Raw genomic sequence first — 57172 nt, forward strand, 5'->3', positions numbered from 1 at the left:
GCCTGTGGTGGGTCCCCCCACACACCCCTCATTATTTGGTTGCCTCGCCCTCCGCCATGGGGGGTAGTGGTGGCCGCTACGCGGCCGGAGAGGGGGTTTTCGTCGAGTGCTCCCCCTCTCCGTCTCGGCTTCGCCGAGCCACCTCTCCCCACTTTCGTGGGGGCGAGGAACCCAAGCTGGAACGAAGCCGCGAAGCCTCGCCGTCCCGCTACGCCTTCAACCCACTCACCGCCTGCTGATAAACATCAGGCTTGAAGCCGACGAGAATCCTATCGCCAAGCTCCAGCACCGGCCGCTTTATCATCGTTGGTTTGGCCAGCATCAGCGCCTTGGCTTTCTTTTCATCCAGACCCAGCCTGTCCTCGTCCGACAATTCGCGGAATGTCGTGCTCGCCTTGTTGAGCAGGATTTCCCAGCCGATCTTGCTTGACCAGCCGTTCAGCCGATCCGCATCCAGCCCTTCGACCCTGTAGTCATGAAAGCGATAGGCAACATCATGGCTCGCCAGCCAGGAACGCGCCTTCTTGACCGTATCGCAATTGGTAATGCCGTACATGGTGATCGTCAAAACGGATCCTCGGATCGGTCGAATCTAGCGGCACCCTAAAACCGCGCCTCTCACTTTTCCAGCGGCCTCGCCGGGCATCCGTGATTTTCGCGCTTGCCAATAGTAAGGAATTTCCCTAAGTGATTCCCGAGTTAACTTTGGCCATGCGGAATGGCCGACGCAAGGAAATGACCATGACGAGCCTGCAGACCGAAAGCCCCCCGCCGATCGACGGCATTTTCCGGGCGCTCGCCGATCCGACCCGGCGGCGCGTAGTCGAGCGGCTGAACCGAAGCCCCGCCTCGGTCAGCGAGCTTGCCCAGCCGTTCGAAATGGCCCTGCCATCCTTTATCGAGCATCTCAGGGTTCTGGAAGGCTGCGGGCTGGTGCGTTCGGAGAAGGCCGGCCGCGTCAGGACCTACCGGCTCGCGCCAGAGCCGCTGAAGCTCGCGGAAAACTGGCTGGCGGAGCAGCGTGCGCTGTGGGAGCGCCGCCTAGATCAGTTCGACGACTACGTCCTGAAACTCAAGGAGAAAGACAAATGAATATGGTCCCGCTGTTCCAGCTAAATCCGAAGCTCGACCTCGTGCTCGAACGGACGATCGAGGCGCCGCCAGAACTGCTGTGGACGGCCCTGACGAAGCCCGAGCATGTCCGCCAATGGTTCACGCCGAAGCCGTGGATCATCACCGATTGCGAAATCGACCTGCGGCCCGGCGGTCTGTTCCGGACCCGCATGCAGTCGCCGGACGGCAAGGAGGTCAACGACCGCCGTTGCTGCTACCTCGAGATCGTCCCGAACGAGCGGCTGGTTTGGACCGACGCGCTGCTGCCCGGCTACCGGCCGTCAGGCGACCCCTTCATCACGGCGGTCATCTCGCTGCAATCGGAGGGCAAGGTGACGCGCTACACGGCGACCGCCATCCACCGCGACGAAGCCACGCGCAACAGCCACGAGGAGATGGGCTTCTACGACGGCTGGGGCACGGTGGCGGATCAGCTGGCGGGCTACGTCAAGACGATCTGAGGAGGTCCTGCTTCGCGCTCACATTGCGGCCACGGAATCGTCGTGGCCGTTCAGCTGCCAGCGTCCCAGCCGAACAGAAATGATGCGAGCGCTGGTGCTGGAGCACCAACGCTCGCAACCACATTTCGGTTGGTAGCTTGCCGGATATCGAAGGTTCAGGCGCCGTAGCCGATGATGCCCTTGATCTCGAGGAAATCGTGGATCGCCCAGTCGGCATATTCGCGGCCGTTGCCGGACTGCTTGTAGCCGCCGAAAGGCGCGAACGTGTCCCATTCGGGATAGTTGATCGACACCTGTCCGGCGCGCAGCCGGCCGGCAATCTTCCGGGCATGGTCGATATCCCGGGACTGCACGTAGGCTGCCAGCCCGTAGACGGTGTCGTTGGCGATCTTCACCGCATCATCATCGTCGTCATAGGAGATGACCGACAGCACCGGACCGAAGATCTCCTCCTTTTCGATCGTCATGCCGGGCGTCACGTGGCCGAAGACGGTCGGCCTGACATAGTAGCCACGATTGAGGTGCTCCGGCCTGCCCGGGCCGCCGGTGACCAGCGTAGCGCCCTCGGCGATGCCGGCCTCGATCAGCCGCTGGATCTTGTCGAACTGGATGTTGCTGACCACCGGCCCGAGCCTGGTCTCTTCCGAGCGCGGGTCGCCGACCTTGTGCGCTTCAGCGGCCTTTTTGGCAATGGTCAGCGCCTCGTCGTGACGGGCGGCCGGCACCAGCATGCGCGTCGGCGCGTCGCAGGACTGGCCGCTATTGCCGAAGCAGGCGTTGACGCCCTGGAGCACGGCCGCTTCGAAATCGGCGTCGGGGAGCAGGATGTTGGCTGACTTGCCGCCGAGCTCCTGCGCAACGCGCTTGACAGTCTCGGCCGCCGTCTTGGCGACGATGATGCCGGCCCGGGTCGAACCGGTGAACGAGACCATGTCGACATCGGGATGGCCGGCCATGACCTGGCCGACATCGGGACCGGTGCCGTTGACCATGTTGTAAACGCCCTTCGGCGTGCCGGCAGCCTCCATAACCTCTGAAAAGATGATGCCGCTGATAGGCGCGATCTCGGATGGCTTCAGCACGACGGTACAGCCGGCAGCGATCGCCGGCGCCACCTTGCAGACGATCTGGTTGAGCGGCCAGTTCCACGGTGTGATCAGCGCGCAAACGCCGACCGGTTCCTTGACCACCATGGTGCCGCGGCGCTTCTCACTGAATTCGTAATCCTCCAGCGCCTTGATGGTGGCTTCCATATGCGCCCTGCCCGCCCAGGCCTGCACCTCGCGCGCCCAGCTGATCGGCGCGCCCATTTCCTGGCTGACCGCCTGGGCGATATCCTCGTAGCGCTCATTATAGACTTCGAGGATGCGCTTCAGCAGCGTCAGGCGCTCGGCCTTGCTGGTCTGCGAGAACGCTGGGAATGCCGCCTTGGCCGCCGCCACGGCCTTGTCGACATCGGCTTTCGAACCGACCGAGATTTTCGTGTAGGCCTCTTCGGTGGACGGATCGACCACGTCCAGTGTTGCCGCCACCACGGGACCGACCCACTTGCCGTCGATGAAGAAGTTGAGATGATTGCTCACGGGCCGTGCTCCGGTTTTCTGGAAGTTTGAAAGTCAGACTAGCTGGGCAGCATAGGGCAGTTGGCGCCACGACGCAGGCTGATATGCGCCACGTCGCCGACGCTGAATTGAAAACCCTCCGCCCGGCGCGGCGCGTCGATCACCACCTGTGTCCCCTGCCCCAGCTCTGCATGCAGGCGCAAGGTGCGGCCGTGGAAGACGATGCTGCTCACCCGCACCGGTGCAGTGCCGGCCGCGGCCTCGGTCTCCGCCAAAAGATCCTCCGGACGCACGCCGATGGTGCGCACCGCGCCTTCGCCAGGCAACTCGCCTGTTTCCGAAAGGGCCTCCAGCGGCAGGGCGCCGGCGGTGAACCGCAAGCGCTCGCCATCACGGCCGACAAAGCGCGATTGCAGAAGGTTCATGGTACCGATGAAGCTGGCAACGAATTTGGTGGCGGGTCGATCGTAAAGAGTCGCCGGCGGCGCAATCTGCTCGATGCGGCCCTTGTTCATGACGACGATGCGGTCTGAGATCGACAGCGCTTCGGTCTGGTCGTGGGTGACCATGATAAAAGTGGTGCCGAGCTGCGACTGCAGCCGCTTCAATTCGACTTGCATCTGTTCGCGCAGATGCGCGTCGAGCGCCGACAGCGGCTCGTCGAGCAGCAGCACGCGCGGTTCGCAGACGATGGCGCGGGCAAGCGCGACGCGCTGGCGCTGGCCGCCCGACAATTCCGACACGCGGGCGCCGAGCTTGTCAGCAAGGCCGACCATGTCGAGCGCTTCGCCGACGCGCTTTGCCTGTTCTGCCCTGGAAAGCTTGCGCAGCGACAGGCCGAAGCCGACATTTTCGGCGACGTTCATGTGCGGGAACAGCGCGTAATCCTGGAATACGGTGTTGACGGGACGGTCGAAAGGCCTGAGTGCCGTGATATCGCCGCCTTCGAGCAGAACCCTGCCACTCGACGGGCTTTCGAAGCCGGCGATGACCCGCAGGCTGGTGGTCTTGCCGCAGCCGGACGGCCCGAGCAAGGTCAGGAACTCGCCGCGGGCAATGTCGAGATCGACAGACTCGAGCCCGACGATGCCGCCGAGGAATATCTTGGAGACCTTGTCCAGCCGGACGAGAGGATCAGGCGCCATCGCGAACCTCGGACGGCTTGGTCGTGTTGACCCACAGGATCTGGCAGCGCTCGCTGCCCGGATTGCGGAAGGCGTGCAGCAAGGTGCTCTTGAAGGCGAAGCTGTCGCCGGCCTTCAGCCCATAGGTGGTTGAATCGACCACGAGCTCGACCTCGCCCGACAGGACGAAACCGAATTCGTGGCCGGCATGAGCATAGGCTTCGGCGGTGCCGCCACCGGCTTCCACCGTCACCAACATGCCGGTGAGCGTGGCGGCCGGCGGCGACAGCAGTGCCTTGGCAATGCCTTCCGACTTGACCGGGATCTGCCGCCGGCTGTTGGCGCGCACGCAATAGAGATCGTTGCCGGCATCGTTACCGTCGGCAATCAGCGCCGACGGCTCGATGTCGAGCGCGGCGGCGAGCGGCCAGATCACTCGTACCCGCAATGACGACATGCCGCGCTCGATCTGGCTCAGCGCACCGATCGAGACGCCGGCTTTGGCGGCAAGTTCGGCCAGCGAGAGATTGCGCTCCAGCCTGAGCGCCCGCACCCGCCGGCCGACCCTGACGTCGGCGTCGTCCTTCGGCTTCTCAGCCGCTTCGTCCAGCATGTCCATCCGTTCGACCTCGTTACAGTATTTTTGGCCGGCGCCGCGCGGTCTTCCCTTCTCCCCTTGTGGGAGAAGGTGGCCGAGCGAAGCTCGGTCGGATGAGGGGTGTTCCAGAAAACAACAACGCCTCATTCCTTCCAACACCCCTCAACCGTCTTGGCGCTGCGCGCCAATCCACCTTCTCCCACAAGGGGAGAAGGGAAGACCAGGTTCAGCCGCCCGCCTTGACCTTCTCGAACATCTTGGCGAGTTCGTCATTCTGTTTCATCGGCCCGGTGAAGACGGTGGTCTTCAGCATCACTTCCGGGTCGGACGGCAGCTGCAGTTTCTCCAGCTCCTCCTTCGGCACGGCGGCGAAAGCCGAGCTGGTCGAGCTGCCATAGCCGTAGGCCTGGATCAGGTATTTGCCCGAGTCCGTTTCCAGCCGGCTGTTGATGAAATCATAGGCAAGATCGACGTTCTTGGCGTCCTTGAGCATGACGAAGCCGCAAGCCCAGGTCAGCATGCCTTCCTTGGGCTTCATGAACTCGACAGGCACGCCCTGCTTCTTCAGCGAGGTGGCCGAGGCGTTCCAGGTCATGGCGGCGACCAACTGCCCACTCGCCAGCGCCTGTTCGACCGAGGTCATGTCGGTGGTGTAGTTCGAGAGCAGCGGGCGCTGCTCGCGCAGTTTTTCCGCAACCTTGTCCATCTGCTCCGCCGTCATGTCGAACGGATTGACGCCGGCAAGAAGGGCCGCCACCACCGGTGTATCGTGCACGGCATCGATGGTCGCCATGCGGCCGGCATATTGCTTGTCCCAAAGCAGGTTCCAGCTGGCTTCCGGATTTTTCACCAGATCGGCGCGATAGAGGATCGAGGTGTTGCCCCAGTCCCACGGCACCATCCAGACCTTGCCGTCGCCAGCCTGCAGGTCGGGCAGGTTCTTGAAGACGGGGAAGATCGAATCCCAGTTCTTGATGCGCTTGGTGTCGATCGGCTGCAGCAGGCCTTCCTTGTTCCAGCGCGCCACCTTGTCGTAGCAGGGATGCGCGACATCGGGGCGGAAGCCAGCCTTGACCTTGGTGAAGGCATCATCGTCGTCGCCGAACATCGAGGCTTCCACACCATCAGGGTGCGCGGCGAGGAAGCTCTTGTTGAAGTCGGGCAGTTCGTAGCCCGACCAGGTGAAATATTGCAGCTTGTCGCCGGCAAATGCGGCGGTCGACGCAAGCGCCAGCGCGAAGGCGGCCAGTCCGGTTTGCGCTGTCTTTGCAGTCATCGATTTCAGGTCGAATGCCATTGCAGTTCTCCTCTTTCGGTTTCTTCTGGTTTTGACAGGTTAGCAGGGGCTGGCCGCTGAGCGGCAGCAAGCCCGCGATGGCGCAGGATTTCGGCAAGTGCGGCGATGACGAAGGACACGGCCAGGATTGCCGTGCCCAGCGCCATGACGGTCGGCAGCGATTTCGGGAAGCGCAGCTGGCTCCAGATATAGAGCGGCAGCGTCGGCTCGCTCCCGGCGAGGAAGAAGGCGACGATGAACTCGTCGAACGAGGTCAGGAAGGCCAGCATGAATGCTGAAACGATGGCGGGCAGGCTGAGCGGCAGCATCACCCGCCTGAATGTCGTCCAGTCGGAGGCGCCGAGGTCGAGTGCTGCCTCGCGGATGGTCTTCGGGATGGCGGCGAAGCGGCTGCGCATGATCACCACCGTCGTCGGCAGCGCGACCAATATGTGACCAAGCACGATGGCAATGCGTGACGGCCCGAAGCCAATGAGGTTGACCAGGATCAGCAGCGAGATGCCGACGATAACACCGGGGATCAGGATCGGCAGCCGGGCAATGGCACTGATCGTGGCGGCCAGCGGCGAGCGGCCATAGAGATCCATGTAGGACACGGTGATGCCGCACAGCGTTGCGCCGGTGGCGGCAACTGCGCCAATGACGAGGCTGGTGGCAAGCGCGCCGGACAGCGCCGAATTGCCGTAAAGCGTGCCGTACCATTCAAGCGTGAAGCCTTGCAGCGGAAATGCCGCCTGGATCGAATTGTTGAAAGAAAACAGCGGGATCAGCAATATCGGCAGATACAGGAACACCAGATAGGCAAGGACATAGGCGCCGAGCCAGCCGCCGCCCTGCTTTGCATCGATACGCGCCGTGTTCATGTGCGGCTGCCGTATCTGCGGTCGGCGAAGCGCACGACCAGCACCAAGGCGAGGATGACCAGCATGACGGCGACGGCGAGTGCCGCGCCGAACGGCCAGTCATTGGCTTTGCCGAACTCGGCCTGGATCAGCGTACCGATCATCGTGCTTGCCGGGCCGCCGACCAGCGCCGGCGTCACGTAGTCGCCGACCGTCGGCACGAAGACGACGAGGGCAGCCGCCAGCACGCCCGGCATCGAGTTAGGCAGCACGACGCGGCGGAAGCTGGTGAACGGCCTGGCGCCGAGATCGGAAGCGGCTTCGAGCAGCGATTTCGGGATCGTCTCCAGTGCCACGTAGATAGGCAGGATGGCGAACGGCGCATAGGCGTGGGCAAGCGTGACGACGACCGCTGCCGGCGTGTTGAGGAAGGCCAATGTCGGCTCCGACCAGATGCCGCTTTCGATCAGCGCCGAGTTCAGTACGCCATTATAAGCCAGCACGATCTTCCAAGCGAAGACACGCAGGAGATAGCTGGTCCAGAACGGCAGGGTCAGCAGAAACAACAGCAGCCCGCGCCGCCGCCCGGCATGGAAGGCAAGGTAGTAGGCGACGGGATAGGCTGTGACGACCGTTGCCAGCGTCACCAGGCCGGCAATGCACAGCGAGCGCAGCGTCACCGTCCAGTACAGCGGATCGGTGGCCACAGTGACGAAATTCGCAAGGGTGAAACCAGCGCCGAGCAGCGAGCCGTCATTGCCGCGAAAGGCGAGGAAGAACACCAGGCCAAGGGCGAAAAGGATCAGCAGAAAGGTGACCAGCCCGCCGGGCAGCAGCATGGCGAAACGGAACCCCGGCGAAGATCGGGTTTCCGGCAGAGGCTGCGTTACGGCGATGGTCGACATCGACTGCCCACGGAATTTGAAATCGACTAAGCCTTTTTCATATCCGTGAAACTGTCAAGCTGTTTCACGTTCGGGTATGAAATCAGCGTTCGAACGCGTCGAGCATTTGGTACCAGGCGATGGTCGCGGCAACGCCGACCTGTCGAAAGGCGTGAAACGGGATCGGCCGGATCGGCGAGACCGGGAACGGCAATTGCCTGATGTCGCCGCTCGACAGATAGGAGGCGATGCGCTCACCAAGCGCGGTCATCAGGCCGATGCCGCGGCCTTGGCAGCCGACCACCGCCAGCAGGCCCTTCTCGGGCTCGTGGATGTGAGGGAGATGGTCGGGTGTCATTGCCACCCGGCCAAACCAGCGCTTTTCGATAGCAACATCGGACAGCGCCGGATAAAGCCGCAGCAGTGCGCGTTCGAGATGCGCCCAGTCGGCCGGGCCGTTCGGCAGCGCCATGCGGCCGCGCCCGCCGAGCACCAGCCGGCCGTCGGCACTCTTGCGGTAATAGACGAGGATGCGGCGCGAATCCGACACCGCCTGCCCCTCCGGCAGGATCGCCGCCGCGAGATTGGACGACAGCGGCGCCGTCGCGATCTGGAAGGAATGCAACGGGACGATGGTCTCAGCGAGGCCGGGGAGCAGGCCGCCGGTATAGGCGTTGGTCGCCAGGACGACCGCCTTGGCCTTGAGTTCGGCGCCGCTTTTCGTCGAAACGTGCCAAATGCCGGCATCTTTGCTGATCTGCATCACGTTCTGGCGCTCGGCGATCTTCACACCCGCCGCTGCAGCGATGCGCGCCAGCTCCGACGTATAGGCGAGCGGGTCGATGACACCGGCGCGACGGTCGAGCCAGCCGCCGAGATAGCCTTGCGCGCCGGTCATCGTCGCAATCTCGGTCGCGCTCAGCAACCGGACATCGGCGCCCCGCGCCCGCCACTGCCGGTCCCGGTTCGCCGCCGCTTTCAACGCGGTCTCGGTATGCGCGGCCTGAATCCAGCCGTTGCGGACGAACGGCACCGCCAGTTTTTCATCGCGGATCAATTCGAAGACGGCATTCGCGGTCGAGGCGGCAAAGTTGACGAGCGCCTCGCCGCGTTCGAGACCAAAATGCTCCAGCAGCCAGTCCGGATCGTATTTCAGGCCGGGAATGACCTGGCCGCCGTTCAGGCCGGATGCGCCATTGCCAATTTCGCCGGCGTCCAGCACCTGGACGGCAAGGCCGAGCCGGGCGGCGTGCACGGCTGTCGACAGCCCCATGATGCCGCCGCCGACGATAACGACATCGGCGCGTCGGCCGGCTGGAAAAAGCGACTGGAACGCGGTGGCTGTCCGCGACTTCTGCCAGATTGGATCGGAAAACCGTAAGGGCAAGCGTCACCTAGGGATCTTAGTCGGTGAAAACCCTAGCGACGGTTTCATTATTTTGAAAGAGCGTTTTCCGTCGCCATTGGCGCACGTCAGGCTCGATCAAGGTCCAGCGATGCAAAGACCGCTTGAAAGAATTGACAAAGCTCGCCCTGGAAGCGGGATAGACCTTTGGCGGGAATTTGGTGAAAGTGCCGCCGTCGAACGACAAGCCTATTTTGCGGCCGTTCATCGGCCGCAACGACCGCGACACCCGGACCGAGACAACAGGAACCGTAAGCCATGACGAACGCCACACACTTGCCATCCGAAGGCCTCTTCCTTGGCCGTGCCATGACGAGCGATGCTCCCCACCCGCTGGTGGTCACGGTGCGTGACGGCACTGTCTTCGACATTACGTCACCTGTGGCACCGACTATACGCGACGTTTGCGAATTGCCGGATCCGGCAGGGCATGTCCGCTCGGCCAAGGGGCGGCCGATCGGCCCGCTCGATGCCATTGCCGTCAACAGTTTCGAGACCGCGCGCGATCCACAAAAACCATACCTGCTTTCCCCGGTCGACCTGCAGGCGATCAAGGCGTCTGGCGTCACCTTCGTCGTCAGCCTGCTCGAGCGCGTCATCGAGGAGCAGGCGCGCGGCTCGGCGGAAAAGGCCGACGCCATTCGCGCCGACATTGCCGGGCTGATCGGCCACGATCTGTCGAAGCTCAAGCCCGGCTCGCCAGAAGCGATGGAGATCAAGGCCAAGCTGATCGCTCGCGGTGCCTGGTCGCAATATCTGGAAGTCGGCATCGGCCCCGATGCCGAGATCTTCACCAAATGCCAGCCGATGGCCTCGGTCGGCTTCGGCGCCGATGTCGGCCTGCATCCGGTTTCGACATGGAACAACCCGGAGCCGGAGATTGCCGTAATTGCCGCCAGCAGCGGCAGGATTGTCGGCGCTACGCTCGGCAACGACGTCAATCTGCGCGACGTCGAGGGGCGCTCGGCGCTCCTGCTCGGAAAAGCCAAGGACAACAACGCTTCGGCAGCACTTGGCCCCTTCGTCCGGCTGTTTGACGAGACTTTTTCCATCGGCGACGTGAAGCAGGCGATCGTGCGCCTGAAGGTCGAGGGCGAGGACGGATTTTCGCTGGAGGGCGCCAGTTCGATGGCCGAGATCAGCCGCTCGCCGGAAGAGTTGGTCGCCGCCGCAATGGGGCCGCACCATCAATATCCCGACGGGCTGGCGCTCTATCTCGGCACCATGTTCGTGCCGTCGAAAGATCGCGGGGAAAAAGGCAAGGGCTTTACCCACAAGGTCGGCGACATCGTCACCATCTCGTCGGAGAAGTTCGGCGCCCTGGTCAACCGCGTGCGGCTGTCGCCCGACTGCCCGCACTGGACCTATGGCGCAAGCCATCTGATGCGGGCCCTCGCCAGAGCCGACCTGATCTAAGCTCCCGCTGTCCGGCAGGCGCCTGCCTGGAAAATATCACGCGAACTGATGCAATCTGATGGAAGAGCTGATGGCGCCTTGGTTTGCGCCAACTACCACTTGCAGATGAGGCTTGCCATCAATCGAAAAAGGGGATGCTCTGATGCACCCAGGTCGACGCTGGCAAAATGCGATCACGGTTTTTGGCCGTGATCGTCGTCGGAGGAGGAGTTCGGTTCAAATGGGAGGAAATCAAATGCTGACGAGGCTAAGACTGCTTGTACTTGGCTTGATCGTGGCGCTGGCCATTCCGGCCGCGGCACAGGCCAAGACGTTTTACTGGATTTCGCATGGCGGCCCGGCCGATCCGGTCTGGACCTACTTCCTTGCCGGCGCCAAGCAATGGGCGACGGACACCGGCAATACCGTCAACACCTCGTTCCACAATGGCGACGTGGCGTCTCAACAGGAGGCTGTTCGCGCCGCAATCGCCGCCAAGGCCGACGGCATCACCACGACCAGCCCCGATCCGGGCAGCCTTGTCGAGATCGTCAAGGAAGCGCGGGCGGCGAACATCCCGATCATCAACTTCAACACGCCCGACCCGAAGGCGGACTTCAACGCCTATGTCGGCGGCGACAACGTCACCTTCGGCAAGCATTGGGCGCAGTACCTGGTCGACAAGGGCCTGGTGAAGAAGGGCGACTTCGTCTGGATGCCGGTTGAAATTCCCGGCGCCACCTATGGCGTCCAGGAAGAGGAAGGCATCAAGAGTGTGTTCGAGCCGCTCGGCATCACCTATGAAATCACCGAAGCGACGCTCGATCAGGCCGAAGTGATCAACCGTATGGTCGATTACCTCACCGCCAACAGGGCCAAGGTCAAGGCAGTCATCGGTCTTGGCGACCTTGTCACCGGTTCGATCAAGCGGGTGTTCGACCAGGTCGGCGTCAAGCCGGGCGAAATCCCGGTTGTCGGCTGGGGCAACTCGCTCGACACCACCCAGGAAGTGCTGAACGGCTACGTCAATGCCGGGCAGTGGCAGGATCCTCAGGCGACCAGCTATGTCGCGCTCTCGCTCGCCAACATGGCGGCGAGCGGTATTCCGCCCGGCTTCGACGTGATCACCGGCGCGCTTTACGAGAAGGACACCGCGGCAGTCTACGACAAGATCCTGTCCGGCAAATAAATCCGCGATCGAGTTGGTCACGGCCGCTCCGGCGGCCGTGACTGCCTCATTATTCCGCCGAATCCGGCTGCGGTCTCGGCCAGTTCCAATCCTATCGCGGGTCCAAGGTGGAAAATCATTCCCTTATCCAACGCTCGATCGCGCGGCCCGAGTTCGGGCCGTTCGTGCTGCTTGTCGTCGAGATCGCCGTGTTCTGGGGCATCAATCACGACTTCCTGTCGCCGCAGAACATCTCAAACACGCTGGCCTTCACGGTCGAGCTCGGGCTGATCGCGCTGGCGATGACACTGCTGATGACGTCTGGCGAATTCGACCTCTCGGTCGGCTCGGTGTTCGGCTTCTCGCCGGTCCTGATGTGGACGTTGTTCAACAGCGGCGTCACCTCGCTTGAAGCAGGCTTCGTCGTTGCGCTGGTGGTCGCCGCCTTCATCGGCCTGGTCAATGGCTGGTTCGTGACGCAGCTCAAGATCCCGTCCTTCCTGGTGACGCTTGGCATGCTGCTGGTGGTGCGCGGCACCGCTTTGTTCGTCACCAACGGGTTTCCGCAGCGGACCTGGAGCGCCGAGGGCAGCTGGCTTGCGGAAGCGCTGGTCGGCGATTTCTTCATCGGGCCGTTCCGTATCTATATGTCGCTGTTCTGGTTTATCGCGGCGGCAATCGCGCTCGGCTACGTGCTGACGCAGAGCCGGACCGGCAACTGGATCCAGGCGGCCGGCGGCAACCCAAGTGCTGCAAGGGCCCGCGGCGTCAATGTCAGCGGCGTCAAGATCGGCTTGTTCATCCTGTCGTCGATCCTGGCCTCGCTTGCCGGCGTCATCAGCTCGCTGCGTACCTCGGCGGCCAACCCCAACAGCGGCACCGGCTACGAGCTCGAAGTCATCGCCATGGTGGTGATCGGCGGTACGGCGCTGACCGGCGGGCGCGGCACCATCATCGGCACGGTGCTCGGCATCCTGATCCTGCGCGTCATGCGCAACGGCATCGTGCTGATCGGCGTGCCGGGCCTTGCCTACAACATCTTCATCGGCGCCATCATCCTCGGCATGATGGCGCTCCACTCATGGCTGGAACGCCGGCATCAGGCAGGGACTTGAGACGATGGTCGAGCCACTGATCCGCATGACAAACATCCGCAAGTCCTATGGCCGCGTGCAGGCGCTGGTGGATGCCAATTTCCATGTCAACGAAAGGGAGATCGTCGGCCTGCTCGGTGACAACGGCGCCGGCAAATCGACGCTGATCAAGGTGTTGTCGGGTGCGGTTCCGCTGACCAGCGGCGACATCTTCATCCGCGGCAAGAAGGTGAATCTGCGCAGCACCAGCGACGCCATCGCCCATGGCATCGAGACGATCTACCAGGACTCGGCGCTGGTGACGCAGCTGTCGATCGCCCGCAACCTGTTTCTCGGACGCGAGCCGATCAGACCGCCGCGTTTCCTCAACCGCATGGACCAGGAGGCGATGAACGTGGTTGCCCGCGACCTGCTCAAGCAGGTCGGCATCTCGAAGAACATACCGCCGACGACGCCGATTGGCTCGCTCTCCGGCGGCGAGCGGCAGGCGGTGGCGATTGCACGGGCCATGCATTTCGACAGCGATCTCATCATCCTCGACGAGCCGACCAACAATCTCGGCGTTGCCGAAACGCAAGGCGTGCTGAGCTTCGTGCGCAGTGCCCGCGATTCCGGCCATTCCTGCATCTTCATCGCCCACAACATCCATCATGTCTTTCAGGTGGTCGACCGCATCGTGGTTATGCGCCGCGGCAAGGTGGTCGCCGACGACATCGACCCGAAGAAGACCAGCGTCGCCGAAGTCGAACGCGTCATCACCGGCATGTCGGACAAGGAGATCCATGACGCGCTGGTCGAGGGCACACAACGGCCCGGCTGAGCAGCCGGGGCCGGCTGACCGTCGAGGCACTGGATCGCATCGCCATATGGTTGCGACATGAAAGCCACCGTTTCGGATATTGCCAGGAGCTGCGGCCTGTCGACCGCGACGGTCGACCGCGTGCTCAACAACCGGCCGGGGGCGAGTGCCGCCAACCGGCAGCGCGTGATGGAGGCGGCCAAGCAACTCGGTTATCTACCGGTCGTCGACCAGGTCGCGTTGCCCTCGCGGCCGGCGCATCTCGAATTCTTCCTGCCGATCGGCAGCAACGCCTTCATGGCCGATCTGGCCAGGCACATCGAGGATTATGCGGCGCGCCTGCCGCTGGTCGCCTCCTGCCGCATCCACAAGCTCACCGGCATCTCGCCGAGCGCCTTGCAGGCGGCTGTCGAAAACCTCTCGCTCAAGGCGAACGGTGTCGGCGTCATCGCCATCGATCATCCGAGAACGCGCAACATCTTGCGCGAGATCGTCGAGGCCGGCATCCGCCTGGTCACGCTGGTGTCCGACGTTCCGGGCGCGCCCCGCTCGGCCTATGTCGGCATCGACAACCGGGTGGCCGGCCGCACCGCGGCGCTGCTGATGGGACGGTTCCTTGGCGGTCGCCAGGGCCATCTGGCAATGGTGGTCGGCTCACGTTCCTATCGCGGCCATGAGGAACGCGAGATGGGCTTTCGCTCCGTGCTTGGCGAAGAGTTCCCCAATCTGACCGTCACCAGCGCCGTCGAGATCAATGATGAGCCGGAAGTCAGTTATACCGCGACCATGAAGGCGCTGCACAACGAGCCGGAGCTGCTCGGCATCTATTGTATCGGCGCCGGGCGCTCGGGCGTGGCGAAAGCGTTGCTCGAAGCCAAGCCGCAGAAGAAGCCGGTGTTCATCTGCCATGATCTGACGCGCGAAACGCGCGGCTATCTCGTCGACGATCTGCTCGACGTCGTCATCGACCAGAATGCGCGGCTGATCGCCGAACAGTCGGTCATTCGCCTGCTCGGCTCGATCGCCTCGTCGGCGCCCTATCTGACGCGGAAATTCATCGAGCCGCGCCTGATCTTCAAGGAAAATGTCCCGGTGCAGTGATGCCGCGCGAGGGCTATGTTCGCTCGGCCTCGATCGTTAAAATTCGGTTGATACCGCAAATCTGCACATCAGCTATGCAACTTTTGTGGTTGCCGAATCATTGGGCAGCCAGTACCTTCATAAGCGTCGGCCATCTACTCCTCCCAGATGCGATGCCGACGTTGAATTCGGTGCACCTCCTCCCGCACCGCATTCGAAAATCAAGCCCGCTGCCACCTCCTCCCGGCAGCGGGCTTTTTCGTTCCGGCTCCTGGTATTGGGCAAAGGCTGGGGTCATGACTAATCACCGAACACGATTGTCAATCCGCGTCCGATGACTATCGGCGATCGCCACCGGCCTGTGTCCGGGCATGCTGCAGCCGCGATCAGCGAATCCGTCGGAATCCTGTCACACTTGTCACCCTCAGCAATTCGCTATCGGCCCTATCCTGCCTGACAACCAACAAGCAACACGTCGCGCAGGGAATGGTGCGGCGACAGACCGGCAACGGAGGAGCGTGATGACGGCACACCCGAACGGAACAAAAGAGCACGCGGCGGCGCGGCGTGCAACGAACGAGCCATCGATCGTTTCGCCGCTTGCGAGTCTATCTGGCCCTGAAGGACGTGATCAGGCCTTCCGCCATGCGCACGAACTGCGCGCTCGGGCCCTCGGAGCCGACACTTTGCAGGCTGACGCGGGCGCCCTCGAGCAGAAGCGACAGCGTATCGGCGAGAAGTTCGGCTTGGCCGATGCCGGCATCGCGACACAAGAAGACCAGACGCTCGCGCTGCGCCTCCTTGAGTTCCTTGATCACTTGCCTTGCCGGATGATCGGTCTCGCTCAACTCGATGGCGGCGTTGGCCATGTCGCAACCGCGACGATCTGACATCAGGCAATCGGCTGCCATCCGGACCCAGGCATGCAGTTGCGCCAGTTTGTCACCCGGATGCTCGGCCTCGAACTTTTCCCACATCGCATTAGCGCTGCAGGCCGTCGCCCGCAGACATTCGATGATCAGGTCGTCCTTGGACTCGAAATGCCGGTAGAGCGTCATCTTGTTGGTGCCGGCGGCCTCGGTGATGGCGTCGATGCCGACGCCGCGAATGCCATGCTTGTGAAACATGTCCCGTGCCGTCTCCAGGATCCTGTCTCGGGGGCGAACACGCTCCACAATACCGTCTGTCATCAAAACCTCCGTGCTTGCGTTTCCCGAAATTCCCTCGGTACACCTCTTGACTAGGGTGTTACCGGTCTGTAACGTTAGAGATGTTACTTACCTGTAACACCCGCATTGCATCATGTCAAACTCGCAAGTGCCGGCCATCAGCCCCGCCCCAATCGGCAAGGGGACGAACCGCACCTTACGGCCTCGCCGGCGAGCAAGAGAACACCCGATCCGCGGCGTGCCGCGGATCGCCAAAACCAGGAGCCGCTTCGATGTCGCAGCGCAATGATCTGACGATCGATGAAGTCGTGAAGGATCCGATGATCCGCATGCTGATGAAGGCCGACCGCGTCGACCCGCGGTCTTTCGAGGCGATGCTGCGTGCACTGGCGGACGAGCAGGCCGAGCGCCGCAATGCGCCGCAACGCCTTCTGGAAGATTTCGGCTTTCTCGAAGATTCCGGCTCAACGCGCAGCCGGCGGCTGTCCAGGGTAGCCAGGGCCTTTGGCCGGGCCAGAGCATCGGGCGAGGCGTGCATCTCATGGTAAACTTCTTCATCCATCGTCCGATCTTTGCGTCGGCGATCGCCATCATCATGGTGCTCGCCGGTGGGATCTGTTATTTCCTGCTGCCCGTCTCGCAGTTTCCCGACATCACCCCGCCCCAGGTCGTGGTCAGCGCCCATTACCCGGGCGCCAGCGCACAGGTTGTCGCCGACACGGTGACGACGCCGCTCGAACAGCAGATCAACGGCGTTCAGGGCATGACCTACATGTCGTCGTCGAGCTCCAATGACGGCTCCTCGACGATCACCATCACTTTCGAGGTCGGTTATTCCCTGAGCACCGCCGCCGTCGACGTCCAGAACCGCGTTTCGCAGGCGGCTTCCTCGTTGCCGGCCATCGTCAACCAGGGCGGCGTAACGATCAAGAAACAGAACCCGAACTTCGTCCTGATCGTCGACCTCACCTCGCCGGACGGTTCCGTCAACCCGGTCGCGCTGAGCAACCTCGCCTATCTGCAGGTGGTCGATCCGCTGAAGCGCCTGCCTGGCGTCGGCGACGTGCAGATATTCGGCGAGCGGCGCTATTCGATGCGCATTTGGCTCGATCCCGACAAGCTCGCCAATCTCGGCATCACCGCCGTCGACGTGCAAAACGCCGTCGCCGAGCAGAACGTCCAGGTGGCGGCCGGCAAGATCGGGCAGTCGCCGGCCCCGGCCGGCACCGCCTTCGAGATGCAGGTCAACGCGGTCGGCAGGCTAAGCGATCCCAAGGAGTTCGGCGACATCGTCGTGCGGGCCAACACCGCCAACGGCTCGCTGGTTAGGCTGCGCGACGTTGCGCGCATCGAACTCGGCGCCCTGCAATATTCGTCGTCGGCCTTCTTCGGCAAGGATCCGACGGTGGTGCTCGCGGTCTACCAGATGCCGGGCTCCAACGCGCTCGATCTGCAGCAGCGCGTCAAGGACAAGATGCAGGAGCTGTCGGCCCGCTTTCCGAAGGGCGTCAGCTACGCCATGCATTACGATACGACGCGTTTCGTTTCGGCCTCGATGCACGATGTGCTGATCACGCTCGGTGAGGCGCTGATCCTGGTCGTCGCCGTGGTGTTCATCTTCCTGCAAAGCTGGCGCACCACGATCATCCCGACGATCGCGATTCCCGTGTCGCTGGTGTCGACGTTGGTCGTCATGTACATGTTCGGCTTCTCCTTGAACATGCTCAGCCTGCTCGGCATGGTGCTGGCGATCGGCCTCGTCGTCGACGACGCCATCGTCGTCGTCGAGAATGTCGAGCGCCAGCTGGAGGCCGGCCTCAAACCGCTGGCTGCCACGCGCGCGGCAATGGCCGAGGTCACCGGCCCGATCATCGCCACGACCGCTGTGCTGATGGCCGTGTTTGTACCGGTCGCCTTCATCCCCGGCGTTTCCGGCCGGCTCTACAACCAGTTTGCCCTGACGGTCGCGATCTCCTTCGGCATCTCGGCCTTCGTCTCGCTCACGCTTACTCCGGCGCTCAGCGCCGCCTTCCTGCGCCACCGGCCGGAAACGCAGTTCGTGCTGTTCCGCTGGTTCAACACGGGCTTCGAACGGCTATCGCATGCCTATGCGAATGGTGTGCGCATTCTCATCCGTCTGCGCTGGATCATGCTCGGCGTGTTCGCGGCCGGACTTGTCGCGACCTATTTCGTCTGGCAGCGCCTGCCCTCGACCTTCCTTCCGGTCGAGGACCAGGGCTACTTCTTCGTCGTCATCCAGCTCCCCGACGGGGCCTCGCTGGAACGCACCGACGCGGTGGCGCAAAAGGCACGCGACATCCTGCAGAACACGCCCGGCGTCGACATCGTCGGCTCGATCAGCGGCCTGAACTTCCTGACCAGTGCCGCCCAGTCGAACTCGGCGGTCGAATTCGCCATCCTGAAGCCATGGGACGAACGCGGCCCCGACCAGAGCGCCTCGAAGCTCGTCGCCGACGTGCGCAACAAGCTGCTGCAAATTCCGGAGGCTTTTGCGCTGAGCTTCGACCCGCCGTCGATCCCGGGCATCGGCACCACCGGTGGCTTCGAGTTCCAGGTCGAGGACCTGACCGGCCGCGGCAGCGTGGCGCTCAACGATGCGACGCAAGCGGTGATTGCCGAGGCGCGCAAGCAGCCAGAGCTCAATCCGCAGCAATTGTTCTCGTCGTTCTCGACCTCGACGCCGCAGTTCAACTACGACCTCGATCGCGCCAAGGCGAAGCTGCTCGGGCTCAGCCTGCCGGACGTCTTCAACACGCTGCAGATCTATCTCGGCTCGCTCTATGTGAACGATTTCAATCTGTTCGGCCGCACCTTCCGGGTGACGATCCAGGCCGACAAGGACTCTCGTGCCGGTCCGGCCGACATTTCGCGGCTCTATGTCCGCAATGCTTCGGGCGGCATGGTGCCGCTGAGCACGCTGGGCAAGCTTGTGCCCGTCGTCGGCCCAGAGACCGTGCCGCATTACAACAACAATGCGTCGGCCCTGATCAATGGCGGCGCCGCCCCTGGTTTCTCGTCCGGCCAGGCGGTCGCGGCGATGGAACGTGCCGCCGCTACGGCGTTGCCGAGAGATTTCGGCTACGAATGGACCGGCATCACCTATCAGGAGCTCAAGGCGGGATCGATCGCATCCGTCGTCTTCGGCCTCGCCATCGTCTTCGTCTTCCTGATCCTCGCCGCGCAATATGAGAGCTGGGCGATGCCGTTCATGGTGCTGCTCGCGGTGCCGCTCGCACTGTTCGGTGCATTCGTCGTGCTGTGGCTGCGCGGCATGCAGATCGACGTTTATTCGCAGATAGGCTTCGTCATGCTGATCGGACTGGCGGCCAAGAACGCGATTCTGATCGTCGAGTTTGCCCGGCGCCGGCGCGAAGAAGGCCTCAGCATCGTCGACGCCGCGATGGAAGCGGCGCGGCTGCGGCTGCGGCCGATCCTGATGACCGCCTTCGCCTTCATCCTCGGCGTGCTGCCGCTGATGTTCGCCACCGGTGCGGGTGCCGCGAGCCGGCAGTCGATCGGCACCACCGTCTTTGGCGGCATGGTCGCGGCGACGATCCTGTCGCTGGTGTTCGTGCCGGTCTTCTATGCGGTGATCGAGCAGCTGCGCGAGCGCAGCAGCGAGAGCGAACCGGTCTCCGAAGCGACTGAACCACCAACCGCCGAACCCGCCTTCGAGCCATTGGCCGAAGCGGCTGAATAGGACTGGAGAATTGATCATGCGTAAATGGAAAATCGCGCTGGGAACGGCCGTCGCCCTTGGGGCGATTTCGGTGGCGAGCGTTCACTTGCTCGACATGGGCAGTCTCAGCCTCAACGCCGGCACAGCCGGGGCAGCGACACCCAAGCCGGAAGCGTTTGTCATGCCGGTACCGGTGGTGAGCGTCGTCAAGAAGACGATCCCGATCTATCTCGACTATGCAGCCCGGGTGGAGCCGATCCGCAGCATCACGCTGCAGGCGCGCGTGCCGGGCTATCTGCAGGAGCAGGTCGCCGCCGACGGCGGCGACGTTGCGAAGGGCGACCTTCTCTACAAGATCGCCCCTGAGGATTTCCAGGCTGCCCTCGAGCAGGCGAAGGCGCAGGTCCAGCGCGACACGGCAACGCTCGACTATGCGCGCTCCAATCTCGGGCGCGGCAGCGAGCTCGCCAAGAGCGGCTATCTCGCCAAGGACGTGTTCGACCAGCGTACCAGCACCTTGCGCGGGGCCCAGGCTTCGCTCGCCGTGAACCAGGCCGCCGTGCGGACCGCCGAGCTCAATTTGAGCTATACCGAAATCCGTGCCCCGTTCACAGGACGCATCGGACGCAGCCAGGCTTCCGTCGGAACACTGGTCAGCGTCGCTGGCACGGTGCTCAACACGCTGGTGCAGCTCGATCCGATCTACGTCACCTTCAATCCGAGCGAAACGGACCTGATGCAGATCGAGGAAGCCCGGGCCGCGGGGCCGATCAGTGTCGATGTCCTGCTTCCCGGTGAAACGGAACCGCGCCAGAAGGGCAATCTTACCTTCATGGACAACACGATCGATCGCTCGACCGGCACGATCACGGCACGGGCGACGGTCGGCAACGGCAAGTTCACGCTGCTGCCCGGCCAGTATGTCCGCGTCCGGCTGCACGTCAAAGAACAGCCCGATGCGCTGATGGTGCCGCAGACGGCACTCGGCTCAGGCCAGCTCGGCAAATACCTCTATGTCGTCGGCAAGGACAACACCGTCGACCAGCGCATCGTTTCGCTCGGACCTACCAATGGCGATCAGGTCGCCATCTTGAGCGGTGTGGCCGAAGGCGACCAGGTGATCACCGGCAATCTGCAGAAGATCGGCCCGGGAATGCCGGTCTCGCCGCTGCCGCAGAAACCGGCCACCTGATAACCCCCATCAGGTCCCGGTCCCGCGGCGCCTTCGGCTTATGTCGAGGGCGCCGTTTTGCTGAGCAGTTCGACCAGACCGGCGACATCGGCGCGCTCGGCCTTGAGCGGTGGCATGAAGGCGCAATAGGGGTGCCCGAGCCGCACCGAGACCGGCGACAGCGCAATCAGGCGGCCTGCTTCGAGATCGGCACGGGCCATGACCCTCTGGCCAAGAGCGATCCCGAGGCCCAGCCTCGCCGAGGCAACCGCCAAGGCTGGACAGTCCAACGCGCCGGCCCTGCGAAGGGTCGGGAGAGCGGTTGCCTCCCGACGCCGCGAACCAATCCGCCCAGGTCGGGTGCGTGGCATAGTTCGGTCCCCAATTGGTGTGGATGAACAGGCTGTCGTGCAATTCCGCCAGGCCGGAGTCGCCATTGCCGTGCCGCTGCCAGAGTTCCGGCGCGCAGACCGGCAGGACCTCGTCATGGACAAGACGGACCATTCGCAGTGCGGGATAGTGATAATCGCCATAGCTGATGCGAAGGTCGACGTTCTGGCGCACAAGGTCGACGGGATCGTCCTCAACCCTGACGTCGATCGCCATTTGCGGGAAGGCGTCAAGCAGCACAGCCAGCCTCGGCGCCAGCCACAATTCGGCTAGCGAAAACGGCACGCTGACGACAAGACGGGTTCTCAGGCTCCCATCCAGCATGCGCCGCCCGATCGCGGCGATGTCGCCCAAGGCCCGTGCGGTCTGCGGATAGATCGCGTGGCCGGCATCGGTCAGCACTATGCGATTGCCGCTGCGCACGAACAGCTGCTTGCCGAACCAGGTCTCGAGATTGCGTATCTGCTGGCTGACCGCTGCCGAGGAGACGCCGAGCTCCGCGGCGGCGAGCGTAAAACTGCCGGCGCGGGCCGCGACCTCGAACGCCCTGATCGCGTTCAGCGGCGGAAGCCGTTCCATACCAAACCAACCTTCCATCAGTTTTTCTTTCGCAAGCCTAATAATTTCGCCGGTTGAGAGAAAGATTTTTTTGTCGTCTTCTGTGCTCGAAGCTGGAGCATGAGACGATGAAAGACATTCTCGATCTGGACCGCTACCCGCTCGATCGTGAGGGCAGCAGCGAGTGGAAGCGCCTCGTGGAGCGCTCGATCGCGGCGTTGGAAGCCGACGGCATGTTCAATCTCGAAGGTTTCGTGCGCCCCGGCATCGCCGAACGGGCGGTGCGGGAAATCCAGCCGGTGATGGCCACGCGGTCGCATTTGCACAAGCGGATGCACAACATCTACTTCAAGCCTGATATCCCGGAACTCGATCCTGCCCACCCGGCATTGCGCAAGGTCGAGACCATCAGCCATACGGTCTGCGCCGACCAGATCCCCGGCAGCCTCGTGCTCGCCATCTATGAATACGAGCCGCTTCTGCGATTTTTGGCAGCGGCGATGGGCAAGCCGAAGCTGCACGTCATGCAGGACCCGCTGGCGCGCACCAATGTGATGGCGTATCGCGCAGGCGAGGCGTTGAACTGGCATTTCGACCGCTCGGAATTCACCACCACGCTTCTGCTGCAGGCCGCCTCGCGTGGCGGCGATCTGGAATACCGCACCGATCTCCGGTCGGCCGACAATCCGAATTACGACGGCGTCGCAAGATTGCTCGAAGGGCGCGATCCCGAAGCGAAGATATTGCGCATAGAGCCGGGCACGCTGAACGTCTTTCGCGGCAAGAACACCGCGCATCGCGTCACCACCGTGGAAGGCGAGCGCGAGCGAATGATCGCGGTGTTTTCCTACTACGAAAAGCCGGGCGTGACGTTCAGCGACAAGGAGCGGGTCGGCTTCTACGGCCGCGCGGCCTGAGGGCTTGCCGGCCGCCGCTGGCTGCCGACCAAACGGAAATCGAGAATCCGCAATCCGCCTCTTGTTAGATTGTCGACAATCTGCTTGTCTAGCTTTCGGTTCCTCTGGAGTGGCCATATGGGCAAGCTGGATTTCAGTCCGATCGCGGATACGACACGCAGGGCCGAGATCGTCGCGCTGCTCCGGCGCGCGATCCTGACCGGCCAGTTGGAACCCGGGCAAAAACTCAACGAACTCAGGATTTCCGAGCAGATGCGGGTGAGCCGCGCGCCACTGCGCGAGGCGATGCGCGAGCTGGTGCAGGAAGGCATCCTGACCAGCATTCCCTACGCCGGAACCTTCGTCATCGACGTCACAGCCAAGGACATCGACGATGCATATTCGCTCAACAAGGTGCTGGATGAGTTTGCCATCGAGCGGACCTGGCCGCTTCGCGACCAGCGCTTTTTCGACGAGCTTGACCGGCGCCATACGGCGGTGAAGCAGGCGACGCGCGAACTGGACACGACGCGGCAGATCGAAACGGCGCTGCAACTGCATGGCCTGATCCATGAATGGGCCGACAATTCGGTGCTGCTGGAAACCTGGCAGCGGCTGACCAGCCGGCTGCAGATGTATTTTGCGCTGCACCAGCGGGCGCGCAACGAGCCGGTGCCTGCCGAAGACGTCCACGAGACCTATGTGCGGCTGCTCATGGGCAGCGACATGCGCGCTGCCCAGCGCCACGCCAAGGAGCATATCGACCTCGATTTCGAAGAGCTGCTCGCCTATGCGCGCGGGCTGGAACAGCGCGGCTCAAAGGGCGCCGGCGCTGATCGCGCCGGCCGGCCTAAAGGCGGCTGAGCCCGACAAGTTGGCGGTCATCCGGAACACAGACAACGGACAGAAAACGTGCAGATCAAAACCATCAAGGCCTACCATGTCGTGCAGCCCTTCGTGGACGGGCCTTACCGCATGTCGAAGGGGCGCGTGGCCGATGCGTTCGACGCAGTGATCGTCGCCATCACCGCCGACAGCGGCCTCACCGGCTGGGGCGAGATGGCGCCGCTCGGCAATTTTTACTCGCCGGCCTTCGCCGCCGGCACGCGCGCCGGCGTCATCGAGATCGCGCCGCATCTCATCGGCCATGACCCACGCGGGCTGACCGGCATCAACAGGCTGATGGACACGGCGTTCAAGGGCCATCCTTACATCAAGTCGGCGCTCGACATGGCATGCTCGGATCTCGCGGCGCGCGCCGCCGACGTGCCGCTGGTAACGCTGCTCGGGGGACGTGAGAGTGAGACGGCCGAACTCTACAAGGTCGTCACCCATGGCACGGTCGACGCAATGGCCGCACTTGCCAAGCGCATCGTCGGGCAAGGGTTTCACCGGCTGCAGGTCAAGGTCGGCGGCAACGTCCATGACGACATCGAACGCGTCACAGCCGTCGCCGCCGCGGTGCCGAAAGGCACTGTCATCTTCTGCGACGCCAATGCCGGCTGGACGCCGTACCAGGCACGCCAGTTCGTGGATGCGACGCGCACCATCGACTACACGTTCGAACAGCCTTGCACCACGATCGACGAATGCATGTCGGTGCGCCGCTCGCTCGACAAGCCGATGGTGCTCGACGAATCCGTCGCCTCGCTGGACGACATGCTCGACATCCACCGCAAGGGCACCGCCGACGGTCTGACGCTCAAGATCTCGCGGCTCGGAGGGGTGACCAAAACGCGCCAGATCCGCGACCTTGCCGTCGATCTCGGCTTCATGATCACCGTCGAGGACACCGGCGGCGCCGAGATCGACACATCGGCCATGGCGCATCTTTCTCTGTCGACGCCGGAAGAGCGCCGGCTGCACGCCATCGCCTTCCACGAATGGGTGACGGTGCGCACCGCGTCCAACATGCCGCCGGTTTCAGGAAGCCGCATGGGCATTCCGGATGGGCCAGGCCTCGGCATCGATGTCGTTCCCGAGCTGCTCGGCGCTCCCTTCTTCGAGGTCGGCAGCTGAGATGAAGATCCGCCGCATCCAGGCGACGCCGATCAACCTGCGGCTCGAAGCGCCCTACGCCTGGGTATTCGGCGAGCTCGACGGGTTCTCGCCGACCATTGTCGAGGTCGAGACCGAGGGCGGCTTGATCGGCCTGGGTGAAGCGCCAACGTCGGCCGCTGCGGCGATCATCAATGACGGTCTTGCGGCACGGCTGACCGGTCGCGACGCCTTCGACATCGCCGGCGCCGAACATGTCTGCCTGCCCTACTGGACCGGCGTGCAAAGCATCAACGACCGCAGCCGCATCATGGCGTTCGGCGCCATCGAGATGGCGTTGTGGGATCTGCGCGGCAAGGCATGGAAGCAGCCGCTCTACCAGCTGCTTGGCGGCGCCGTGCGCAAGGACATCCCTTTCACCGATTATTTCTCGCTGCGCGGCGACGGCCCGAAGGTGAAGGGCGAGAAGACGCCGGAAGCGGTCGCGGATTATTGCGTCGAGCTGCATGAGACCTACGGCACGACCTTCTTCGAAGGCAAGTTCTCGACGCAGGACCGAAAGATATCGCTGACAATGGTCGAGCTGATCCGCCAAAGGCTCGGCGACGATGTGATGATCCGCATCGATTCCAACCAGGCCTATTCGCTGGCGACGGCCCGGCGGTTGGTCCGCCCACTGGAGGAGCTCGGGGTGCGCAACTGGGAAGATCCGGTGGCGACCATCGAGGAGATGCGCGAGTTGCGCCGTCATTGCTCGATCCCGTTCTCGACCCACAATATCGACATTGCGCGCGCCATGGAAATGAAGGTGCCGGACGCCTTCGTCGGCAATCCGACCGTCCATGGCGGCATCGGCCGCATGCTGCGTTTTGTCGGCGCCTGCGAGCACGCCGGCATCGATTTCTGGTGCTACAGCGGCGACAGCGGCATCGGCAGCGCCGCCTATCTGCATCTGTGCGCAGCACTTGGCTGGATCAGGGAGCCGAACCAGTCGCTGTTTCGCATGCTGCCGATGGATGTGGTCGAGGAAGGACCGTTTTCGCCGAGGGACAATGTCGTGCGCGTGCCGGAAGGTCACGGCCTCGGCGTCACGCTATCGCGCGAGAATCTCGCCGCCTGCCATCGCGACTTCGTCGAGAACGGTCCGTGCAACAAATATCACGACCCGGCAAAGCCCGGAACCTATCGCCGCCTGCCGTTGAACTGATGACAGGAACCAACAGGAGATTGATACAAGAGAAGCACCGGATGGACCGGGCAAGACCGCGTGCTACTGTTCCGGACGACAGGTCTCAATGACGGCCCGGACAAGGTGAAAATCCACGGAATTTCGTCAACCACAAAAACACAGGGGAAAAGGGTCAACCCATGAGCAAGAATTATCGCATTCTCGACCTCATCCGGCGCCATCGCTCGCCGCTCGAAAACCATTTGATCGACGGGCTGGTCGACGGCCGGGTCAGCCGCCGCGACTTCATTCGCCACGGCAGCCTGCTCGGCCTGTCGCTGCCGCTTCTCGGCCGCATCGGCGCTGCCGCCGGATTGGGCGCCATGCCGTCGCTGGCTCGTGCGCAAGGCGCGCCGGGCGCCACCATCCGCGTGGCCAGCAGCGTGCCTGCCGCGGCGATCGATCCCGTCACCATCGCCGATGCCGGTGGATTGCTGATCATGCAGCAGGTCGCCGAATTCCTCTGCATCGACGGTCCGGACCTCGTGCTGCAGCCCGCGCTGGCGGAAAGCTGGAAGCCGAACGACACCGGCACTGTGTGGACCTTCAAGCTGCGCAAGGGCGTGAAATTCCACAGCGGCGGCGAGATGAAGGCGGAAGACGTGGTGGCCAGCATCGACCGGCTCGCCGATCCGGCAAACTCGTCCAATGCGCTCTCGGTGTTCAACGGCATCCTGCAGAAGGGTGCGACCAAGAAGGTCGACGACTACACGGTGGAATTCCACCTCGACGCGCCGAACGGCAACTTCCCTTACATGGTGTCGTCCGACAATTACAATGCCGTCATCATCCCGGCGAGCTATGCCGGCGAGTATGAGAAGAGCTTCGACGGCACCGGGCCATTCAAGATCGAGAAATACACGCCGAAGGTCGGCGCTTCCTTCGTCCGCAATGAGGACTACTGGGGGCCGAAGGCGTTGCCGGAGCGCACCGAATTCACCTTCTTCGCCGACATGCAGCCGCAGATCCTGGCGCTGCAGGGCGGCCTGGTCGACATCATCAACCAGCTGCCGGTGCTGGCCGGCGTCGCGTTGCTCACCGATCCGAGCATCGACATCATCAGCCTGAAGTCGGTGGCGCATCAGCAGCTGCATCTGCAATGCGACGCGGACCCGTTCAAGGATCCGCGCGTGCGCCGCGCCATCGCGCTCAGCCTCGACCGCAACAAGCTGGTGGCCGGTCTGATGAAGGGCCGCGCCGTGGCCGGCAACGACAGCCCGTTCGCCGCCGCCTACCCGTCGACCGATCCGAGCGTGCCGCAGCGCCAACAGGATGTCGCGCAGGCCAAGCAGCTGATGGAAGCGGCTGGTGCCGGCAAGGGCTTCAAGGTGACACTGACCACAGAACGCTATCTGGAAATCCCCGAATACGCGCAGCTGATCCAGAACGCGGTCAAGGAGATCGGCATCGAGCTCGAGCTCAACATCCTCGACCAGAGCGCCTATTACGGGGATGCGGTGTTCGGCAAATCGAACTGGCTGGATTCGGTGATGGGCATCACCGACTACGGCCATCGTGGCGTGCCCAACGTCTATCTCGCGGCACCGCTGAAGAGCGACGGCACCTGGAATGCGGCGCACTTCAAGAACAAGGAGTACGACCAGCTCGCGACCAGCTATATCGCGGCGCTCGACCTCGAGGCGCAGAAGGCGTCGGCCGGCAAGATCCAAAGGCTGCTGCTCGAGGAAACCCCGGTCATCTTCGGGTATTTCTACGATTATCTGACGGCTACCGCGAAGGGCGTTGCCGGCGTGCAGCCGACCGCGATGTCGCAACTCTTCCTCAATGGAGCGTCGAAAGCCTGAACGGGAGGGAAAGCCAGGGTCTCTAACAGCCGGCTCCCGGACGGGAGCTGGCTCCACAAGGAGTATTCGCCATTTTCGCCTTCCTTGTCCGGCGTGTCTTCCTGTCGCTCGTCACGCTGTTTCTGCTTAGCATCATGGTGTTTCTAGGCGGCCAGGTGCTGCCCGGAAATGTTGGGCGCGCCATATTGGGACCGTTTGCCGACCAGCGCGCCGTCGAGGCTCTCAATCACACGCTCGGCGTCGACCGTCCCCTGCTCACCCAGTACTGGAGCTGGATCTCGAACTTCGTCCAGGGCGACATGGGCACGTCCTATATTTTCCGCTCGCCGGTGGCGCCGTTCGTCATCGAAGCGCTTGGTCATTCGATGAAGCTGGCGGCGGTCGCCTTCGTGCTGGTCGTGCCGATCGGCATCCTCGGCGGTGTTATTGCGGCGCTTAATCTCAACCGGCCGCTCGACCGCATCATCAGCCTCGGCGGCCTGTCGGTAACGGTCTTGCCTGAATTCGTCACCGGCATCATCCTCATCCTGATTTTCGGGGTGTGGCTGCGCTGGCTGCCGATTTCCGCTGCATGGCCGCGCGATGCCGGCTTCTTCACTCAGCTCTACTACCTGATCCTGCCCTCCCTGCCGCTGTTCCTGGTGCTGTTTGGCTATATCGCTCGGATGGCCCGCTCCGGCATGATCGAGGCCCTTGATTCCGACTACACCCGGACCGCGGTGCTCAAGGGCCTGCCGTGGCGGACGGTGATCTGGCGGCATGTGCTGCGCAATGCGCTATTGCCGACCATCACCGTGATTGCGACGCAGACCGGCTATCTGATCGGTGGCCTCGTTGTCATCGAAACGCTGTTTCGCTATCAGGGGATCGGCTCGCTGATCTTCACGGCTGCGCGCGGCAAGGATTTTCCGGTGCTGGAGGCCGGCATCCTGACCATCGGCATGGTCTATGCGGTTGCGACGCTTGCCGCCGATTTCATCTATTCCGTGCTCAATCCGCGCATCCGGCTGGGGGCAGAGCAATGAGCGCTACAGACGGCCAAACCGGCGCGCTGGCGCCCGCTGATGCCAACCCGCGCGGCCCCTGGGCCGAGGTTCTCTTTTCGCTGCTTCGCTCCGGCACCTTTCTCGCCGGTCTCGGCATCGTGCTGTTCTGGGTCGCCTGCGCGCTGTTCGGCGAGCATTTTGCGCCCTACGACCCACTCTCCGACGACATCATCAATGCACTGGCACCGCCTTCCGCCGAGCACTGGTTCGGCACCGACCAGATCGGCCGTGATGTGTTTTCGCGCGTCATCGTCGGCTCGCGCGACATCCTCACCGTCGCACCTTTGGCGACCTTGCTGGCGACCGTGGCGGGGACGGCGCTGGGCCTGTTCACCGGCTATTTTCGCGGCATCGTCGACGACGTCATCAGCCGCATCCTAGAGGCCTTCATGGCGATCCCGGTGGTCATCGTCGCGCTGCTCGCCATCGTCGCGCTCGGCACGTCGAAGACGACGGTGATCGTCGTCATCGGCCTCAGCTTTGCACCGATCATCGCGCGCACAGTGCGCTCGGCCGTGCTCGCCGAACGCGAGCTCGACTATGTCGCCGCCGGGCAGCTCAGGCACGAAAGCGCGCTGCACATGATGTTCGTCGAGATATTGCCGAATGTCGTTCCGCCGATTCTCGTCGAAACGACCGTCCGTCTCGGCTATGCGATCTTCGCCGTCGCCACGCTGAGCTTCATGGGCTTCGGCATCCAGCCGCCCTCGCCCGACTGGGGGCTCAGCATCTCCAGCAATTACGGCATGATCGGCGGCGGCTTCTGGTGGACGGTGTTGTTCGACGCGCTCGCCATCGCCTCGCTGGTGATCGGCGTCAATCTTGTCACCGACGGTGTTCAGGGGGCTCTCAATGACTGAGCCCGTCAACGCGCTCGACCTGCACGAGCTGTCAGTCGCCTACCGTGTCGGCGGCCGCAATCGGGCGGTGCTGCGCGATCTCAGCCTCACGATCAGGCAAGGCGAAGCCTACGGGCTGGTCGGCGAATCCGGCTGCGGCAAATCCACGGTGGCGCTTTCCGTCGTGCGCTATTTACCGCGCAACGGCTCGATCACCGGCGGGGCGATCTCGCTCGACGGCAAGGACGTGATGAAGCTCGATGCGGAGGCCCTGCGGCGCGCCCGCGCCGAAAGCGTGTCGATGGTCTACCAGGACCCCGGTAAGGCGCTGAACCCGTCGATCCGTATCGGCCGCCAATTGACCGAGGTTTTCGAGCTCGGCGGCATTTCGGGACCGGCAGCCACCGAGCGGGCAACCGCCATGCTGAACCGGGTGCGCATTTCCGACCCGGCCAGCGTCATGCAGCGCTATCCGCACCAGCTGTCCGGTGGCATGCAGCAGCGCGTGGCGATTGCCATGGCGCTCGCCAACGACCCGTCGATGCTGATCCTCGACGAGCCGACGACCAGTCTCGATGCGACGGTCGAAGCCGAAGTGCTCGACCTGATCGCGCAGCTTAGGCAGGAGCTGTCGGCCTCGATCCTGTTCATCAGCCATAACCTCGCGGTCGTCTCCAACATGTGCCACCGGGTCGGCGTCCTCTATGCCGGGATGCTGGTCGAGGAAGGGCCGACGGACCGCGTGTTCAACGATCCGCGCCATCCCTATACGGTGGCGCTGCTGCGCTGCCTGCCGCGCGGTGGCCAGCGCAAGGATCACGGCCGCCTCGACACCATTCCCGGCTTCCTGCCCAGCCTCGGCGCCGCGATCAAAGGCTGCGCGTTCGCCGACCGCTGTGCTCTGGCCACCGACCGTTGCCGCACGGAATTGCCGCCGCTCTACGATCTGGGTGGCAGGCTGTCGCGCTGCCACTATCACGAGCAGGCGCAATCGCTGCCGCGGGCGACACCCAGCGATGCGGTGGTTTCGGTGCCGAAGGCCACATCCGCGCCGGTTCTGCGCGTCGAGCGGTTGAACAAGACCTATGCCAGCCATGGCCATGCGCTCAGGGCGGTCAAGGATGTGTCGGTCAGCCTCAGGCCCGGCGAAACGCTTGGCCTAGTCGGCGAATCCGGCAGCGGCAAGACGACCTTCGCCAGGCTCCTGCTCGGCCTCGTGCCGCCGGATGAAGGCGGCATGATCGAGCTCGAAGGCAAGAGACTGGCGCCGCAGTTAGGCAATCGCACCGCCGAGCAGATCAAGGCGATGCAGATCGTCTTCCAGAACCCGGATTCGGCGCTGAACCGCTCGCATTCGATCCGCCATCTGATCAGCCGGGCGCTGAAAAGGCTCGCCGGGCTCAGCGGCAAGGCGCTGGAGGCGCGCCTGAACGAGCTTGTCCGTTCGGTCCGGCTTACCGATCGCTATCTCGCGGTCAAACCGCGCCAGCTGTCGGGCGGGCTGAAGCAGCGCGTCGCCATCGCCCGCGCCTTCGCCGGCGAACCGCGCATCGTCGTCTGCGACGAACCGACCTCGGCGCTCGACGTGTCGGTGCAGGCGGCAATCCTCAACCTGCTCGCCGACCTGCAGTCGAAGGAGCATGTCAGCTATATCTTCATCTCGCACGACCTTGCGGTGGTCCGCTATCTCTCAGACCAGATCGCCGTGCTCTATCTCGGGCGGATCATGGAGCTGGGGCCGTCCGAGGATGTCTTTGCCGGCCCGCATCACCCCTATACGGAAGCGCTGCTGTCGGCGGTGCCCAAGCTCGACCAGACGGAAACCTCGCGCATCCGCCTCGAAGGCGAAATCCCCAGCGCCACCAATCCGCCGTCGGGCTGTGTTTTCCACACACGCTGCCCCCGCAAGATCGGCGCGATCTGCGAAGAGCGGGAGCCGCCCCTGGCCGAAGCGCGCCCCGGCCACGCGATCCGCTGCCATATCCCTTACGTCGAGCTGAAAACGCTGCAGAAGGCGACGACCGCAGAGACGGAGCCCGCCTGATCGCCGCCATTCAATCCGCCATGCTGAAAGCGCGGCCGTTCTCCGAAAAGCCCTGCTTGCCCGACCAGTCCTTTGCCAGCGCCCGCAGCCCCGACAGCGCGACATCCAGAACATCCGACAGAGAGGGGTTGCTGGGATAGGCGAGATAGATCGGCCGCTGGAAGACCGGCGCACCCTCGATCCGTCTCAGCTCGCCGCGCTCGATATGGCTGCTGACGGCGCTGAGCGGCAGATAGGCGGCCGCCTGCTGCGACAGCACATGCTGCAGCCCGATGAAAACCAGCCCGGCCGATATTGCCGGCTTCACTCCCGCAAAGGCCCGGTCGTGCTCGATGCGGAACTCCAGCCCCCAGTCCATGAGGATGGTAGTTCTCGGTCCATGGCCTGGTCTGCGCCGCATGCTGGACAAGCACGACCTGATCGACGGCCAGCGTCTCGTAGATGATGCCGGGATGCGGCCGCGGCAGATAGAGGATGCAGATGTCGAGCAGGCCTTCCGCCAACTGGTCGATCGCCAGATCCGGAAAACTGCCTTCGAGCCGCAGCGCGACATTCGGCCGTCTGGCGCGCATCCAGGCAATCCACGGCGAGGTGATCCGGTCCCACAGATAGGCGGGAGCGGTAAGCCTGAGCAGCGTCTCGTAGCCATCGGGAACGGCGATGTCCTGCCTCGATTGTTCCCAGGTGCGGGTGATCGAGGAGGCATGCGGCAGGAACTGGCGGCCGGCGGGAGTCAGCGTGACGCCGTCGCGGTCGCGAACGAAGAGCCGGCGACCCAATTGCTCCTCAAGCCCTCTTATCCGCGCGCTGACTGTGGACTGGGCGAGGTTGAGCCGGTTGGCCGCGGCGGTGAAGCTGCCATGCTCGGCGACCTCGAGGAAGCTGCGCAGATTTTCAGTGTCCATGATCCGGCCCGTCGCTGCTGCATCGAAAATTTCGATGACCTCTATCAAAAAATATCGCTTCCCGGCTCCAGTCAACAATGACCTAAATGGCCGAACCTCCGAGAAAGAAGGAATGCAGCCATGCCGAAGCATTTCAAGACGATCGACGCCGCCCGCAGGAAGCTGAGCTCCATCGAAAATTCCGCTGTCGACGAATTGCTGGCCGGCAGGATCGGGCGGCGCGATTTCCTTCGCCATGGCAGCCTGCTCGGCCTGTCGCTGCCGTTGCTAGGCGGCATCGTGGCGGCCGCCGGCCTCGGCGCGCCCAAAGCGCGCGCTGCTGGCACGCCGGGCGGCACCGTCCGCGCAGGTGTTGCCACGCCGGGCGGCGCCATCGATCCCGTCACCTATTACGACAGCGGCAGCTATCAGCTGGTCTTCCAGACCGCCGAGTTCCTCTGCGTCACCGAGCCGGACCTGACCTTGCGGCCGGTGCTGGCGGAAAGCTGGTCGCCTAATGAGGATGGCAGCGCTGCAGGCGGGCGAAGTCGACATACTCGACGCCATTCCGCTCGATGTCAGCCAGGTCGTGCTGAACAACCCTGACATCAATGTGCTGCGCGTCGCCTCGACCGCTCACCGCCAGCTGCATATGCGCTGCGACACCGGCCCGTTCACCGACAAGCGCGTGCGCCAGGCGCTGGCGCTGTCCATCGACCGCTCCAAGCTGGTGGATGGGCTGTGCCACGGCATGGCGGCGACCGGCAATGACAGCCCGTTCGCGCCAGCCTTTCCGGCAACCGACAAATCGATCCCGCAACGCGCGCAGGACATCGCCAAGGCAAAGCAGCTTCTCGAAGCCGCAGGGCTCGCCAGCGGCTTCGACATCACGCTGACGACGCTGCGCTATTCCGACATCCCCGGCTATGCGCAATTGTTCCAGAATTTCGCCAAGGAGATCGGCATCCGCATCTCGCTCAACATTGAGGATCAGGACAAATACTATGGGAAGGCGGTGTTCGGCCAATCGGACTGGCTGGACAGCCCGCTTGGCATCACCGACTACGCACACCGCAGCGTGCCGAATGTCTTCCTGAAGAGCCCGCTGGTCAGCGACGGGCCGTGGAATGCGGCGCATTTCAAGAATTCTATCTATGACGGCCAGGTCACCAGTTATCTAAAGGCGCTTGATATCGGCGCGCAGCGAACCGCGGCCTCCGACATCCAGAAATTGCTGCTCGACGAGACGCCGGTCATTTTCAGCTATTTTCCCGACCTGCTGGTGCCGGTGCGCAAGAATGTCAGCGGCCTGCCGCCGATCGCCGCCGGGCTGCTGCTCGATCGCGTATCATTGAGCTGACCGTGCGCCAACGCACGGGCGCAAAAAGGAAAGCAACGGGAGGCCACCATTCGCAAGCCCCATCTGCGCGGTCGCGGGCCGCATTTTCCTGTCCTCGACACGATCCTCCAGTATGAATTCGAGCCGGGGTATGTCGCCTTCACCATGCCATCGCCGAAACGGCTGCGCGTCCAGGTCGGATCGATGACCGTTGCCGACAGCATCAACGCGCTGGTGCTCTACGAGTCCGATCATCTGCCGGTGTATTATTTCCCGGTCAGCGATGTGCGCGAGGAGTTTTTGCTGCCGAGCAAGACGACGACCGAGAGCCCTTTCAAGGGGGTCGCCACCCATTACTCGCTCAATACCGGCATCACGCTGGTCGAGGATGCCGCGTGGCGTTATCTCGATCCGGTTAAGGGCTGCCCGCCGATTGCCGACTACATGTCGTTCTACTGGAGCAAGATGGGCCATTGGTACGAGGAGGACGAGGAGATCTTCGTCCACGCCCGCGACCCATTCCGCCGGGTCGATTGCCTGCCGTCGTCGCGGCGCGTGCAGGTCATCCTCGACGGCGAGCAGGTTGCGGATTCACGACGCGGCGTGTTCCTGTTCGAAACCGGCCATCCGGTGCGCCATTACCTGCCGATTGCCGACACGCGGCTCGATATGTTTTCGCCGAGCCGCTATATCTCGCGCTGCCCCTATAAGGGCATCTCCAATTATTATCACGTGACGACGAAAGCCAAACGCCACGAGAACCTTGTCTGGTACTATCCGGAGCCGGTCCACGAAGCCGAGCGCATCAAGGGGCTGGTGTGCTTCCACCATGAGCTTGTCGACAAGATCCTGGTCGACGGCATCGAAATCCCGAAAGAAGCCACGGCGGCATCGGACGGCTATTTCTGAGGCTCTCGACCGTCTCTTAGAGCGGGATGCGCTCAAAATTGAACCGTGCATCCCGCTCTATCCATCTGTTTAGCCGCATTTCTGCGACGCCAAGTGATTCCACTTGGCTGCAAAATGCTCTAGCCATCGCTGTATCCAGCGTCGCTGCGGCCGGCCACGCCCTGTGGCTGCATTGGCTTGGCGTGACCACGCAGTTTGTCACCCGTTCGGATCGGCTTCTCGATCTGGGCCGTCGCAACTGCTAGCTGTGGCCAGTTATTCTGCTGCACCGGCAGCTTGCCCAAATCGCGATCGGTTATTCCAGAGCGGGAATGTACCAAATGTTGGTTGAAATATTTTTCATTTGCAAATAGGAATGTTCAAAACGGCGATTTGGACGCTGCGGCGCGTCAGGAACTGGAGGAAGCGACATGTCCCATCCGCAATTTGCAGCGGAACTTCTGCAGCGCGCTGAACAGCAGGGACCGATCACCATCGGGCTTGCCGGCGCCGGACAGATGGGCACCGACATCGTCGTCCAGGTCGCGCTGATGCCCGGCATGCGGATCGGCGCCATTTCCGAGGTCAGGCCGCAGGCGGCGATCGATGCTGCACTTCTTGCCGGCCACGACCGTTCCGACATCGTCCAGGCCGGCAATGCGGCGGCGATCGACCGCGCCATCGAGGCCGGCAAGATCGCGGTGACCGAAGATTTGCATGCGCTGGCGGCGGCCGGCCGCATCGACGTTATCATCGACGCCACGGGCAATCCCAATATTGGCACGCTGTTTGCGCTCGAAGTGATGAAGAACGGCAAGCATATCGTCATGCTCAATGTCGAGGCCGACATCACCATCGGCCGCTTCCTCAAGGAAGAGGCGCGCAAGGCCGGCGTCGTCTATACCGGTGCCGCCGGCGACGAGCCGGCCTGCACGCTGGAGATCATCGGCTTTGCCAAAAGTCTCGGCTTCAACATCATCGCCGCCGGCAAGGGCAAGAACAATCCGCTGAAGATCGACGCCATGCCGGCCGACTACGACAAGGAGGCGGCCGAGCGCAACATGAATGCGCGCATGCTGGTCGAATTCGTCGACGGCTCGAAGACGGCGATCGAGATGGTGGCGATTGCCAATGCCACCGGCCTGGTGCCCGATGTGCCGGGCATGCATGGCCCGACCGCAACGCTGGAGGAGCTCGCCAGCGTGCTCTGCCCGCGCGAGGATGGCGGCGTGCTGCATCGCAAGGGCGTGGTCGATTATTCGATCGGCAAGGGCGTGGCGCCCGGCGTGTTCTGCATCATCGAGACCCGGCATCCGCGCGTGCTGGAGCGCATGATCGACCTCAAGGTCGGCAAGGGTCCCTATTTCACGATCTTCCGGCCCTATCATTTGACCAGCCTGGAAGTGCCGCTGTCGGCGGCGCGCGCCGTGGTCTACAAGCGCGCCGACATGGAGCCGCTCGACCGTCCGGTGGCCGAGGCGGTGGCGGTCGCCAAGAGCGACCTTGGCGTTGGCCAGTCGCTCGGCATGATCGGCGAGAACGACTATCGCGGCTTCGCCATGACCTGGGAGGACGCGCGCACCCGCGGCGCCCTGCCGCTCGGCCTTGCCGAACGCGCCAAGGTGGTCAAGCCGCTCAAGACCGGCGATTTCCTGACCTATGAAAATTGTGTACCCGACGATTCGATGGTGATAACCCAGATCCGCCGTCGTCTCGATCAGTCGGACGGACGGTTCGTTACGAACGCGGCCTGACCCCGCCGGATCTCCGCCTGATGGATGATGTCGTAATCGGGATCGATGCCTCGACGACGGCCGTGAAGGCGATTGCCTTCACGCGCAACGGCGAGGAGCTGTTCCAGGCGCGCGAGACCTATCCGCTTTCAAATCCGAAGCCCGGCTATTTCGAACAGGACGCCGAACATTGGTGGACGGCGCTGCTTGGCGCATTGAAGCAGGTCGCCGACAAGATCAGCGCGGACCGGGTGGCGGCGATCTGCATCGCCCACCAGCGCGAGACCTTCACACTGGTGGACAACGCCGGCAAGCCGCTCATTCCAGCGATCCTGTGGCTCGACGAACGCGCCCGCCCGCAGGTTATCAGGCTTTCGGCCGAACTCGGCCGCGAGGCCATCCGCGACTGGAGCGGCAAGCCGCCGGACCCGACGCCGGCGCTCTATGCCATCGCCTGGCTTGCCGAACACCAGCCGCAGGTGCTGCACGAGGCAGCGGCGTTGGTCGACGTGCATGGCTTCTTCGTTCAGCGGCTGACCGGACGGCTGGTGACCAGCACGGCAAGTGCGGATCCGCTCGGGCTGCTCGACGTCGAGAAAGGCACCTGGCATCCCCGCCTTGTTGCGACCGCGGGGCTGCAGATAAAGCAATTGCCGGAACTTGTCGCGCCGGGCGCGGTCTGCGGCGGCCTTTCCGCAAGCGTAGCACGGCTGACCGGCCTGAAGGCTGGCACGCCTGTCGTCGCCGGGGCCGGGGACGGCCAGGCGATGGGCCTCGGCATGGGCGTCTATGGCGAGGGCAAGAGCTATCTTTCGCTCGGTTCCGGCGTGGTCAGCGGCTGTTACTCCGGCAAGATGAAAACCTCCGACGCGTTTCGAACACTGGTCTCGCCGACCGGCTCCGGTTTCATGCTGGAGACCGTGCTGCGCTCGGGCATGCAACTGGTCGACTGGATCGTTCGCACGACCGGCTCGCCGTCGGCAGCAGCGCTGGAGAAGGCGGCGCTGGATGTTGCCGCCGGCAGTGACGGACTGCTCGTAATGCCGTACTGGGCCGGCGTCATGAGCCCCTATTGGGACGGTGCTGCGCGCGGCGCCATTGTCGGCCTGTCGCTGGACCACCGGCCGGAGCATCTCTTCCGCGCTGTCCTGGAAGGCATCGCCTTCGAGCAGGCCGTTGCCACGGAGGCCATGGAAGCCCAGGCCGGCGGCAGACCGGCGGCGATGATTGCCGCCGGCGGCGGCACCAATTGCGCGCTCCTCATGCAGATCATGGCAAGCGTGCTCGAGCGGCCGATCTCGGTTTCGCCGGTCAACGAGGCCGCCGCACTCGGCGCCGCCATGCTGGCGGCTGCCGCGGTCGGCTGGTTTGCGTCGTCGGAAGCCGCCGCGGAGGCAATGGCTGCCGCTCCCACCAGGCATGTCGATCCGGTCGACGGGTTGGTCTCCGGCTATCGCGCGCGCAAGGCGATCTACCGTGACCTTTATCAGGCGACGCGCGACATCCACGTGCGGTTGAGTGCTCTCAACGCGACTAGCCGTTGAGCAGCCCCTTTGCCGCATCCTCGTCGGTGATCAGAACCGATACCTTGGTGTTGGCGAGTGCCGCCCGCATGATGGCAATCTTTTCCTGCCCTCCCGAAACCAGGATGATGGCCGGGATGTCCGACAGATCCTGCAGCGGATAGGCGCAGACGCGGCGGTTGACCTCGTGGTCGACCGGGCGGCCCTCGGCGTCGATGAAATGACACAGAATATCGCCGACGGCGCCGGCGGCCTGCAGCTCCTCGAGTTCGCTGGGCTTGATGAAGCCGTAATTGGCGATCGGGCTGTCGTTGGAAAACGAACCGACGCTGAGCACGGCGATGTTTGCCCGGCGCGCACGGAAAACAACATCCTGAACGCTACGCTGGCTCATGAAAGCGTCGCGCTGCTCCGGCCTGTCGGCATAGACCGGTACCGGCAGCAGGAAACACTCCGCACCGATCTTTTCGGCGAAATCCCAGGCGCTTTCTGTGGGGTTGAGCGGCTGTGCATGGGTGAGGCCGCCAAGCATGGAAACCACTGTCGTCCTGGCGATCGGTCGCCGCGGCAATTCATTGATGGCGAATTTCAGCGTCCTCCCCCAGCCCAGCGCAATGACATCGCCAGCATTCACGTGGTCGGCCAGATAGGCAGCGGCCGCATGACCGATCATCAGCGGCGCGTTGCTTCGGTCGGCGGCCGACGGTACCACAACAGCCTGGCTGAGCCCGAAGCGCTGCTTGAGACTTTCCTCCAAAATCACGCATTCGACGACGCTGTCGCGGATACGGAACTGGACGACACCTTCTTCGCGGGCGGCGGAGAGAATGCGATGCACCTTGATGCGGCCGACGCCGAGGATTTCGGAAATCCGCTCCTGCGTCAGGCCCTCGACATAATAGTGCCAAGCGGCGCGGGCCTTGAGTTCGGCGTCGGGGAAGCGCGAGGCTCTTTCGTTCTCTATGATCGTCATCTGTTTGCCTTGCCGCAGCCGCCGGCTCTGCTCATGATATTCCAATCCGGCGACTTCGAAATGCCCAAGATTTCCGAGACCTTGCGTAAGGCAAACCGGCGGACAGCGCAAACCGTCGTCGAATGAAGCGGCAGGCCTTGACAATTTTCCGACGAACAGTTTAGCTGAACAAAATTGCATGTTAAAGATAAATTGTTCACGGGGAGGGGCCGGGTGAACAACGTGGCCCGGTGATGCACCGCCGGATTGCTGTGGAGGAGACGAAGTGGCTGTGAGCAACGACGCAAGCGAGTTGAAGGCAGGCTCTGGCGCACAGGTTACCGCGGGCGCAAGGTTTTCGGCTGTCTTTGCCGGAACCATGGGCCCGCTGATCGGGCTGGTCCTGCTCTGCCTAGCGCTCTCGCTGACCACCGACACCTTCCTGACTGTCCGCAACATCCTCAACGTGCTCGACCAGGTCACCGTGCTCGGCATCATGGCGATCGGCATGACGCTGGTCATCCTGATCGGCGGCATCGACCTGTCCGTCGGCTCCGTGCTGGCGCTGGCTTCCATGGTGATGGGCTTCGTCGCCCACTCGGACTATCTCAATTTGGGCCTGCCGGCGGGCATCGCCGCAGCCCTCGTCGTCGCCGGTCTTTGCGGGCTGGTTTCGGGCCTGCTGGTGACGGTCACCAAGCTGCCGCCCTTCATCGCCACGTTGGCCATGATGTCGGTAGCGCGCGGTCTCGCCAATATGATCACCGACGGCTCACAGATCGTCGGCTTTCCCGACTGGTTCACCAGCCTGTCGATCATCCGCCATTTCGGCTTCCTGTCGGTCACCGTCGGGCTGATGATCGTGCTTGCCGTCATTTTCGCGATCTTCCTGAATTATCGCGCCACCGGCCGTAGCCTCTACGCAATCGGCGGCAGCGCCGAAGTCGCCCGGCTGTCCGGCATACCGGTCAAGTCGCTGACCAACTGGGTCTACGCGATCTGCGGCGTGCTGGCCGGTCTCGCCGGCATCGTGCTTGCCGCCCGGCTCGATTCCGTCCAGCCGAGCTCCGGCCTCGGCTACGAACTCGACACCATCGCGGCGGTGGTGATCGGCGGCGCCAGCCTGTCGGGCGGCGTCGGCTCGATCGGCGGCACCGCCATCGGCGTCCTCATCATCGGCGTGCTGCGCAATGGGTTGAACCTGCTCGGTGTCTCGCCCTTCATCCAGCAAGTGGTTATCGGCGTGGTGATCGCGCTGGCGGTGGCCACCGACACCTGGCGGCGCAGAGCTCAATGAAGAATTGGGCGCGATGAAAACTGGGGCGCAATGAAATTCGCCTGGGACATCCGGGCGAAAACGGATCGGTGATCCGAAACTGGGAGTTGTTCGGGCGCCGCGATGCGCGGGCAGGACAGATTGAACATCAACGGAGGAATAACATGCTGACCAAACGTTCATTGCTGCTTGCCGCCGCAGCCGTCATCCCGCTGCTCGGCCTGTCCGACATGGCCTCGGCCAAGGAAGCCAAGAAGCTCGGCCTCGCCGTCGCCAATTTGCAGGCCGACTTCTTCAACCAGATCAAGCAGTCCGTCGAAGCCTACGGCAAGGAAAAGGGCATCGAGGTCGTCACCGTCGACGCCAAGGGCGATTCGGCGACGCAGGTCAGCCAGGTGCAGGATCTGATCACGCAGAACATCGACGCGCTGATCTACATCCCGGCCGGCGCCACTGCCGCCACCGTGCCGACCAAGACGGCCAAGGCTGCCGGCATCCCGGTCATCAATGTCGACCGCAACGCCGACGGCGCGCCCGGCGACACCTTCATCGCCACCAACAGTGTGGCGTCTGCCAAGGCGGTTTGCGACTACATCGCCAAGCAGGCCGGCGGCAAGGGCGAGCTGATCATCATCCACGGCCAGAAGGGTACGACGCCCGAGGTCGATCGCTCGAAGGGCTGCGGCGAAGCGCTGACCGCCTATCCCGACATCAAGGTCGTCGGCGAACTGTGGAGCGAAGGCTGGCACCAGGACGAAGGCTTCAAGCTGACGCAGGATTTGTTGCAGTCGCATCCCGACGTATCGATCGTCATCGGCCAGGCCGACGCACTGGCGCTCGGTGCGGCGCAGGCGGTCAAGGTCGCCAATCCCGGCCATAAGGTCTGGGTTGCCGGCTTTGACGGCGACGTGGCGGCGCTCAAGGCGCTGAAGGACGGTGTCTTCGACGTAACGGCGACGCAGCAGACGCAAGGCATGGGCCGGCTTGCCGTCGATGCGGCGATCAAGCTGGTGGCCGGCGAGACCATTCCGGCCGAACAGCTGCAGGATGCGACGTTGACCACCAAGGACAATGTCGAGCAGTTCATCGCCAAGCATCCTTGATTTAGACCAGTCCGGCAGTCGACGAGCGCAACGATGTCCACGGATCCTCGCCATACGCACAGCCCCAATCTGGGGCTAGTCGTCAGCGGCCTCTGCAAGAGCTACGGACCGGTGCAGGTCCTGGCCGATGCGAGCTTCGAGGTGCGGCCGGGCGAGGTCGTGGCGCTGCTTGGCGAAAACGGCGCCGGCAAGTCGACCGTCTCGAACATCATCGCCGGGTCAACCAAGCCCGATGCCGGCACCATCACCTGGCGGGGGAACCCTTATTCCCCCGCCAATCCCGCCGCGGCGATCGACGCCGGCATCGGCATGATCCACCAGGAGCTGAAGCTCTTGCCCGATCTGTCGGTCGCCGAAAACGTCTATGTCGGCCGCCTGCCGATGCGCGGCGGCCGCATCGACCGCGCGGCTATGAATGCGCGGGCATCGGCCCAGCTGAAGCGCCTCGGCCTCGATGTTTCGCCCGAGCGCAAGGTGCGCACACTGAGGATCGCCGCCCAGCAGCAGGTCGAGATCGCCAAGGCGCTGACGCTCAATGCCGAGCTGCTGATCTTCGACGAACCGACGGCCGCACTTGGTGGCGAAGAAACGGAGCTCCTGTTCCAGCAGATCCGCAAGCTCAAGGCCGAAGGCATGTCCTTCATCTATATCAGCCACCGGCTGGACGAGATCGCCCAAATCGCCGACCGCGTGGTGGTGATGCGCGACGGCCGCATCGTCGCGCGGCATGAGCGCGCCGACATTCCGGTGCGCACAGTGGTCGAGCAGATGGTCGGCCGCAGCGTCGAGCGGATGTTCCCGACTTTGTCGGCGCCCGGCAACGACACGCTGCTCGAGATCGAGAACCTGTCCTCGCCGGAACGCAGCTTCCAAAATGTCAACTTTTCGGTGCGGGCTGGCGAAATCCTCGGCATTGCCGGGCTGATCGGCGCCGGCCGCACGGAGCTGGTGCGGGCGATCGCCGGTGCCGATCCGATCTCATCCGGCTCGGTGCGCGTCGCCGGCAAACCAGTGCATCTCAACGGCCCGGCGGCGGCGATCAAGGCCGGCGTCGTTCTGGTGCCGGAAGACCGCAAGGCACAAGGCGTGGTGCTCGACCAGACGATCGGCGAGAATCTGGCGATCGGCAATTTCGACCATGTCGCGCCGAATGGCTGGGTGTTTCCGAAGGCAGTGCAGAAATTCGCCGAGGCCGGTATTCGCCGGCTCGGCGTCAAGGGCCGGCCGAACCAGGCGGTCAGCAAGCTGTCTGGCGGCAACCAGCAGAAGGTGATCATCGCCAAATGGGTGTCGCGCCCGCCCAAGGTGTTCATCTTGGACGAGCCGACGCGCGGCATCGATGTCGGCGCCCGCGCCGCGATCTACGACGTGATCGCCGATCTCGCGCGCTCCGGCATGGCGGTGGTGGTGGTGAGCTCCGACCTCGAGGAAGTGCTCGGCCTGTCGCATCGCGTGCTGGTGCTGAGCCGCGGCCGCCAACGCGGCATTCTCGATCGCAACGAAGCGAGCAATGTCGCCGTGATGGAACTCGCCACAAGCTAGGACGGCGATCGAAACAAAGCGCAGCAGGTGGTATCCTCCCAAGCACCGGACCGCGCGGGGCGCCAGCAACAGAGTTGGCGCCCCTTCCCTTCAGGAGGACGGCGGTTGGAGCAGAGGGACCGACGATGAAACTATTCGATCTTCAAGGCGACGTCGCACTGGTGACAGGCGCCGGCAGCGGCATCGGGCAAGCGATCGCCATCGGCCTGGCCGAGGCCGGCGCCGATATCGCCTGTTTCGGCCATGCCTCCAAAGGCGGGTTGGATGAGACCGCGCACCGGATCACTGCACTCGGCCGCAAGGCGCTGGTGCTGACCGGCACGGTGACTTCAGAGGCCGATCTCGCGGCGGCGATCGAGCGCACGGAGGCAGAACTCGGCGCGCTGACCGTCGCCGTCAACAATGCCGGCGTTGCCGCCGCCGAACCGGCCGAGACGCTGTCGCTGGAGAAATGGCAGAAGCTCTATGACGTCAATGTCAGCGGCGTGTTCCTGTCCTGCCAGGCCGAGGCACGCGCCATGCTGGCGCGACGCAAAGGCTCGATCATCAACATCGCCTCGATGTCGGGCTCGATCGTCAACCGCGGCCTGACCCAGGCGCATTACAATTCGTCGAAGGCCGCCGTCATCCACATGTCGAAGAGCCTCGCCATGGAATGGGCCGATCGCGGCCTGCGCGTCAATGTGGTCAGCCCCGGCTACACGCTGACGCCGATGAACAAGCGGCCGGAGGTTGCCGACCAGGTCAGGGTCTTTGAGCGCGACACGCCGATGGGCCGCATGGCGGCGCCGGAAGAAATGGTCGGCCCGACCGTGTTCCTGGCCAGCCGCGCCTCGAGTTTCGTCACCGGCATCGACCTGATCGTCGATGGCGGCTTCGTCTGCTGGTAGGAGAGAAAATGCAGAAGCGATTCCAGGGGAAGACGGCGGTCATCACCGGTGCCAGCGGCGGTATCGGCGCGGCAATGGCCAGGCGCTTCGCGGCCGAGGGTGCTGCCGTGGTCGTCAGCGCCATCGACGCGCGGGTCGAGGAGGTCGCCGCCGATCTCAAGGCTGCGGGCGCCAAGGTCGCATCGCTGCGCATGGACGTGACCAGGAAAGACGAAGTCGTTGCCCTCTATGACCTAGCCGAGCAAGAGTTCGGCCGCGTCGACATCTCCGTGCAGAATGCCGGTGTCATCACCATCGCCAGGATCGAGGCGATGACCGAGGCCGAATGGGACAAGGTGATGGCGGTCAACACCAAGGGCGTGTTCCTGTGCTGCCAGGAGGCGATCGCGCGCATCCGCAAGCATGGCGATGGCGGCCGGCTGATCAACACGGCATCCGGTCAGGCACGGCAAGGCTTTATCTACACGCCGCATTACGCGGCCTCGAAATTCGGTGTCGTCGGCATCACCCAGAGCCTCGCCAAGGAAGTGGCGAAGGAGAAGATCACCGTCAACGCGATCTGCCCCGGCATCATCGACACCGACATGTGGGCTTACAACGACGCCGCGTGGGGCAAGCTGATGGGCGATTACAAGCCCGGCGAACTGATGGCCGAATGGGTGAAGAACATCCCGATGGGCCGCGCCGGCAGCGGCGAGGACGTCTCTGGCCTGGTCAGTTTTCTTGCCAGCGACGATGCCGCGTACATCACGGGGCAGACCATCAATGTCGATGGCGGCCTGATTATGTCGTGAGAAACGACGCAGGCCAACGTGCCATCGGCTGGAAACTGAAAGCCCCTTCGCTGCATTCAGGCTGGTCGGCCGGCCCGTGCCAATCCATGCTCCACGAGCCGGTCGATGATTTCGGAATAGCTGACGCCGCTTGCCGCCATTGCCTTGGAATACATGCTGATATCGGTGAAGCCGGGGATGGTGTTGATTTCATTGACCAAGAATTGCATGTCCGGTGTCAGGAAAAAGTCGACGCGCGCCATCCCGTCACAGCCGAGGGCTCTGAAAGCCCTTGCGGCCACGTCCCGCATGCCTGCCTCAATCTCCGGCGGCAGCTCGGCCGGCACTTTTAGCGCCGCGCCATTCTCGTCGATATATTTGGCATCGTAGCTGTAGAAGCCGTGGCTTTCCGCCGGCACGATCTCGCCTGGCCGCGAGACGAACAGGTTGCCCGCCGGGTCCTCCAGCACGCTATATTCGATCTCGCGCCCACGAACGAATTCCTCTGCCAACAGCTTGCAATCGTGCCGGAAGGCTTCAGCAAGCGCTCCGTCGAATTCCTGGCTGGCATTGACCTTTCTGATGCCGACAGACGAACCCTGACGCGCCGGTTTGATGAAGAACGGCAGGCCGAGCTCGCCTTCCAGTGTGGCGAGGGCGGGCGCCGCACCTTCATGAATCGTCACTGAGCGCGCGATTGGCAGCCCCGCCGCTTTCAGGAGCCGTTTGGCGATATCTTTGTCCAGTGCGGTTGCTGAACCCAGGATGCCGCAGCCGGCGAGCGGCACCCGAGCGACGTCGACCACTCCCTGTACCGAGCCGTCTTCACCATGGGGGCCGTGCAGGACAGGAAACAGGATGTCGATCTTTGGCAGATCATAGGGCGCGCCATCGGCCGGGATCGCCATCATCCGTCCGCGCCCACCCGGAACCAGGCAAACTTCCGTGCCGACCGTAGGTTTCGCCAGCGTACCATCCTCGAAGCTGCTCAGCAGCCATTGCCCTTCCCGCGTGACGAAGACTGGGACGGCATCGTATTTGGCGGGCAGCAGCGCACGCATGACATTGGTTGCTGAAAGCACCGAAACGTCATGCTCGGCGGAACGTCCGCCAAAGAGCACGGCAATACGCAGTCTGTTCAAGGAAGGGGTCATGAAAGCCTCGGAGACGATCTGGTGTTGAAAGGGTCAGAAGCCGACGGCAATACCGCGGTTGGCAAAGAAACGATCGAAGACGGCAAGTGGCAGCGTCACGTCGGCCTGGCTCGCCTGGTCGTGGCCGGAGGGATTGTGGAAGCGGGCCGTCTCTGGAGAGGCTGCCGTCACCAGCACCAGATGACCGCCCTTCGATGGCGGCTCGCGCTCCGGCCAGCGGATTGCGTGATGCACCGAAGCGATGAAAAACTGCCGCTTCGAAAGAAGTTCGGGAATGGCGGCCGTATCGACGTTCGTCATTGTCTCCGCACTTAGCCCGAAACGTTCAGCCACGAACTTGACGAAAGGCGCATAGATCAACCCCTTGATCGAGGCGTCGATCTCGTTGACGACATAGCCGCCATAGGCGGCGCAGGCGCGGGCAAGTTCGAGTGTCGGATGGATTTCATCGCGTGCAGCAAGGATCATCTTCAGGCAGGCCATGCCGCACACGTGCGCTGCCCAGCGTACGTATTCCTCGATCGTCTCGGCGCCCGAATGCCGCCACAGCGGATCGCGCACCAGCGCCGAAGGTCCCTCGGCAATCACCGGCAGCGTCATCTCCGGTGTTTCCCATTGGCTGAAGTAAGGCGCTTTGGTCTGCTGCATTGTATCGATGTCCTGTCCTCGTGGCCCGTGTACGGGATGACCGGCAACCTTGGCTTTTTTCGAACCGATTTATGGTCCATGTAAAAACGACGGGCCGTGAAATTGGCACCGGCGTTATTCGTTGCGCGACATGAACGTTGGTATATATAATTTCATCCCATGAAAGTGGCTCTGGCGAGTTGCCGAGCCGACAGCTGAGATCATGGGACTCTGATGGTTTGCATCTCAAGACCGGCGATCGATCCGTGGATCACTGCTTTGGCAGCAATCCTTCGGCAATCATGACGCGGCCGGTCCCGCGCCACATCTTCACCAATTTTGGCACCACCCCGTTTTGCGCCGGCATCCGCTTCGGCAGCATTGTGGCGCCGACGGTCTTGCGCAACGACCAGCTTTTCCAACACAATCAAAAAAGACGCAAGAAGGGAACGAACGATAACTTCACTAGAGCTTGACAGGAGAACAAGCATGTCACTTCGGAACATGATTTCGAATTTCTCAATGGGAGCCTTGATACTTACCGCGGCAAGCGCGCTGACCCCTCCGGCCCAGGCGGCGGCGCCGGAATCCAACGACCCGATCAAGATCGCGCTGTTCGACTGGACCAGCGTCAATCTGAACGCCAAGATCCTCGGCGGCATTCTCGAAAAGCTCGGCTACACCGTCGAATATCCGACCGCCGACTATCTCTCCAGCCTGACCACCGGTCTCACCAATGGCGACATCGATGTGGGCATGGAGTTTTGGGACACGACGGCCGGCGAGGCTATGAAGGCCTCGGATGCAACCGGGCAGACCGAACGCCTCGGCAAGCTCGGGCCCAAGGCCAAGGAAGAATGGTGGTTTCCCGAGTATATGAAGGAGAAATGCCCCGGCCTGCCTAACTGGGAAGCGCTGAAAGACCCGAAATGTGCCGAGGCCTTCTCCACCGCCGAAACCGCGCCGAAGGGGCGCTATCTCGGCGGCCCCGTGACATGGGAAGGTTTTGACGACGAACGCGTCGAGGCGCTGAAACTGCCCTTCACCGTCATCCATGCCGGCACCGATGCGGCGATGTTCGCCGAGCTGGAATCGGCCTATCAGCGCAAGGCGCCGATCATGCTGTGGATCTATTCGCCGCATTGGGCGCCGGCCAAATACAAGGGCGAATGGGTCGAATTCCCCGATTATACGACAGAATGCTACAACGACCCGAAATGGGGTGTGAACCCCGATGCGAAATATGACTGCGGCAAACCGCATGGCGAGATCTGGAAATATTCCTGGGCCGGCATGAAGGACAAATGGCCGGTCGCCTACAAGGTCGCGAAGAACTACACCGTCGATACCGACGAGCTCAACAAGATGAGCGGCGAGATCGATCTCGAAGGCAAGACGCCGGAAGACGTCGCCGCCGCCTGGATCGCCGCCCACGAAGCCGACTGGAAAGCCTGGGCTGAGTGACCGTCTGACTGGAAATGCGACGACCCGGCCATTCATGGCCGGGTCTCGATCCCTTATTCCAGAGGACGATTGCATGAGCGATACGATTGAACAGGCGGCGAAAGCAGCGGGCAAGGATGCCCGCCCGATAAAGCTTGCCTGCCGCAACGTCTGGAAGCTGTTCGGCGCGGACGCGGCCAATTTCATTCGCCAGCGCGACGGCAAAGCCAGCATGGCGGACATCGCTGCGGCCGGGCTGGTTGGTGCGGTGCGCGCCGTCGATCTCGAAATCCGCCAAGGCGAGATCTTCATCATCATGGGACTTTCGGGGTCAGGCAAGTCGACGCTGGTGCGCTGCATGTCGCGGCTGATCGAGCCGACCCATGGCAAGGTCGAATTCGAGGGCAAGGATCTGCTCAAGATTTCGGATGCCGCGCTGATCGAGCTGCGACGCCATCGCATGGGCATGGTGTTCCAGAATTTTGCCTTGCTGCCGCATCTGAACGTGCTGGAGAACATTGCCTTTCCCTTGGGCATCCAGGGGCAGGACCGGCCGACGCGCGAGAAGCGGGCCCGCGAAGTCATCGAACTGGTCGGCCTGCGCGGCCGCGAGCATTTCTATCCGCGCGAGCTTTCCGGCGGCCAGCAGCAGCGTGTCGGCATCGCCCGCAGCCTCGCCACCAAGCCGGAAATCTGGTTCCTCGACGAGCCGTTCTCGGCGCTCGATCCGCTGATCCGCCGCGAGATGCAGGACGAGCTGATGCGGCTGCAGACCATGCTGCACAAGACCATCGTTTTCATCACCCATGATTTCGACGAGGCCATCCGGCTGGCCGATCGTATCGCCATCATGAAGGACGGCGAGGTCATCCAGATCGGCACGCCGGAAGAGCTGGTGGTTAACCCGGCGACCGACTATGTCGCCGAATTCACCCGCGACGTCGACCGCGCCAAGGTGATCTCGGCCAAAAGCCTGATGCGCGCCTGCGACGGCGCTGAGCATGGCGGCACGGTCGCGCCGGATGCCAAGATCGCCAGTTTCTCGGCAAGCATCGTTTCGGCCGGCAAGCCATTCGCGGTGGTCAACGGCACCGGCAAGCCGATCGGCGAGGTCACGCCGCAAGCGGTGATCGATCTTCTTGCCGGCATAGAGCGCCCGGGAGCCGGCGCATGACGGTCACGGCAAGCGCCAGCGCAGCGAGGCCCCGGCAGGTTCAGACCTGGCTGGCGATCTGGGGCTGCGCGCTTGCCGCCGTGCTTGTCGTGTTCCTGCTGCAGGAAAGCCTGCCGTGGGCGGTCAATTACCCGGCCGATGCGGTCGTTCCCGTCGCCGACTGGGTCAGTGCGCTGATGACCTGGGTGAAATCGAACTTCTCTTGGCTGACGCGCTCGATCACTGCGGTGCTTGGCGTGCCGCTCGATTTCGCGCTCAATCTTCTGGCCAAGAATTTCAAGATCGGCCATGGCGCGGATATGATCGTCTTGCCGCGCTTATCCTGGATCGGCGTCTGCGCTGCCGCCTACCTTGCCGGGCGCGCCGCCGGCGGCTGGAAGCTGGGTGCGCTGGTCGGCGGCTGCTTTGTCTACATCGCGCTGTTCGGGCAGTGGACCAGCGCCATGCTGACGCTGGGCTTGATCTCGATCGCCGTGCCGTTCTGCATCGTCACCGGCCTGTTCGCCGGCATCTGGGCATGGCGCAAGCCTTGGGCCGAGAGGTTATTGATCTCCCCTGCCCTCGATTTGATGCAGACGATCCCAACCTTCGCCTATCTCATCCCGATGCTGCTCCTGTTCGGCAACAGCCCGGTTTCGGCGATGATCGCGACGGCAATTTTCGCGACGCCGCCAATGGTGCGGGCGACGATGCTGGGATTGTCGCGGGTGCCGTCGGAGATCGACGATTTCAGCGAGATGGCCGGCTGCACGGCGCGGCAGAAACTGTGGCGCGTGCTGTTGCCGTCGGCGCGGCCGACGCTGATGGTCGGCGTCAACCAGGTGATCATGCTGGCGCTCAACATGGTGATCATCGCGTCGATGATCGGTGCCGGCGGCCTCGGCTACGACGTGCTGCTGGCGCTACGCGCGCTCAAGGTCGGCGAGGCGATGGAGGCCGGCCTCGCCATCGTCGCGCTGGCCATTGCGCTCGACCGGCTGAGCCAGGCGATCGCCCACAATCACGCCAAAGGCCATGTCTATCAGGACGTGAGCCCGAGCTTCTGGCGTCGCTATCCCAATCTGACACTGGCCATCGTCATCGTTGCGGCCACGACGCTGCTTGGCCTGTTCGTGCCGGCCTTCGCGGCAGTGCCGAAGGTGATCACCTTCACCACCGCGCCTGTGTGGAAGGCGGCGGTGAACTGGATCACCATCAACTTCTTCGACACGATCGAAGCCTTCCGCGTGGCGCTTATCCTCAATGTACTGAACCCGGTGCGCGCCTTCTGCGAGGGCTTTCCGTGGCTGGGCGCGGTGTTCCTGCTCGGCCTTGCCGGATACCAGCTCGGCGGCCTGCGCCTGGCCGCCCTGGTCGCGGCATTGACCGGGTTCTGCGCCGTCACCGGCCTGTGGGAAAAGACCATGGCGACGGTCTATCTCTGCGGCATCTCGGCCTTCATCGCTTGCCTGATCGGCATCCCGATCGGGCTGATGGCATCGCGCAGCGACCGCTTCGAAAAGATCGTCACGCCGGTCATCGACACGCTGCAGGTGCTGCCGTCGTTCTGCTTCATCATCCCTGTGGTGATGCTGTTTCGGGTCGGCGACGTCACCGCGATGATCGCCACCGTCGCCTTTGCCGTGGTCCCGGCCATCCGCTACACCAATCACGGCATCAGGCAGGTGCCGCCGGCGCTGATCGAGGCGGCGAAAGTGTCCGGCTGCACCAAGCGCCAGACGTTCTTTCGCGTGCAACTGCCGCTGGCGTTGCCGGAGATCATGCTGGGCGTCAACCAGACCATCCTGATGGCGCTGGCGATGATCATCATCTGCGCCATGGTCGGCACCCGCGATCTCGGCCAGGAGGTGTTCATCGCGCTGTCCAAGGCCGATTCCGGCCGCGGCATCGTCGCCGGCCTGGCCATTGCCTTCATCGGCATCGTCGCCGACCGGCTGTTCAACGCCTGGACGGCGAAGGCAAGAGCGAGGCTGGGCTAGCCAAAATCAAAACTCAATCAGCTGGCTGTCGCCAAGGGCGCGGCGGTGATGAGCTACCGACCCCCTTATGCCCAGAGACATAGCCCTTTGTGATTATTGCTCGCTCTTGCCTAACAGCATAGGGCTGTGATGGGTGGGGTAGGCTCAGCAGGAGGGTACAATGTCTAAACGCGTTCCTTTTACTTCCGGCGATCTGGTGGATCGTCAATGGGGTACCGATGACATCCTCACTAGCGACCTGGCTACAGCTATCTTAATCGGCGACGCTGGCGGCAGCATGTTCGATTTTTCTAAGGGCGGCAACGACACCTTCACGGCGCTGCCAATCTCCACAACCACTACTGCCTACGGTGATGCTGGCGACGATATGTCGGACCACAGCAAGGGCGGCAACGACACTTTCACGGGCGCCTCGCTAGGCACCTACATTTTCTACGGTGACGCCGGCGGCAACATGTTCGGTCACGCCCAGGGCGGCGACGACAGTTTTAGGGCCGAGGGCGACTCCTTCAACACTTTTTACGGCGACGCCGGCGGCGACATGTCTGACCACAGCAAGGGCGGCAACGATACCTTCAGCAGTGAAGTGGGTAGACGGGTAGACAACACTTTCTACGGTGACGCCGGCGGCAACATGTTCGGCTATGCCCAGGGCGGTGACGACACTTTCGTGACCAGCACTGTACAAGGAGCTGACCACACCTTCTACGGTGATGCGGGCGGCGAAATGTCGGATCACAGCAAGGGGGGCAACGACACCTTCCAGGGCTCCAAAGAGGCCAACAACATTTTCTTCGGTGACGCCGGCAGCAACTTGTCAGGCAATGCGCAGGGCGGCGACGACAGTTTCACGACCAGGACCGACTCCTTCAACACTTTCTACGGCGATGCCGGCGGCGATATGTCGGACTACAGCAAGGGTGGCAACGATACCTTCACGGGTAGCTTCTTTTCCACCAACACTTTCTTCGGCGACGCCGGCGGCAACATGTCTGACCATGCTCAGGGCGGCGACGACCATTACACAGACACGGGTGGGGAGATCGGGAGCAAAACTCTTTATGGCGATGCGGGCGGCGATCTTTCCGGTTTTGCCGCGGGCGGCAACGACAACGTCACGAGCGCGGGTGGCTCGGAGATAACTTTCTACGGCGACGCGGGCGGCAGTATGTCCGACCATGCGCTTGGGGGCGATGACGTGGCCGTGCTGCAAGGCACCCATAATTTGGGGTATGGCGACGCTGTCACGACGCTCGGCAGCGCTGTGGGCGGCAATGACACCCTGACCGGCGGGGACAAAAGCGCCTTTCCTGATGTTCTAAACGAGTTATACGGCGACGCGCGCGCTATGTCCGGTTCCGCCCAGGGCGGCAACGACATTCTTACCGGGGGCCAGAACAGCGAAAGCGGCCAGCTCCGTAACTTCCTGTGCGGCGACGCTTTACAAATGTCCGGTTCGGCCAAGGGCGGAAACGATACCCTGTACGCTGGGAGCGCGGCACCCGGTTGCACAGTCATCAATGACATGTGGGGTGACGGGCAACTGAGCGAGTTCGCTCAGGGCGGCAGAGACCAATTCATATTCAAGGACGATGGTTCCATGACGGTCGGAACCCAAAACACCATCTACGATTTCAGCCAGACCCAAGGCGACACTATCGTGTTTAGTGGCGTGGAGGGCGTGCAATCGTTCGATGATCTCACCATTGCGCAAAGTGGAACCAGCACCATCATTACCGCAGGAGTCGATCAAGTTACTCTCGCAAACTTTACGAACACGCTGACAACGAGTGACTTTTTGTTCGTCTGAGAGCGAAACTCTTATCCTATTCGAAGAGGCGGAATGCGGTGAGAGTTCGTTGAGGATCGTCGCACGGCCGGTCGGCCAATTCTGCTCGGCCGGCCGTTCGACAATCCAAGCCGCAGGGATGGATCAAGCGGCCAAGAATCTCTCGGTCAATCGAGCCCAGAGCGCTGCGCCGACGGTCAAATTGCCGTCGTTGAAATCGTATTTCGAGCTGTGCAGGATGGCTGAATCCTCGCCGTTGCCGAGGCGGAGGAAGCAACCGGGTTTGTGCTCGAGGAAATAGGAAAAGTCCTCACTGCCGGGGATCAACGGGCAGACGGATACCTTGTCCTGACCAACGAGTTCGACAGCGACGTCTGTCGCGAAGGACGTCTCGCCCTCGGAATTGATCACCACCGGGTAGCCGCGCTCGTAGTCGATCTCGGCGGTTGCGCCATGCGCTTGCGCCACAAGTGCCACGATGCTGCAAATGCGCTGCTCGAGCCTGTCGCGAATCTCGGCCGAGAACGACCGGACGCTCAGCGTGATCTCGGCATGTTCCGGGATGACATTGGAGGCCGTGCCGCCGTGAATGGTGCCGACGGTAACGACCGCCGTCTCGATCGGGTTGACGTTGCGCGACACCACCGTCTGCAGGGTCATGATGATGTTGGCGGCAGCGACGATCGGGTCGACCGTCAGGTGCGGACGCGAGGCGTGGCCGCCACGCCCGGTGATCTTGATGGTGACCGTATCGCTCGCCGCCATCAGCGGCCCGGCGCGCATCAGGAACGAACCTGCCGGCGCGCCCGGATGGTTGTGCAGCCCGAATATCGCATCGCAGGGAAAGCGCTCGAACAGGCCGTCGGCGATCATCGCCTGCGCCCCGCTTCCCTTGCCGGCTTCCTCGGCCGGCTGGAAGATGAGGTTCACCGTACCGTTGAAATGCCGTGTGCGCGCCAGGTATTCGGCGGCGCCCAACAGCATCGTGGTGTGGCCGTCATGGCCGCAGGCGTGCATCTTGCCGCTGGCTTGGCTGGCGTAGGGGAGATTGGTCGCTTCGGTGATCGGCAAGGCATCCATGTCGGCGCGGATGGCGATGCTGCGGCCGGCACCTTGGCGCAAGCGGCCGACGACCCCGAGCCCGCCGACATTGCGCGTCACCTCGTAGCCCCAGCTTTCGAGCCGTTCAGCCACGAAAGCAGCCGTTTCGTGCTCCTGGAAGGAAAGTTCGGGATATGCGTGCAGGTGCTGACGAGCCGCCGCAAGCTCGGCGGCCTTGTCGTTGAAATCGGAAATGTTGGCGAACTGGTTGGAGGTCTTTGGCATGGGAGGTCCTTTGCCGGCCGAGCAGGTAATCGCGCCGGCTTTGCTTTAGATGAAACGGCTCAAGAAAGCCCGCGTGCGCGGGTGCTTGGGTTTGGCGAGAACCTCGTCCGGAGGCCCGGCCTCGATCACATTGCCGTCGTCCATGAACACCACCCGATCCGCCGCCTCGCGGGCAAAGCCGATCTCATGCGTGACCACGATCATGGTCAAGCCCTGCTTGGCGAGATCGCGCATGGTGGCGAGCACCTCGCCGACCAGCTCTGGATCGAGCGCCGATGTCGGCTCGTCGAAGAGCATCAATTTCGGGCGGATGGCGAGCGCACGGGCAATGGCGACGCGCTGTTGCTGGCCGCCTGAAAGCTGGCGCGGATAGGCATCGATCTTGTCGGCGAGACCGACACGGGTCAGCAGTTCGCGGCCGTAGCCGACCGCCTCCTTGCGGCTCTGCCGGTGGACGCCGACCGGAGCCTCGATGACGTTCTGCAGGGTCGTCATGTGCGGATAGAGGTTGAACTGCTGGAACACCATGCCGATCTTGCGCCGCTGCGCGGCGATCGCCCGGTCGGAGAGCTTGTCGAGGTGGCCGTTGTGCAGCCGGTAGCCGATCTGCTCGCCGTCCACCTCGATCGACCCCCGGTCGATCGCCTCCAGATGATTGATGCATCGCAGGAACGTTGATTTGCCGGAGCCGGACGGCCCGAGAATTACCACCACCTCGCCAGGCGCGACGTCCAGATCGATGCCCTTCAGCACCTCGAGCGGGCCGAACGCCTTGTGAACGTTGCGAGCCCGAACCAGGGGCGTGTCATGCGCGCTCATTGGCGGCCTCCAGGGTGGCGGTCGCTGTCTTCTCGCGGGCGCCGCGGTCGCCGCGGCTGTAGTGGCGCTCGATCGCGCCCTGCGCGACGTTGAGAACCGAGGTGATCAGCAGGTACCACAGCACCGCAACCATCAGCAGCGGAATGATTTCGAAGGTGCGGTTGTAGATCGATTGCACCGAATAGAGCAGGTCGGCCATGGCGATGACGCTGACGAGCGACGTCGCCTTGATCATGCTGATCAGCTGATTGCCGGTCGGCGGCACGATCGACCGCATCGCCTGTGGGATGATGATGCGCCGTAAAGCCCTGGCGCGAGTCATGCCGAAGGCTTCAGCCGTTTCGGCCTGTCCCTTGTCCACCGAGAGCAGTCCGCCGCGGATGATCTCAGCCATATAGGCGGCCTCGTTCAGCGCCAGACCAAGGATAGCGGCCGTCAAAGGCGTGATCAGGTCGTTGGTGTTCCAACTCGCGAAACCGACGGAAATGCGCGGAAAGAGCGTCGAAAGGTTGTACCACAAGATGAGCTGCACCAGCAGCGGTGTTCCCCGGAAGAACCAGATGAACAGTCCGGAGAGAAAGGATGCCAGCCTGTCCTTCGACATGCGCGCGATGGCGAGCAGCAGGCCGAGCACGATGCCGAGGATCATCGCCACGACCGTCAGGCCGAGCGTCACCGAAAGCCCCTGCATGACCGTGGGATCGAAGAAATACTGGGCGACCACCGGCCAACCGAAATTCGGATTGACCGCAACGATATAGGCGAAGCCGGCCGCTACCGCGACGGTGAATGCCCAGAGCGCCAGCCGGACAAGCGGAAACGGCCGGTGGGCTCGTTTGACGTCGCGGAGCGCGTCGTCGGGACGTTGCGGCACCCCGGCCGCGTAAGCAGCGGTCGCGTCGGTCATAGCATCCTCAACTTGGGCTTTCCTCTATTGGCGCTGGCCTCTACTGGCCCTGATTGATGCCGGGCATCTCGATCATGTTTTTCTCCAAACCCCACTTCTTCATGACCGCGGCATAGGTGCCGTTCTTCATCAGGATCTTGAACGCGTCGAGCAGCACGCCGCCCAGCGGCGAGCCCTTCTTGACGACGGCGCCTTGATAGATGTCCTTGAAGCCGTTGGCTTGGCCGACACCGGAGAGTTCCAGCTGGCCCTTCGCCTGCTCGACGAAATAGGTCAGCGGCGCTTGCGAGGAGAAGAATGCGTCGGAGCGCTTCGACCGGACGGCCAGAATCGAACTCGGCTGATCGGTGAAGGACTGCACCTCGACAGCCGGCTTGCCGCCCTCGGTGCATTTCTGCGCTTGCTGCTTGATGACCTTTTCAGCCGACCCGCCCGACATGACGGCGATGCGCTTGCCGCAAGCGGTGTCGAGCGACGTGATGCCTTGCGGATTGCCCTTCTCGACGGCGAAGACGACGTATTCGCGCACCCAATCGATGAAGTCGTTGGATTTCTGGCGGTCGGGATAGTCGCCGACAGGTCCCATCGCGAACTGATAACGGCCGGCATTGATGCCGCTCAGCAAAGCTGGCAGGCCAGCAACCGAGGCGTGATCGACCTCAACGCCGAGCAGCTGGCCGATGGCGTCCGAAATATCCTTGGTCGCTCCCGATAGTTCGGTGCCGGTGACGATCTCATAGGGCGGGAACGAGCCGTTGTTGACAGCGGTGATCTTTCCTGCGGTCCTGATCTCTTCCGGTAGCCGGCCTCGCAAGTCCTCGTTCACCGATTGTTTCTGGGCGTCCTGGGCAAAGCTGGCCTGCGCCAGCATGGTGACGAGCGAGGCGAATATGAAGCTGATTGTCCTCATGGCATTCTCCTGTCCTTGGTTGCGCGTTGTCAGGCTGCGGTGGCCCGCGACCTGGCCTCAAAAGGAAACAAGGCTTCGGCGGAAATCCGTTCCGCCAGAATGCCTTGGGTATGTAGCTCCGTGACGAAATCCTCGATCATGCGTCGATTGGCGGGCAGGCCGCTGGCGTTCCATGAAGCAGGCAGGTCGCGTCCCGCATGGAGCAGCTCCTCGAGGATCCAGGGCGAGGTGTCGGCATATTTGCGGCGCTTGCCGGTCCAGACGCGCTGGCTTTCATCGATCAGCCTGGCGAGTTCCTGCGGCAGCCAGGGGTGTTCCCTGGCCACGGCGGACTTGACGGCGACCAGATGCATGCCGGGCACATAACCGACGTCGGCGAAATAGGCGCGTTCAGCCGCGCGAAAATCGCGCAGCACTTGCCGGAAGCCGGAAGCCGGGCCGAAAAAGCCGGCCGGCATGAAGGGTGTGAAAACGG

At 63.2% G+C, this 57172-nt stretch carries 49 protein-coding genes and 2 pseudogenes (1 of these 51 cut by a window edge); 31 read left to right on the forward strand and 20 right to left on the reverse strand.

Annotated features, from left to right (window positions below; genetic code table 11):
• Positions 1–208 precede the first annotated feature (208 nt).
• The gene (locus NKJ94_RS21730) at positions 209–568 is read right to left on the reverse strand and encodes an ArsC family reductase (protein ID WP_352527664.1); all 360 of its coding nucleotides are present in this window, start codon (positions 566–568) and stop codon (positions 209–211) included.
• Between the two features lie 173 nt (positions 569–741).
• On the opposite strand from NKJ94_RS21730, the gene NKJ94_RS21735 reads away from it, so the two are divergent.
• Together NKJ94_RS21735 and NKJ94_RS21740 are read left to right on the forward strand one after the other, a co-directional pair.
• A complete protein-coding gene (locus tag NKJ94_RS21735; protein ID WP_352527666.1) occupies positions 742–1092 on the forward strand; it encodes an ArsR/SmtB family transcription factor in 351 nt (116 codons plus the stop codon).
• The gene (locus NKJ94_RS21740) at positions 1089–1574 is read left to right on the forward strand and encodes an SRPBCC family protein (protein WP_502896022.1); all 486 of its coding nucleotides are present in this window, start codon (positions 1089–1091) and stop codon (positions 1572–1574) included. The genes NKJ94_RS21735 and NKJ94_RS21740 overlap by 4 nt, the downstream gene beginning before the upstream one ends.
• A gap of 155 nt (positions 1575–1729) precedes the next feature.
• Here NKJ94_RS21740 and NKJ94_RS21745 read toward each other — a convergent pair whose 3' ends face one another.
• From NKJ94_RS21745 to NKJ94_RS21775, 7 genes are all read right to left on the reverse strand, one after another.
• Complete coding sequence (locus NKJ94_RS21745) at positions 1730–3157, reverse strand: aldehyde dehydrogenase family protein (protein ID WP_352527668.1); 1428 nt, start codon at positions 3155–3157, stop codon at positions 1730–1732.
• A 38-nt stretch (positions 3158–3195) separates the two neighbouring features.
• Entirely contained in the window at positions 3196–4281 is a 1086-nt protein-coding gene (locus NKJ94_RS21750) for an ABC transporter ATP-binding protein (RefSeq protein ID WP_352527670.1), read from the reverse strand.
• A complete protein-coding gene (locus NKJ94_RS21755) occupies positions 4271–4879 on the reverse strand; it encodes a cupin domain-containing protein (RefSeq protein ID WP_352527672.1) in 609 nt (202 codons plus the stop codon). The genes NKJ94_RS21750 and NKJ94_RS21755 overlap by 11 nt, the downstream gene beginning before the upstream one ends.
• Before the next feature lie 205 nt (positions 4880–5084).
• Positions 5085–6155 (reverse strand): ABC transporter substrate-binding protein, encoded by a 1071-nt coding sequence (locus tag NKJ94_RS21760; protein ID WP_352527674.1) that lies wholly within the window; start codon positions 6153–6155, stop codon positions 5085–5087.
• The gene (locus NKJ94_RS21765) at positions 6140–7018 is read right to left on the reverse strand and encodes an ABC transporter permease (protein ID WP_352527676.1); all 879 of its coding nucleotides are present in this window, start codon (positions 7016–7018) and stop codon (positions 6140–6142) included. Before NKJ94_RS21765 ends, NKJ94_RS21760 begins: the two co-directional genes overlap by 16 nt.
• Complete coding sequence (locus tag NKJ94_RS21770) at positions 7015–7902, reverse strand: ABC transporter permease (protein ID WP_352527678.1); 888 nt, start codon at positions 7900–7902, stop codon at positions 7015–7017. Before NKJ94_RS21770 ends, NKJ94_RS21765 begins: the two co-directional genes overlap by 4 nt.
• A gap of 82 nt (positions 7903–7984) precedes the next feature.
• On the reverse strand, positions 7985–9268 hold the full coding sequence (locus NKJ94_RS21775; protein WP_352527680.1) for an NAD(P)/FAD-dependent oxidoreductase: 1284 nt from the start codon (positions 9266–9268) through the stop codon (positions 7985–7987).
• A gap of 276 nt (positions 9269–9544) precedes the next feature.
• On the opposite strand from NKJ94_RS21775, the gene NKJ94_RS21780 reads away from it, so the two are divergent.
• From NKJ94_RS21780 to NKJ94_RS21800, 5 genes are all read left to right on the forward strand, one after another.
• The gene (locus NKJ94_RS21780; RefSeq protein WP_352527682.1) at positions 9545–10702 is read left to right on the forward strand and encodes a fumarylacetoacetate hydrolase family protein; all 1158 of its coding nucleotides are present in this window, start codon (positions 9545–9547) and stop codon (positions 10700–10702) included.
• A 235-nt stretch (positions 10703–10937) separates the two neighbouring features.
• Complete coding sequence (locus NKJ94_RS21785) at positions 10938–11870, forward strand: substrate-binding domain-containing protein (RefSeq protein ID WP_352527684.1); 933 nt, start codon at positions 10938–10940, stop codon at positions 11868–11870.
• A gap of 107 nt (positions 11871–11977) precedes the next feature.
• Positions 11978–12964, forward strand: coding sequence for an ABC transporter permease (locus tag NKJ94_RS21790; RefSeq protein WP_352527686.1), 987 nt, complete (start codon positions 11978–11980; stop codon positions 12962–12964).
• A gap of 4 nt (positions 12965–12968) precedes the next feature.
• Positions 12969–13763: an ATP-binding cassette domain-containing protein gene (locus NKJ94_RS21795; protein ID WP_352527688.1), complete on the forward strand. Its 795-nt coding sequence runs from the start codon at positions 12969–12971 to the stop codon at positions 13761–13763.
• 57 nt (positions 13764–13820) lie between these two features.
• Complete coding sequence (locus NKJ94_RS21800) at positions 13821–14843, forward strand: LacI family DNA-binding transcriptional regulator (RefSeq protein WP_352527690.1); 1023 nt, start codon at positions 13821–13823, stop codon at positions 14841–14843.
• Between the two features lie 587 nt (positions 14844–15430).
• On the opposite strand, the gene NKJ94_RS21805 is transcribed toward NKJ94_RS21800, so the two are convergent.
• A complete protein-coding gene (locus tag NKJ94_RS21805; RefSeq protein WP_352527692.1) occupies positions 15431–16012 on the reverse strand; it encodes a TetR/AcrR family transcriptional regulator in 582 nt (193 codons plus the stop codon).
• A gap of 251 nt (positions 16013–16263) precedes the next feature.
• Here NKJ94_RS21805 and NKJ94_RS21810 point away from each other — a divergent pair, with 251 nt between their 5' ends.
• From NKJ94_RS21810 to NKJ94_RS21820, 3 genes are read left to right on the forward strand one after another with little or no spacing between them, the layout of a single operon-like run.
• Positions 16264–16539: a hypothetical protein gene (locus NKJ94_RS21810; RefSeq protein ID WP_352527694.1), complete on the forward strand. Its 276-nt coding sequence runs from the start codon at positions 16264–16266 to the stop codon at positions 16537–16539.
• A complete protein-coding gene (locus tag NKJ94_RS21815) occupies positions 16533–19712 on the forward strand; it encodes an efflux RND transporter permease subunit (protein WP_352527696.1) in 3180 nt (1059 codons plus the stop codon). The genes NKJ94_RS21810 and NKJ94_RS21815 overlap by 7 nt, the downstream gene beginning before the upstream one ends.
• A 16-nt stretch (positions 19713–19728) precedes the next feature.
• Positions 19729–20883, forward strand: a complete 1155-nt coding sequence (locus NKJ94_RS21820; protein ID WP_352527698.1) for an efflux RND transporter periplasmic adaptor subunit — start codon at positions 19729–19731, stop codon at positions 20881–20883.
• Positions 20884–20892: 9 nt separating this feature from the next.
• Here NKJ94_RS21820 and NKJ94_RS21825 read toward each other — a convergent pair whose 3' ends face one another.
• The gene (locus NKJ94_RS21825; protein WP_352527699.1) at positions 20893–21849 is read right to left on the reverse strand and encodes a LysR family transcriptional regulator; all 957 of its coding nucleotides are present in this window, start codon (positions 21847–21849) and stop codon (positions 20893–20895) included.
• A gap of 89 nt (positions 21850–21938) precedes the next feature.
• Here NKJ94_RS21825 and NKJ94_RS21830 point away from each other — a divergent pair, with 89 nt between their 5' ends.
• The 8 genes from NKJ94_RS21830 (at position 21939) to NKJ94_RS21865 (ending at position 31666) form a co-directional block, all read left to right on the forward strand.
• Positions 21939–22727 (forward strand): HalD/BesD family halogenase, encoded by a 789-nt coding sequence (locus NKJ94_RS21830; RefSeq protein WP_352527701.1) that lies wholly within the window; start codon positions 21939–21941, stop codon positions 22725–22727.
• A gap of 117 nt (positions 22728–22844) precedes the next feature.
• On the forward strand, positions 22845–23570 hold the full coding sequence (locus NKJ94_RS21835; RefSeq protein ID WP_352527703.1) for a GntR family transcriptional regulator: 726 nt from the start codon (positions 22845–22847) through the stop codon (positions 23568–23570).
• 48 nt (positions 23571–23618) lie between these two features.
• The gene (locus tag NKJ94_RS21840; protein ID WP_352527705.1) at positions 23619–24725 is read left to right on the forward strand and encodes a mandelate racemase/muconate lactonizing enzyme family protein; all 1107 of its coding nucleotides are present in this window, start codon (positions 23619–23621) and stop codon (positions 24723–24725) included.
• Between the two features lies 1 nt (position 24726).
• Positions 24727–25911, forward strand: coding sequence for a mandelate racemase/muconate lactonizing enzyme family protein (locus NKJ94_RS21845; protein WP_352527707.1), 1185 nt, complete (start codon positions 24727–24729; stop codon positions 25909–25911).
• A gap of 161 nt (positions 25912–26072) precedes the next feature.
• Positions 26073–27737, forward strand: coding sequence for an ABC transporter substrate-binding protein (locus NKJ94_RS21850; protein ID WP_352527709.1), 1665 nt, complete (start codon positions 26073–26075; stop codon positions 27735–27737).
• A 71-nt stretch (positions 27738–27808) separates the two neighbouring features.
• Entirely contained in the window at positions 27809–28762 is a 954-nt protein-coding gene (locus NKJ94_RS21855; protein WP_352527797.1) for an ABC transporter permease, read from the forward strand.
• The gene (locus NKJ94_RS21860) at positions 28759–29643 is read left to right on the forward strand and encodes an ABC transporter permease (RefSeq protein WP_352527711.1); all 885 of its coding nucleotides are present in this window, start codon (positions 28759–28761) and stop codon (positions 29641–29643) included. The genes NKJ94_RS21855 and NKJ94_RS21860 overlap by 4 nt, the downstream gene beginning before the upstream one ends.
• A complete protein-coding gene (locus NKJ94_RS21865) occupies positions 29636–31666 on the forward strand; it encodes a dipeptide ABC transporter ATP-binding protein (RefSeq protein WP_352527713.1) in 2031 nt (676 codons plus the stop codon). The genes NKJ94_RS21860 and NKJ94_RS21865 overlap by 8 nt, the downstream gene beginning before the upstream one ends.
• A gap of 10 nt (positions 31667–31676) precedes the next feature.
• On the opposite strand, the pseudogene NKJ94_RS21870 reads toward NKJ94_RS21865, so the two are convergent.
• Positions 31677–32571: pseudogene (locus NKJ94_RS21870) on the reverse strand (LysR family transcriptional regulator).
• A gap of 120 nt (positions 32572–32691) precedes the next feature.
• Between NKJ94_RS21870 and NKJ94_RS21875 the strand changes: the two are divergent.
• From NKJ94_RS21875 to NKJ94_RS21890, 4 genes and pseudogenes are all read left to right on the forward strand, one after another.
• Positions 32692–33910, forward strand: a pseudogene (locus NKJ94_RS21875) (ABC transporter substrate-binding protein).
• Between the two features lie 144 nt (positions 33911–34054).
• Positions 34055–34798, forward strand: a complete 744-nt coding sequence (locus tag NKJ94_RS21880) for a DUF427 domain-containing protein (RefSeq protein ID WP_352527715.1) — start codon at positions 34055–34057, stop codon at positions 34796–34798.
• Between the two features lie 410 nt (positions 34799–35208).
• A complete protein-coding gene (locus NKJ94_RS21885) occupies positions 35209–36531 on the forward strand; it encodes an NAD(P)H-dependent oxidoreductase (RefSeq protein ID WP_352527717.1) in 1323 nt (440 codons plus the stop codon).
• 20 nt (positions 36532–36551) lie between these two features.
• Positions 36552–38054: a xylulokinase gene (locus NKJ94_RS21890; protein ID WP_352527719.1), complete on the forward strand. Its 1503-nt coding sequence runs from the start codon at positions 36552–36554 to the stop codon at positions 38052–38054.
• On the opposite strand, the gene NKJ94_RS21895 is transcribed toward NKJ94_RS21890, so the two are convergent.
• Positions 38044–39006, reverse strand: a complete 963-nt coding sequence (locus NKJ94_RS21895) for a sugar-binding transcriptional regulator (protein ID WP_352527721.1) — start codon at positions 39004–39006, stop codon at positions 38044–38046. The two genes, NKJ94_RS21890 and NKJ94_RS21895, sit on opposite strands and share 11 nt — an antisense overlap.
• A 265-nt stretch (positions 39007–39271) precedes the next feature.
• Between NKJ94_RS21895 and NKJ94_RS21900 the strand changes: the two genes are divergently transcribed.
• From NKJ94_RS21900 to NKJ94_RS21920, 5 genes are all read left to right on the forward strand, one after another.
• Positions 39272–40282: an ABC transporter permease gene (locus tag NKJ94_RS21900; RefSeq protein WP_352527723.1), complete on the forward strand. Its 1011-nt coding sequence runs from the start codon at positions 39272–39274 to the stop codon at positions 40280–40282.
• A gap of 143 nt (positions 40283–40425) precedes the next feature.
• Entirely contained in the window at positions 40426–41364 is a 939-nt protein-coding gene (locus tag NKJ94_RS21905) for a sugar ABC transporter substrate-binding protein (RefSeq protein WP_352527725.1), read from the forward strand.
• Positions 41365–41397: 33 nt separating this feature from the next.
• Positions 41398–42906: a sugar ABC transporter ATP-binding protein gene (locus NKJ94_RS21910; RefSeq protein ID WP_352527727.1), complete on the forward strand. Its 1509-nt coding sequence runs from the start codon at positions 41398–41400 to the stop codon at positions 42904–42906.
• A 125-nt stretch (positions 42907–43031) separates the two neighbouring features.
• On the forward strand, positions 43032–43796 hold the full coding sequence (locus NKJ94_RS21915) for an SDR family oxidoreductase (protein WP_352527729.1): 765 nt from the start codon (positions 43032–43034) through the stop codon (positions 43794–43796).
• Between the two features lie 8 nt (positions 43797–43804).
• The gene (locus NKJ94_RS21920) at positions 43805–44590 is read left to right on the forward strand and encodes an SDR family oxidoreductase (protein WP_352527731.1); all 786 of its coding nucleotides are present in this window, start codon (positions 43805–43807) and stop codon (positions 44588–44590) included.
• 56 nt (positions 44591–44646) lie between these two features.
• Here the strand turns inward: NKJ94_RS21920 and NKJ94_RS21925 are convergent, their stop codons facing one another.
• The 3 genes from NKJ94_RS21925 to NKJ94_RS21935 form a co-directional block, all read right to left on the reverse strand.
• Positions 44647–45723, reverse strand: coding sequence for a D-alanine--D-alanine ligase family protein (locus NKJ94_RS21925; RefSeq protein ID WP_352527733.1), 1077 nt, complete (start codon positions 45721–45723; stop codon positions 44647–44649).
• Between the two features lie 33 nt (positions 45724–45756).
• Complete coding sequence (locus tag NKJ94_RS21930) at positions 45757–46371, reverse strand: cysteine peptidase family C39 domain-containing protein (protein ID WP_352527735.1); 615 nt, start codon at positions 46369–46371, stop codon at positions 45757–45759.
• Positions 46372–46571: 200 nt separating this feature from the next.
• Complete coding sequence (locus tag NKJ94_RS21935; protein ID WP_352527737.1) at positions 46572–46841, reverse strand: hypothetical protein; 270 nt, start codon at positions 46839–46841, stop codon at positions 46572–46574.
• On the opposite strand from NKJ94_RS21935, the gene NKJ94_RS21940 reads away from it, so the two are divergent.
• From NKJ94_RS21940 to NKJ94_RS21955, 4 genes are all read left to right on the forward strand, one after another.
• Positions 46840–47814 carry an ABC transporter substrate-binding protein gene (locus tag NKJ94_RS21940; protein WP_352527739.1) on the forward strand — a complete coding sequence of 325 codons (975 nt, stop codon included), beginning with the start codon at positions 46840–46842 and terminating at the stop codon, positions 47812–47814. The two genes, NKJ94_RS21935 and NKJ94_RS21940, sit on opposite strands and share 2 nt — an antisense overlap.
• Positions 47815–47887: 73 nt before the next feature.
• Positions 47888–48967, forward strand: a complete 1080-nt coding sequence (locus NKJ94_RS21945) for a quaternary amine ABC transporter ATP-binding protein (protein WP_352527741.1) — start codon at positions 47888–47890, stop codon at positions 48965–48967.
• A complete protein-coding gene (locus NKJ94_RS21950; protein ID WP_352527743.1) occupies positions 48964–50946 on the forward strand; it encodes an ABC transporter permease in 1983 nt (660 codons plus the stop codon). Before NKJ94_RS21945 ends, NKJ94_RS21950 begins: the two co-directional genes overlap by 4 nt.
• A 160-nt stretch (positions 50947–51106) precedes the next feature.
• Positions 51107–52756 (forward strand): hypothetical protein, encoded by a 1650-nt coding sequence (locus NKJ94_RS21955; RefSeq protein ID WP_352527745.1) that lies wholly within the window; start codon positions 51107–51109, stop codon positions 52754–52756.
• Positions 52757–52879: 123 nt separating this feature from the next.
• On the opposite strand, the gene NKJ94_RS21960 is transcribed toward NKJ94_RS21955, so the two are convergent.
• The 5 genes in view from NKJ94_RS21960 to NKJ94_RS21980 are tightly spaced (at most 45 nt apart) and all read right to left on the reverse strand, a layout consistent with a single transcriptional unit that may run on beyond the window.
• Positions 52880–54061 carry a M20 aminoacylase family protein gene (locus tag NKJ94_RS21960; RefSeq protein WP_352527746.1) on the reverse strand — a complete coding sequence of 394 codons (1182 nt, stop codon included), beginning with the start codon at positions 54059–54061 and terminating at the stop codon, positions 52880–52882.
• Positions 54062–54106: 45 nt separating this feature from the next.
• Positions 54107–54880, reverse strand: a complete 774-nt coding sequence (locus NKJ94_RS21965; protein WP_352527747.1) for an amino acid ABC transporter ATP-binding protein — start codon at positions 54878–54880, stop codon at positions 54107–54109.
• Positions 54867–55787: an amino acid ABC transporter permease gene (locus NKJ94_RS21970; protein WP_352527749.1), complete on the reverse strand. Its 921-nt coding sequence runs from the start codon at positions 55785–55787 to the stop codon at positions 54867–54869. The genes NKJ94_RS21965 and NKJ94_RS21970 overlap by 14 nt, the downstream gene beginning before the upstream one ends.
• A 40-nt stretch (positions 55788–55827) precedes the next feature.
• A complete protein-coding gene (locus tag NKJ94_RS21975; RefSeq protein WP_352527751.1) occupies positions 55828–56697 on the reverse strand; it encodes an ABC transporter substrate-binding protein in 870 nt (289 codons plus the stop codon).
• Positions 56698–56726: 29 nt separating this feature from the next.
• Positions 56727–57172 carry the 3' portion of a substrate-binding domain-containing protein gene (locus NKJ94_RS21980; protein ID WP_352527753.1) on the reverse strand. The gene runs 535 nt beyond the window's last position, so only the last 446 of its 981 coding nucleotides appear in the window; its start codon lies beyond the right edge, outside the window; the stop codon is at positions 56727–56729.

The sequence above is a fragment of the Mesorhizobium sp. M0060 genome (assembly GCF_040323155.1).
Lineage (GTDB): Bacteria > Pseudomonadota > Alphaproteobacteria > Rhizobiales > Rhizobiaceae > Mesorhizobium.

Excerpts from the sequence above, each read along its gene's own strand:
- NKJ94_RS21920 (WP_352527731.1), top strand. The coding sequence starts at position 43,805 with ATGCAGAAGCGATTCCAGGGGAAGACGGCGGTCATCACCGGTGCCAGC.
- NKJ94_RS21915 (WP_352527729.1), top strand. The coding sequence starts at position 43,032 with ATGAAACTATTCGATCTTCAAGGCGACGTCGCACTGGTGACAGGCGCC.
- NKJ94_RS21820 (WP_352527698.1), top strand. The coding sequence starts at position 19,729 with ATGCGTAAATGGAAAATCGCGCTGGGAACGGCCGTCGCCCTTGGGGCG.
- NKJ94_RS21970 (WP_352527749.1), bottom strand. The coding sequence starts at position 55,787 with ATGACCGACGCGACCGCTGCTTACGCGGCCGGGGTGCCGCAACGTCCC.
- NKJ94_RS21845 (WP_352527707.1), top strand. The coding sequence starts at position 24,727 with ATGAAGATCCGCCGCATCCAGGCGACGCCGATCAACCTGCGGCTCGAA.
- NKJ94_RS21890 (WP_352527719.1), top strand. The coding sequence starts at position 36,552 with ATGGATGATGTCGTAATCGGGATCGATGCCTCGACGACGGCCGTGAAG.
- NKJ94_RS21910 (WP_352527727.1), top strand. The coding sequence starts at position 41,398 with ATGTCCACGGATCCTCGCCATACGCACAGCCCCAATCTGGGGCTAGTC.
- NKJ94_RS21765 (WP_352527676.1), bottom strand. The coding sequence starts at position 7,018 with ATGAACACGGCGCGTATCGATGCAAAGCAGGGCGGCGGCTGGCTCGGC.
- NKJ94_RS21945 (WP_352527741.1), top strand. The coding sequence starts at position 47,888 with ATGAGCGATACGATTGAACAGGCGGCGAAAGCAGCGGGCAAGGATGCC.
- NKJ94_RS21925 (WP_352527733.1), bottom strand. The coding sequence starts at position 45,723 with ATGACCCCTTCCTTGAACAGACTGCGTATTGCCGTGCTCTTTGGCGGA.
- NKJ94_RS21955 (WP_352527745.1), top strand. The coding sequence starts at position 51,107 with ATGTCTAAACGCGTTCCTTTTACTTCCGGCGATCTGGTGGATCGTCAA.
- NKJ94_RS21800 (WP_352527690.1), top strand. The coding sequence starts at position 13,821 with ATGAAAGCCACCGTTTCGGATATTGCCAGGAGCTGCGGCCTGTCGACC.
- NKJ94_RS21960 (WP_352527746.1), bottom strand. The coding sequence starts at position 54,061 with ATGCCAAAGACCTCCAACCAGTTCGCCAACATTTCCGATTTCAACGAC.
- NKJ94_RS21885 (WP_352527717.1), top strand. The coding sequence starts at position 35,209 with ATGTCCCATCCGCAATTTGCAGCGGAACTTCTGCAGCGCGCTGAACAG.
- NKJ94_RS21950 (WP_352527743.1), top strand. The coding sequence starts at position 48,964 with ATGACGGTCACGGCAAGCGCCAGCGCAGCGAGGCCCCGGCAGGTTCAG.
- NKJ94_RS21830 (WP_352527701.1), top strand. The coding sequence starts at position 21,939 with ATGAAAGACATTCTCGATCTGGACCGCTACCCGCTCGATCGTGAGGGC.
- NKJ94_RS21865 (WP_352527713.1), top strand. The coding sequence starts at position 29,636 with ATGACTGAGCCCGTCAACGCGCTCGACCTGCACGAGCTGTCAGTCGCC.
- NKJ94_RS21835 (WP_352527703.1), top strand. The coding sequence starts at position 22,845 with ATGGGCAAGCTGGATTTCAGTCCGATCGCGGATACGACACGCAGGGCC.
- NKJ94_RS21935 (WP_352527737.1), bottom strand. The coding sequence starts at position 46,841 with ATGCTTGTTCTCCTGTCAAGCTCTAGTGAAGTTATCGTTCGTTCCCTT.
- NKJ94_RS21735 (WP_352527666.1), top strand. The coding sequence starts at position 742 with ATGACGAGCCTGCAGACCGAAAGCCCCCCGCCGATCGACGGCATTTTC.
- NKJ94_RS21880 (WP_352527715.1), top strand. The coding sequence starts at position 34,055 with ATGCCATCGCCGAAACGGCTGCGCGTCCAGGTCGGATCGATGACCGTT.
- NKJ94_RS21740 (WP_502896022.1), top strand. The coding sequence starts at position 1,089 with ATGAATATGGTCCCGCTGTTCCAGCTAAATCCGAAGCTCGACCTCGTG.
- NKJ94_RS21780 (WP_352527682.1), top strand. The coding sequence starts at position 9,545 with ATGACGAACGCCACACACTTGCCATCCGAAGGCCTCTTCCTTGGCCGT.
- NKJ94_RS21810 (WP_352527694.1), top strand. The coding sequence starts at position 16,264 with ATGTCGCAGCGCAATGATCTGACGATCGATGAAGTCGTGAAGGATCCG.
- NKJ94_RS21930 (WP_352527735.1), bottom strand. The coding sequence starts at position 46,371 with ATGCAGCAGACCAAAGCGCCTTACTTCAGCCAATGGGAAACACCGGAG.
- NKJ94_RS21825 (WP_352527699.1), bottom strand. The coding sequence starts at position 21,849 with ATGGAAGGTTGGTTTGGTATGGAACGGCTTCCGCCGCTGAACGCGATC.
- NKJ94_RS21975 (WP_352527751.1), bottom strand. The coding sequence starts at position 56,697 with ATGAGGACAATCAGCTTCATATTCGCCTCGCTCGTCACCATGCTGGCG.
- NKJ94_RS21750 (WP_352527670.1), bottom strand. The coding sequence starts at position 4,281 with ATGGCGCCTGATCCTCTCGTCCGGCTGGACAAGGTCTCCAAGATATTC.
- NKJ94_RS21905 (WP_352527725.1), top strand. The coding sequence starts at position 40,426 with ATGCTGACCAAACGTTCATTGCTGCTTGCCGCCGCAGCCGTCATCCCG.
- NKJ94_RS21860 (WP_352527711.1), top strand. The coding sequence starts at position 28,759 with ATGAGCGCTACAGACGGCCAAACCGGCGCGCTGGCGCCCGCTGATGCC.
- NKJ94_RS21770 (WP_352527678.1), bottom strand. The coding sequence starts at position 7,902 with ATGTCGACCATCGCCGTAACGCAGCCTCTGCCGGAAACCCGATCTTCG.
- NKJ94_RS21850 (WP_352527709.1), top strand. The coding sequence starts at position 26,073 with ATGAGCAAGAATTATCGCATTCTCGACCTCATCCGGCGCCATCGCTCG.
- NKJ94_RS21755 (WP_352527672.1), bottom strand. The coding sequence starts at position 4,879 with ATGGACATGCTGGACGAAGCGGCTGAGAAGCCGAAGGACGACGCCGAC.
- NKJ94_RS21760 (WP_352527674.1), bottom strand. The coding sequence starts at position 6,155 with ATGGCATTCGACCTGAAATCGATGACTGCAAAGACAGCGCAAACCGGA.
- NKJ94_RS21805 (WP_352527692.1), bottom strand. The coding sequence starts at position 16,012 with ATGACAGACGGTATTGTGGAGCGTGTTCGCCCCCGAGACAGGATCCTG.
- NKJ94_RS21785 (WP_352527684.1), top strand. The coding sequence starts at position 10,938 with ATGCTGACGAGGCTAAGACTGCTTGTACTTGGCTTGATCGTGGCGCTG.
- NKJ94_RS21965 (WP_352527747.1), bottom strand. The coding sequence starts at position 54,880 with ATGAGCGCGCATGACACGCCCCTGGTTCGGGCTCGCAACGTTCACAAG.
- NKJ94_RS21940 (WP_352527739.1), top strand. The coding sequence starts at position 46,840 with ATGTCACTTCGGAACATGATTTCGAATTTCTCAATGGGAGCCTTGATA.
- NKJ94_RS21895 (WP_352527721.1), bottom strand. The coding sequence starts at position 39,006 with ATGACGATCATAGAGAACGAAAGAGCCTCGCGCTTCCCCGACGCCGAA.
- NKJ94_RS21795 (WP_352527688.1), top strand. The coding sequence starts at position 12,969 with ATGGTCGAGCCACTGATCCGCATGACAAACATCCGCAAGTCCTATGGC.
- NKJ94_RS21815 (WP_352527696.1), top strand. The coding sequence starts at position 16,533 with ATGGTAAACTTCTTCATCCATCGTCCGATCTTTGCGTCGGCGATCGCC.